We start from the raw sequence: 57,671 nt of genomic DNA on the forward strand, positions 1-57,671 counted from the left end.
TTCGCTCGACTTGCATGTATTAGGCACGCCGCCAGCGTTCGTCCTGAGCCAGGATCAAACTCTCCAAGAAAGTTGATTAGCTCAAAAATGTTACGTTGGCTTAGCTTTTATAAAAAGCTAAAAAATTGTTTTGTTGACGTTCTTGTTTGTTTAGTTTTCAAAGAGCAATGTCTTAACAACAGGATGTTAGTATAACATTTTCTGTTGATTCGTGTCAATCACTTTTTTAAAAAATATCTTTCTCCGTAATCGACAACAAAAGTTATTTTACTTTATTTCAATAATAGAGTCAACCTTTTTTTAAAATCTTTCATTTGACTAACATCTTATTATTGAATGTCCCTCTCGGGAATTACTATATTACTATCATAACAAGGAAGAGTCAATACCTTTTTTGCAATTTAAATTTAAGTATAAACACAGGTTTGCAGGTTTAATCAAACGTTTGATTAATTTTTTTATAAAAGTTTCTGCTTTTATTTAATCCAACGTTTGATTAGTTCTCATATCAATAAACAAGGAGAGTTTCTCTTATATCATCAATATCTCTCGAATATCTTCTTCAGTAAGAGAAGAAGTACCTTTATCTTTTGAATCAATAATTTCATCTATTAATTCCCTCTTTTTTTCCTGCAGTTCATTCATTTTTTCCTCAATTGTGCCTTTCGCGACCAATTTGATAACTTGCACTATATTTGTTTGCCCCATCCGGTGTGCCCGGTCTGCTGCTTGTTCCTCGACCGCTGGATTCCACCATAGATCATAAAGGATAACCGTGTCTGCCCCGGTTAAATTAAGACCTGTTCCTCCTGCTTTCAAGGAAATAAGAAAAAGGTCACGTTCTCCTGCATTAAAGCGATTTGTAAGTTCAAGACGCTCTTCTGATGGGGTATGTCCATCTAGATAGAAGAAAGGCACCCCTTGAATCGCAATTTCTCTTCCGATAAGCTGGAGCATTTTTGTAAATTGCGAAAAAATCAACACTCTTCTTCCCGCAAGCTTTGATTCTTCCATAATCCGCATTAATTGCTCAAACTTTGCAGAACTTCCCTTGTATCCGTCTACAAATAAACCTGGATGACAACAGATTTGCCGCAGCCTCGTCAGCCCGGCGAGGATTTTTATTTTATTTTTTCGAAGAGTGTCTTTATCCAAATGCTTCAGCGTGTCATGCCTTAGTTTCGCTAAATAAGCCCCATAGAGTTTCTTCTGTTCAGGCAGTAATTCTACGAAATCAACAGATTCAATTTTTTCAGGCAGCTCTGCCAAAACATCTTCCTTCAACCTTCTAAGTAAAAATGGATGGACTCTTCTTGCAATCTGTTTTCTCGTTAAGCGGCTATATTCCTTCAGCCCTTGGAATAAGTCTGGAAATACCACATGAAAGATGGACCATAACTCTTCCAAAGAATTTTCCACTGGAGTACCTGTTAGCGCAAAACGGTAATCTGCCTGTATTCTCTTCACCACTCTTGCTGTTTGCGTAATAGGATTTTTAAAAGCCTGGGCTTCGTCAAAAAACACAGTATGATAGGTTTGCTTCTCGTACCACAGTATATCCTTACGCAACAACGGATATGAGGTAATCACAACATCTGAATCAGAGGCTTGTTTTTGTTGTGCCGCACGCTCTGTTTTACTTCCATCTATAATGACAGCTTGCATTCCAGGCGCAAATTTCTTGATTTCACTAAGCCAGTTATAAGTTAATGACGCTGGGCAGACAATTAGAATCGGATGCTTATTTTTACGAATTAGCGGAAGCACCGATAGTATATAAGTAATACTTTGAAGTGTTTTTCCCAGTCCCATATCATCTGCAAGAATTCCTCCAAATCCATAACTTGCAAGAGTTTTCAACCATTTGTATCCCTGGACTTGATAGTCTCTTAAAATCGGCTCAACTAATTCCGGCACCATGAACTGCATACTACTTGGATTATGGATGGTATCTAAAAACTGACGGAACGTTTCCTCAAGTGTAAATGTTGAGTTGTCTTCAACAGAGTCAAGCAGCTTTAATCCCCGAACGATTGGAACATTCAACCCTGCTTCAAGATCCTCCGCCTGTACAGGTGCTGCCTGTAAAAAGCGTTGGATTTCTTCAAATTCTCGCGTTTCCAATGAGAGGAGCGCACCGTTCCGCAATCGATAATATTTCCTTTTTTCCTCAAGTGCAGATAAGAGCTCTTTTATCTGTCTCTGCGGAATACTATCCATATCAAATTTAAATTCAAGCCAATTCGTTCGCTCTTTTTTTACCTTTACTCTAATCTTTGGAATTGCATTTTCTTTAAAAATCCGGTTCCTGACTGCCGTTGTCGCATAAATTTGTACTAGCTTTTGCAGCTTCGGAACAACATGATATAAAAACTCATACTCCAGCTCTTCGTTATGCAAGAAATAACCACTGTCCGTACTGGCAAATGAGCTTTCTTCCATCAGTTGGAGTATTTGATTTTCCTTTTCAACGTCCCTTATTAATAATGGGCCCTTCTGTAATTCTTTGTTCTCCAGCGGGTTAATCACGATATTTTCGTATTGAAACTCTAAACCCGCTAACAGACGATTTTTCAAACGATCCAAATAGAGTTTGGCAACTAAAGGCACTGTCCTATAGGAGTTCGATAAATTTTGAGGTAATTCAACCTCGCCGAGTTTCTTTAAACCAGGAACCACACTTTCTATAAAATAATCGATTTGCTCAAGCGGAATCTCTATTTGATTTATTTTCGAATCCTCTAGCATTTCTTTAAGGTCCGCTAATCGTTTGCAATCCGTTTCTTCAAGCCTAATAAACTTGCCCTTATATAGAACAAAGTGATAAGAATCTAGTATGGTTAAATGATCCAACCCTTTAATCCTCAAATGATAGCCCCTGCCTGCTGAGGGTCCAAAAGTAAACTTTAGGGGCAGAATTTTTTCCGTTAGAACCAGACCTTCAAATACTTCCCCCTTATTCGCAATTTTCACTAATGGTGTCTTTACTAATAACGACAATAGCACTTCCCAAGAGGATGGCGGTATGAGTAACTGGTCAGGACTGAACAAATCATCAAAATCGTCAGTCATGGTACCTACATACATTTTTTCATCTTGCAGCACATGGGCTAGTTGTTGAATTACATTATCACTCTCTTTTTGAAAGCAATGATGGTTTGGGTCAAAGGTGAAAGTTTCGGAAAGAACGCTTTGTTTTCCTTCTATTACTTTAGCTAAAAAATGGCGGATATTCTCCACTTTAACGTGTCCAATATCCATTTCTATTCCTAACAGATTCCGTCCCTTTCCAACCTTCACTGGTTTACATAGAAAATTCGCTTCAAGGACTTGTCTATTCTCAAAATGAAGCTGATGGCCGCTTCTTCGTCTAGGCTGATCACGGAAAAGAGTAAGTAATCCAGTGGTCAGCGCCTTTTTAGTTGAAGAATCAACATGATCATCACTTTGCACAATAGGAGTTGTTCCTTGCTGTTGGTGTTCATATATAGCTAGTAAAACAGCTGCGATATGCTGGCAATCGGTTCTTACGGAGGCTAAGGTAGGACAACTGCATGATGTTCGCAAATCACCGCTTTCTTCTATATTTACTGTGACATAGAAATCTTCTGTCCCTTTAACACTTGCCTCACAACGATCAGGACTATAATAATCAAAAAACACCTTACCTGCTCTATAAAAAGAATCTCCTCGTTTAAAGGAGACTGTTCCGCACATTTCTTTTATCTGTTTGTGATTTAATGTTTGATTCAATCGAACAGCTCCTCTCCCAAACATTTAAGACTCTTTCTCATTCTGACTTAGTAATTTCAGTTTTGATAGTTTTTCTTGTAAATTTCTTTGGTCTAGCTGTTTTAGTTTGTGAATGTCAATGTCTTCTAATATGTAATGACTGAATCCCCATACGATATTTTTGATTTTTTTTCTGCTGTTTTCAACAATCATGATTAAAGCATCAAAGATTGCCAGGATAACGGAAATGTCTTCCCTGCCATAGTGAATAATCTGATAGAAGGTTGAGTATAGAATATCTTGGAACCTTTTTTGAGGTAAAATCAATCTTGCCTGTCCATGTTCATCTTTATAAATAATATAATTACCATCTAATTTACCTACTTCCCCTAATGCTAAACCAAGATGGTGAATACAATCAATAGCTGTGTTTGGATCATTTATCGCTGGAGAAATTGCCCTTAACGTAATTTCCACTATTTTTTTCAATGCAAATTCTTCATCCTGCATCGTTGTTCTATCACTTCCAACCGTAATCATTGGCTGGTAATCTACTGTCAACTTCTCATCTAAATGATAAACAGTTAAGATAATTTGATTCTGTGTTATAAACTGCCCAATCTTCTGATTAACCTCAATGAATTGGTCATGTTCAACGGCTAATTGCAACAATTTATTATTATCAATTAATTGAAGATATCCATATTTACTGCTATATATTTCAGTTCCTTTTTTAAAGCTGTGCGGCTTCTGATAAGGTCCCTTCTCGATAGAAACATGATGATGCTTTTCAACAAATTCAATCTTGTTCTGAACAACTTTCAAAACATCTTCTGTTAATAGGTGAATTAAATTGGTGACTTGTATATAAGTCGCAACATGATGAATAAAATAGGCAAAATAAGCAAGACACACCAATGCAAAGATTACTCCTACTCCGGATGATATAACAGGGTGATCAATGGTACTTTTCATGAACAATAATGAAAAAATAGAATACACAAACCCTCCCATAAACACTCCTAATACCCGCATCGTAATTTGGCTGGTGACAAAGTTACGAAGTGTCCTTGGTGAAAATTGAGAGGAATAAGTGGTTAAAACCACCATAATCGTTGAAAAAGTGATTGTAGTCATAGTTAACAGCGATCCAGCAATCACTCCTAAAATGGTTTGTGCCAGGTCTACCCTTGTCAATAGAATAGAAGGAATAATGAGCTCGAATTGTTTATAAAAAGTTGTATCAATTGTGATAACAACAATCGCCAAGACTAATGAGATTACACAATATAAGCTTGGCAGGAGCCATAAACTATTTTTTATCTGTAAAAGGAACCTTTGAATCATCATATTCCTCCATCATATATACTCCTTATAATTTTTAACATATTCATCTCTTCTCAAACAAAATATCCTTTAAGCTTTCAAACAACGAATTGCAAAAGAGGGTGCCCCTTACTATTTCTCCAACTTATATCGTACGTAAAAAGTTTTGCCCCTTTGACAACCTTTACGAAATTTACAGATTATTAAAGTAGTTAATTTTTTCTTAACAAATCTTTACACTCCCTTAATTAACATTAGCAATGAGACTACCTATAATCATAGGAGAAAGTTACTAATTCAACCAAAGGGGAGAATATTTATATGGATCGCCGTTTGTTTTTAACATATGTAGGAAGCAGTACTGCGGCTTTAGTTGCCGCATCTTCTGGGATTGGAGCCTTAACAGGAAGCGCAATGACTGGAGACCATTTAATAAATGGACAGCCTTCTGGAAAAGGTAAGCCGCTGACGACACCATTTACACCAATTAGTCGTACATGGGAAAATGAGATGGTCCTTCCTAAAGGATATAACTACTCCATTATAGCTTCATATGGTGATGTGATTAACTCAAAGGGAGAAAAATTTGGGGATGCAGCTGACCTTACAGTCTATTTTCCAATTGATAGTTTAAAAGGTGGAAACAATTCCGAAGAAGGTTTAATTTGGGTAAATCACGAGTTCCCTGAGCCCGAAAACTATATGAAATTATTAGGAATCAATGAATCTACTTTTACAGGAAACCTCGCAGACTATCCTGAGCTTCTTAAATTGGAAAAAGAAGCTGTCGGCGGTTCTGTCATCCACGTAAAAAAAGAAAAAGATGGATGGAAGCTTGTAGTAGATGATACATATAATCGCCGTGTCGATGGTAAAACTCTTATTGAATTAACGGGTCCTGCCCGCGGGAGCAAGTATGTTGGCGGCGCCAAGACTGTAGTTGGTTCACTAGGAAACTGCAGCGGCGGACGTACACTTTGGAATACAGTATTATCCTGTGAAGAAAACACAGAATATGGCGATGATTATGGCTGGCCTAATTTTACCGATGAACATTACGGCTGGGTAGTCGAAGTTGATCCGTTTGATCCAAAAAAACCTGTACGTAAGCATACTGCCCTTGGCCGCTTTGCACATGAAAATACAGCAATGGGCTTAACCAATGATGGCAGAGTCGTAGTTTATATGGGTGATGATAAAGGTGATGCATGCTTCTACAAGTTCATTAGCAGCAAGAAATTCAATCCTGCAAATCGTGAAGCCAATTTCGATATTTTAGAAAGCGGGACTTTATATGTAGCCAGCATGAAAGAGCAAAAATGGATTGCCCTTGACCATGCAGCAAATTCTAAGCTTCAGGGGCAATTTGCGGACCAAGCTGACGTTTTAACGAATGCACGTTCAGCAGGAAAAGCCGTTGGCGGTACGCTATTAGACCGTCCAGAAGACGTGGAAATCCATCCTAAAGATGGAACAGTTTTCTTATCGTTAACAAACAACACAGGTCATGGTAATTTTCATGGACAAATTGTTCGATTTGCTCCTGCAAATGGTGACCATGCTAGTGAAGCATTCACGTTCGAAGTGTTTGTTGCCGGCGGTCAGCAAAGCGGGATAACTTGCCCAGATAACCTTCACTTTGACAGCAAGGGAAATCTTTGGGTTGTCGAAGACTACAGCGCATCTGAAACGAATCAATATGCTACCTATAAAAACTGCGGTGTATTCATGATTCCAACTGATGGGAAGAATTACGGAGAACCATTCCAATTTGCTTCAGGTCCAAAAGGCTGTGAAGTAACAGGTCCGTGGTTAACTCCCGATGAAACAACCTTATTCTTAGATGTACAGCATCCAAGCACATGGAATCCATATCCAGGTCAAACATTTGGACGCTCTTGTTTGATTGCTGTCCATGGTGGCAGCTTTAAGTAAAACTATGGAAGGAGCCATTCTCACCATGTTTGTTTGTTCGAACCACGTCAAGGATGCATTAAGCTTAATGTTTGTTCCTCACATTAAAGTAATCTCAGAAGAGGAAAATGTTACTTTCCGCTGTCATCTTTGTAAGAACAGTGCCAAATATAAACTATTTCATTTTGCACATTATAGAAGAACGAACCAAAAAGTTATCTAAGGAGGAAACATTCCATGCTTCAGAACATAGGAATCCCAGGGCTAATTCTCGTCTTAGTCATTGCATTAATCATTTTTGGACCTTCAAAATTGCCGGAATTAGGCCGAGCTGTTGGTTCTACCCTAAAGGAATTTAAAAAATCAACACGCGAATTGGTTTCGGATGATTCCACAGATAAAGTACAATCCAAAAAAGAAGAAAAAACGATTTAAGTTATCTAAGGAAGATGCGAGCAGCAGGTTTGTGCTTGCATCTTTTTTTAAGGAGGGAAACCGTTGTCTAAACCACAGAATATGGATCTAATTGGTCATTTCGAAGAATTACGCAAACGGCTTATTATCACACTTGGCACTTTTATAGTTTTGCTCATTTTAGCCTTTCTCTATGTTCAAGATATCTATCAATGGCTTGTAAAAGATTTAGAGGTTAAATTGGCCATATTAGGACCTAGCGATATTTTATGGGTGTATTTAATGTTATCCTGCGTCATTGCCATCGCAGGGACGATCCCTATAGCCGCCTATCAAGTTTGGTTGTTTGTTCGTCCAGCATTAAAAGATTCAGAGCAAAAAGTCACACTAGCTTATGTTCCTGCTTTATTTCTTTTATTCATAATTGGAATAGCCTTTGGATATTTTGTGATTTTCCCGATTGTCTTTCAATTCCTTCTCTCCTTATCGGAGGATATGTTTATGACCTTTTTTACCACAGAGAAATATTTTAAGTTCCTGCTTCATATGACATTGCCATTTGGCTTCTTGTTTGAACTTCCTGTCGTGATTATGTTCCTGACAAGTCTTGGAGTATTAAATCCATACCGATTGCAAAAGATCAGAAAATACTCCTATTTCGTTCTCATTGTTACGGCCGTTTTAATCACACCACCGGATTTACTATCAGATATTTTAGTTATAATCCCACTTATCTTTCTATATGAGTGCAGTGTTTTATTATCAAAGATAGTTTACCGGCGAAAACAACAACAACTAATCCACACAGCTCTATAAGTAGTGAAATTTAGTAAATAAGTGTAAAAGACTAGAGCACTCTCTAGTCTTTTACTCACAGATAATCTATTCATCCTTCATCTTCATTGGTAGTTAAATCTTTTACAGGCAATGGCTCATTTTCTTCATGCGTTGGCTTGCGAAGATTAAAGAATGCTTTAATACAAAAGTATACTAAACCAACCACACCGATTAAGAAAATTGTATCCGGAACAGCGCGGAATAAAAGTAAATTTTGAACAATTTCTATACCGAAATATGTTTCTGGGTCACGTGATGCCCAATACCCCTGTTCATAAGCTAGTTTTAATTGAACAAATCCAATCGGCAGCAATGTGATAAAGACCATTCCCGCCAGCCCAATATTTAACATCCAACAGACAATTTTTAAAAGTTTATCATTCCACACCTTAGGATTAACGATGTTTCTTAATGCAAACAGAAGCAAGGAAATTGCAAACATCCCGTAAACGCCCATCATTGCAGCATGAGCATGTGCTGGCGTTAACTGCTGACCATGTTCAAAATAATTAACTGCTGGAAGATTTATTAAGAATCCTAATACTCCTGCACCCACCAAATTCCAAATCGCAGTCGAAATTAAAAACCAAAATGTTGATTTATATGGGAAGTCTACTCCCCCATCGTGAAGCATTTTAAACTGTTCATAGGCTTCGAGAATTAGTAAGGTTAGTGGGATGATTTCCAATGCTGAGAAAACAGAACCTAATGCAATCCAAACTTCTGCCGAACCATTATAGTAATAATGGTGGCCAATTCCTATGACCCCGCTTCCTAATAAAATAGTAATCTGGAAATATAATGCTTTAACCGTTGAACTCTTTGTTACAAGATTCATTTGAACTAATAAGAAACCGATAATAACGACGGCAAAGACTTCAAATATACCTTCTACCCATAAATGAACAATCCACCACCGCCAGTAATCAGCCATCGTGTAGCTCGTATCCGGTTGAATGAGAAAGGCAAATCCGTAGAATAATGGAACTGCAATGGCTGCGTAAAATAGCAGGTGAACAAGACCACCTTTATCGGTTTCACGCTTTAACGCACTCTTGATTCCTCTAAATACAATAAATAACCAAATGATCATTCCAATAGCCAAAATATACTGCCAAAACCTACCTAGTTCTAGGTACTCCCAGCCTTGGTGACCAAACATAAACCAACTATTACCTAAGTACCCATTTACACCGAGCCATTGTCCGAGCATGCTACCGAATACTAGTACAACTAATGCCCAAAATAAAATGTCTACTAATAGACCTTGTCGCTTTGGTTCATGTCCACCGACAAGCGGCGCTACATAAATACCTAAGCCTAACCATGCTGTTGCAATCCAGAAGATTGCTAATTGAAGATGAAACCCTTTAGAAATACTGAATGGGAATAGTTCTGCAATCCATTTAATTCCGAAAAAGCTATCTGGTTCTGTATAATAATGCGCCAACAGTGCCCCGAACATAACTTGGATAAAGAATAGAATCGAAACGATAACAAAGTACTTACCTGCTTTTACTTGCGACAGCGTTACAGGCAATTTATTTAGATGTATTTTTGGGAAGGTATCAGGCGTATAGGCTTCCTTCATTCCTAAATGGTACCGATAGAATACATACAAGATTAAGGCCATAAACAGTGATAAAATGGTAATACTTGCTCCGCTCCATAAAATAGAGGAATAGGTCAATACATTCCCTGCATCCTCATAATATGGCCAATTATTTGTAAACGAAATATTGTCATCGGGACGATTTGTACTTGATAACCAGGCTGTCCAGAAGAAAAAATCCGCTACCTGTGTAATTTGATCACCTTTATCGACCCAGGCTCGATTCTCCTCAGGTAAATCTTTTTCTTCTATCAGATTTTCTTGTAATCCCCAGCCATCGCCTTCAGTAAATACTGTGTAATAAAATTCTCTAACTTCCTCCAACCCATAAACCTGTGCGTCCGTTAACACGAGCGTATCATTCTTCTTCGTGTATCGATTTTCCCGCATTTCCTCTTTAACTAGTTCACGTATAACGGCTGCCTTTTCTTTTGGAAGACTCGCGAAATCACTGCGTTCTTTCTTTAATGCATAAAAATCCTGCATACCTTCCGTATAAATTTTTAATGCTTCTGCCGTGTAGTCCGGTCCCATATAGGAACCATTCCCTAATACACTGCCATAATCCATTAATGCGTATTTTTGGAAGACGGCCTGTCCACCTTTGATTGACTCTTTTGTAAACAGGACGTCACCTTTTTCATTTACAACAAGTGGCCTTGGTGCTTCAGATTTAAAAATCCAATATCCTCCTACTAATAAAACAGTAAAAACCAATAGTAATGTGGATACTAGTATAGATTTCATCAAACTATTTTTTTGACTCTTCTTCTTTATTCCGATGTTTGGATTACGTTTTTTTGCTTCCATTATTGTTCAACACCTTTCTTTGGTATCTACATTTACTAGAATCATTGTGTAGGATTTCACAAATAAGGTTGTAACTACCAGTAATTTACTACGTGTTAAACACCCACCAAATAATCCTTCAAAGTCATTTCACAGTTATATTCTGTTACAGAGGCTCCCAATGATGAAACACTTAACCCTAGGGGAACAATCCCTTCCTTCCGCCAAGCTTTATGGAGTTCTTCCAATTGCTCGTCGCCCCTCATAAAGGCAATCCCACAATCGCCGCCACCGGCACCTGATGATTTTCCACTTCCAAACTTCTCAGCACAATTGCATAATGATTCTAACTTTCCAGTTTCAATGGTAATGTCTGCCTCTTCATTGAGGATTTGCAGTGCCTTGCGATTTTGGGTAAGACTTAAGATGGCTGCGTCACAATCCTTTTTCTCAAAACTTTTAATCATCCGGTTAACTGCAAATGAACTTTTCTCCAAAAAACGTGTGTATGAATCTTGATTTTGATCACGATACTTTTTGACCTTACTGATCATAGGTGCAGTTCGTGCACTTTCTTTTGTCCAGCCAACCGATAACTTAAGCTTTGATGGTGGGTTTAATGCTGTAATAACCAAATTCGGCCATGTCATTTCCACGAGTTTGCATAGACTTTTCCTTCTGCACAGCTCATTTTCGACCCATTGAGAGTTAAAAGAAGAATATGCCAGCCACCCTCCAAAAGTGGATGCAGCGATATCCACCCCTGATCCATTCTTTTGGGTTTTTAAATGAGCTATGACAGCAAGTTTGAAAATATGAGTAAGCTGCGGCTCTGTTTCCCCTTCATTATGCAGGCTTAAAATGGCTGAAATAACAGCTACAACAACAGCCGCACTTGAGCCAAGCCCATACTTTTTGCCAGTAGCACGGTCGTCAAGTTCACTTTTAATGGTTAGATGAAACGGACGTAATGTCACCGATTTTTCTTGTAAATATTGATTAACTACATTTATTGAATGTTGGATAAATCTTAAACGTTGGTCTGAATGAATAAATTTGTTCCCCATGTCCCATGTAATAGGCTCTAATCCGTATTTAGGAATGGAAAGCTGATTCTGAATGCTAGGTTCAATATAAGCGGTAATAAAACGGTCGACAGCGACAACAATCGCCTTCTGATTAGGTTCTAGAACAGCATATTCACCAGCTATTAACAGTTTCCCCGGTACTTTTACACGATAGCTTGTATAGGCCATTATTATTCATCCCCTCATAAAATGTCTTTTCAAAACCTTTTCGATTTTTATTTTATATACATTACTCCAGGACCTTGATGGCAAACATGTATATTCTGTACATTCGGTAAATTGATCAACGCATCATATACAAGCTGTTCATCCTTTGGCTGGCAAAGGACCTTAACATTTGGCCCAGCATCAATGGTGAAATATGCCTGAATACCTATTGTACGGAGGAATTGAACCTCTTGGATTACACCTAGAGTTGCTCCGTTCCAATACATGAAAGGCGGATTAGCTCCTAGTGTTGTAGCATGCATTTTTAATGCATTTGCCTCTACAATCTGTCCCAATAATTCAAAATCCTGTTTTTTTATCGCTTCTTTAGCGTTAAGGAAATCTTGTTCAACACCTGCTAACCAGCCAGAGTAAAAGGGTGATGTTTCCACCGTTCGTTTCATCCCCTCTCTACTGCTTACCAATTTGGGTTCAGTGTTTAATTGAACGGAAAGAATACTTAGATCCCAAGTTTCTTCACTTTTAATAGGCTTGGCGAAGGAATCCGTTCCATCAGCTTTTTCACCTTTTTTCCATTCCACGTAACCGCCATAAATTGACCTGCAGGCAGATCCCGATCCTTGACGGGCTAATTTTGATAATTCCTTCCCATCTAACTCTAAACCAAGAGCTTTTGTTGCAGCCGCCGTTAATGAAGCATAGCCTGAGGCAGAGGAAGCAAAACCAGCCGCCATTGGTACATTGTTTGTTGTGGTCACGACCGCTTTAAAATCCTTCCCGGAGATTGCCCTAATTCGGTCTAGAAAACGAGAAACCTTGTTTATTTCCGAATCACTTGCAAGTTGATTATTGATTACAAATACGTCTACTGTAAGACATGAACAAAATTCAATTGTTGTCGTTGTATAGAACTTATCCAATGTGATGGAAAGGCTGCTGTTCATTGGCAAGAAAAGTTCCTCATCACGTTTTCCCCAATATTTTATTAATGCAATATTTGTAAAAGCTCGTGCTGTTGCTCTCAATTCTTAACCCCCGCCTTCTATGTTTTTATTTTCTGAGTTTCCAAAGGAATGGCCTCACTTTATACCTAACTTTCAACAGAAAAATACCAGGTGTTTAATGCCCCCGCCTTCATCAATGACTTGGCAATTGCCTTTGCATTCGCCAGATTATGCGCAAGAGCTATAATACAGCCGCCCCGACCTGCACCCGTTAATTTTGCACCAAGTGCTCCTGCTTTTCGTGCGACATCTATAAGTCTATTAATATCTCCATTACTGACGCCAAGGTCTATAAGTCCAGATTGTGCTGAATTAAATAACTCCCCTAATAACTTCATGTTTCCATCATAAAGTGCTTCCCTTGCCTCAAGTGTAATCGCACCAAGCCGCTTCAATGACTTTTGCGTCATTTCGGGTTCAGTTAATACCTTGTCCCTTACACTTGATACTGCACCATGTGTATCAGAAAAATGCCCAGTATCTGCTACTACCAGAAAAAGGGGATCACCAATTTGTAATGATTCTGTCTTTCCTTTTTGAAACCAAATTGGAAATTGACTGAAAGCAGCTGCCATGTCAATCCCGCTAGGGTTCCCATGAGCGAACTTCTCCGCAGTGTGAACAAGGGACATTAACTCTTTAGGTTTGGCTTTTTGCCCATAATAAGCAAACAAGCTTTTTACTATCGCAATGGCTATTGCAGCACTTGATCCTAAACCACGACCAATTGGGATAGAGGAATGAAGTCGGATCAATAGCCCTTTTGCTGGTTGATTTAAGTATTCTAATGTCTCATAAATACACGCAGCGATTCCTTGCAATTTTTTCGGTATCCTACTAAGTGGACCTTCATAGTACTCACTAATAAACATAATTTGTTCATAACTTCCTTCAACTGCTGATGCCACCTCTAACAATGGAAAAGGAAGTGCGATCGCGGGCATCCCATAAACAACAGAATGTTCACCAACTAAAATTAATTTACCGTGGGCATTGCCAATTGCGTATTTTTGAGCTGTCTGAATCATCTTTATACATCTCCAATTAACCAACTATTTTAGTGATAATCCAAGGAGCTGAGTACAGCACCATAAATTGAACACCATAATTTATACCCCAGCGATGAAGCATTCCAGCCACTAGCGCTATTAGGAGAACTCCGCCAATATTAATCCAGCCTGCGTCCATGTATGCCAGTAATAACACCAAGCTAATAAACAAGCCTAATAATGCTTCATGCGGGATTTTTCTAAAAACAAAAGCGCAAATTTGCTGAGAGTACTTTATCGTAACAAAGTAGGTGATCCCTAATGCTGTCACAGCCCCAATGATCGTAGCCCAAACAAAAGCAGAATAGGATAAGATATGGTGCATATTATGCTCTAGCGTGAAAACCGGTGGAGCATTAAATAAGGCATTTGCCGGACCGATAGCCATTGGTGATAGCGGAATACCTAATGCGATTAAAGGAATAAGCGTTCCAGCGATATAGGTTGCATTTGCTAAAGCTTCCATACTGACAATGGCCAGGGATGCTTTCTTCACCGGATCTTTTGTTCTACTAGAGATTACTTCTCCCAAAAAAATAGTTATCCCTACCGGACTCATAATGAACGTAAGGGACCCTATTAGAGAAGAAAGTGTACTCATTCCCAGCTCTTTTTTCGTTAAAATTTTGAATGGATTTGGAACCCCTTTTGTGTCATTTGATTTATTTAAAAAGATTGTTTTTTTATCAAACCGCTCTAGACTATTTCTTTTCTCTTTATTTAACAGTTCAAATAATGTCAAAATAACTGGCCCGATTGTAATTCCTAGGAAGAAAGAAACAAATACATTGGTTCCTTCTGGTACTGCTCCCACTCCCCAATATAGATGGCGAAGACCTTGTATCAATAATGCAAATGGAATAATCGTGGCAAGTGCCAGCCATCTGTTTTTACACATAAGTGCTAAGAATACGGCACCTATGAAAAATAACGGATTTGCATATTCTTTAATAACATCAGCAATCGGTATTAATGCATTGGCTAGGAGTAAACTTACTGGTACTGCCACCAAGGTTCCGATCACGGAACCTGAAGCCATTTTGCGGATACTGACATCAGACATTCCATGTTTTTTTAATATCATTGCGTGTTCGACCATTGGGGTCGCCATTACCCCACCAGGGATTCCTGCAACTGCAACTGGAATCGAATCGGTTAGTTTGCTGGCAACAATCGCTGATATAAAGAAGGTCAACACGATTACAGGATGTAACCCCGATAGAACTAAGACTAAAATGACTGGTGCGATCGTTGCCGTTTCATCCGTTCCTGGCGCAATACCAATGACCGTGTAAGCTGCGGCAGCCAACAATGCGGCAGCCAACATTTGTAAAATTAATGTTGAATCCAATTCCTTATTCCTCCCTTTGTACCTCTTGAATGATTCTCTTTGGTTTTATTAACAAACTGGATATAATAAAACCGATGAAGGCCCCTATTAAACCATAAAATAATGGTTTTGGAGGTTCATTGGGGGCAATGAAATATCCGCCAAGTGCGGTGGTACTGCAAATAAGTAAGGATAGAACCAGGCTTCTTATATTTACGAGATCCTCCCAAACCTCAATGTTATCTGCTCTAGTTTCCCTTTTTATTGAAAGATTTCCCTTAATCTTCAAACATGCCAACTCCTTTACCTCTAAAGGCATTTAAATAAAAAGCACTCTATGACACTAACTATCTATAGTCCTATTATATTGATAATGATTATCATTACTAATTGACCAATATCAAGTTTTGAATTTTAATTTTTTTATAGAAGTACAAAAAAAGTCTAGTTTATAAGAGCTCATTGCTCCTATAATCTAGACCCCCGCCTTTATACCTTAATTAAATATATTGCAACAATGCATCCTTATCAAATATCGCCACAACTTCCTTTATTGATTCTCTTTTTTCTTGTTCTGTCATGTCATTCTAACGAGATGTATATTTAAGTGCTAAATGTCCAGTGAACTGTTCAATCATGAGTAACGCTCCTTTTTATAGACAGGGGTTATTGCAACCCCTTGATTTTACTTACCTCATACCAGGTACCGTTATCACCTTTAACCATCGTGATATAACCCTCAGCATCTGTCATATAATCTTTAATTTCATACCATAAATCATTTTTCACATTCACCATTTTTGTTTTTAAATCTTTCATTTTTAGTTCCATCTTACTATCATTTTAGACTTAGCTTGATTTCATTTATTTGTTCAATATGCCGTTCTTCATGGAGCCAGATAAAATCGACTAGATTTTTCAAACTAATCAATCCAAGTGTAGGATGATCTAGTGATTTTATTGCTAACGTTTTCTCATGTATCTCATTAAAAATAGCCTGTAAATATTGAAATCTTGATGTCTCAAGGAATTTAATTAAATCCTTCTTGGTAAAATAATCTTCTGGCGGTTCGTTTGCTGCCTTAACCTTGCTAGAACGGTCAGTGAGAAAGGATAAATCTCTTTCGTCTACTTTTTGACTATCCATTTTTATCGAATTTAGGATAAGCTCGGCGGTTTCCTTTTCTGTTGAGAATAAGTGGTAAATTACTTGTGAAATACTCCAGCTTTCTCCATCGGGTCTTCGATTGAGTTGTTCATCCGTTTGATTTATAAAGCTCTCTAGTAGTTTTGTGCGTGTTCGTCCAAGATTCTTTATTAACACACGCTTCACCTCCAACCTCTCTTATATTATAGTGATAATGATTATCATTACTAATTGATCTAGGTCAAGTTTTAAAAGAAATTGTTTTGAAAATTTCAAAAAAACTACCAAGAACTTTCTTGATAGTTTTTCATACTCTTTTTTTTAAACAAGGAGTAGTTCATCTAAATCGATAATTTCAATATTCTTATTCGACTTTTGTTTGATATAACCAGAGTCTTCAAGATCGGTTAACTTACGACTAATGGTTTCAGGAGTAGTTCCTAGATAGGAAGCTAAATCTTTTTTACTCATAGGTAATACAATCTCCATTGAATGCGTTTCGGAATCTAAGCATTCTGCCAAGAAGAGTGCAAGCCGAGTTTCAACCTTCTCGGTAGCAAACCGTGTTGTTTGTTTTTCTGACTGCTCTAATCTTTTCGAAAACTCTGCTAGGATTTTTAATGAGATGGAAGGGTATTTCAATAGAAACTCTTGTAATTCAGAACGTTTGATCATACAGACTTGCGTCTCTTCCATAGCTTCTGCAAAGGATTCGTGGAGTGCCTTGTTAAACAATGCAAGTTCTCCGGTGAAATCACCTGGATTCAGAATACGTACCAACTGCTCTTTACCAGAATCAGACAGTCGATAAATTCTTATTTTTCCTTTATTTACAATATAAAGAGAGTCAGATTCGTTGCCTGCCTGATAGATTATTTCTCCTCTTTTATAGGTAACAGATTTGGCCGTCTTCATGATTTCATCCATTTGTTCCTCTGCTAAGTGATTGAATATTGGAACCAATGAGACACACGAATTGTAGTTTCCTTTGCAATGGTTTTGGTCATGGGCTTCGGAATGACAATCCTTAGAATTCATCTTTTACACTCCTTAAACGAACGTTACTATGCAGCATTGACAGCATTGAGCTCTATAAAAACGCTCTTTTTATTATAATTAAATCTTAATAATCTCATGGCATTTAAAATAACCATTAATACACTAGCCTCATGAATGAACATACCGAATGCCAAATGAACGGATCCAAATAAAACGCCAACTAATAAAACAAATACAATCAGTATTGCGAGGAAAGTATTTTGTTTCATATTCCGCACCGTTGCTTTTGATAAGGCGTAGGCATGGGAAAATTGCATCAATTTATCAGCCATTAAAACTATGTCTGCCGTTTCCATTGATATATCCGTACCGCCTTTACCCATGGCTAATCCAATATCAGCTGTTGCAATAGCAGGTGCATCATTAATACCATCTCCAGCCATCGCAACAATATGACCCCTTTCTTTTAATTCCTTAACGTATTTGACTTTTTCCTCTGGCAATAGTTCCGCATGGTATTCATCAATACCTAACCTATTAGCTACTATCTCAGCAGAATGTTGATTGTCGCCAGTCAAAATAATCATTTTCTTTATACCGGTGTTTCTTAATTCAGTTAATGCCTGTACAGCGTCTTCACGGATTTGATCAGCAATCGAGATAATCCCGCAAATTTCTCCATCCACTGCAGCAAGAATAGCCGTATATCCTTCCTTTTCCTGAGCTAACGCATAATCTGATACTTCCTTGGTGATGGTAATTTTATCCGTTTTCATTAATTTACGATTTCCCACAGACAAGGTATGCCCTTCAACCATTGCCCGGATTCCAATTCCTTTAATCACTTCTCCATTTTCCACTGTTCCTATTATTAAACTTCTTGCCTTCGCTTCATTTACAATGGTTTGGCCTAAATGATGTTCTGAAATGGTTTCAGCCTGGGCAGCCAATCGGAGCAGGTCGTTCGTATCTATATTATTAAACACCTTTATATTTGTTACTTCAGGTTTTCCCTTTGTGAGAGTCCCCGTTTTATCAAAAACAATGGTATCTACTTTGGAAAGGCTGTCCATTACTTCTCCGCCTTTTATAAGCACACCTTTTTTCGCCCCATTTCCGATACCTGCGACACTTGAAACTGGGGCGCCAATAACCAAGGCACCAGGGCAGGCGATGACTAAGAATGTGATCGATAAATGCAAATCTCGGGTTATTACATATACCAAAACCGATAACAGTACTACTGCAGGTGTATAAATACTGGCAAACTTATCAAGAAATTTCTCCGTCTTCGATTTTGATTCTTGTGCTTCCTCTACGAGCTCAATAATTTTTGCGAAAGTGGTGTCATCCCCGACTTTTTCTGCAATCATTTCGATATATCCATTGTCTACAATGGTACCGCTAAAAACTTTATCTTCTATATTCTTTGCTGCTGGAATGGATTCACCGGTTACAGTCGCTTCATTCAAGTAGGCTTGTCCAGAAACAATTCTTCCATCAGCTGGAACCTTTCCGCCGGAACGAATAATAATACAATCTCCTGCGACAACTTCGTCAACTGAAATGGATATGTTATTACCTCCACGGTTAACCATTGCCTCTTGGGGTGCCATATCAATTAATTCTTTTAGAGATGACCGTGTTTTTTCTAATGTTCGAGCTTCCAAATAGTCACCAAATAAGAATAAGAAGGTAACCACACTCGATTCGGTATACTCCTGTAAATAAAGAGCCCCTATGACGGCAATACTCACCAATAAATCAATACTGAAGACCTTCATTCGCAGTGCTTGGCATGCTTTAATAAATATTGGAACACTAGCAAAAATGGTTGCGATTAATAGAAAAAGATTCTTTATGTCATCGTTGTTTAGTAGACCCGATATAAACCCCGTTACGATTAATAGAAATGAAAGTAAGGTAATATGGTTTTTATATTTGTTAATTGTATAATTCATTCTACCCCCTCCTATAGGTTCTTAAGATACTTCAATAATAAGGATTAGGAAATTTTAGAGGTCAAAACCTCGTAGCCTAATTTTTTGATCTTCTCCTCTATTTGACTCGCATTAACTAGAACTTCATTAAATTCTGTTTTTACCTTACTCGAATTGAATATCACTTTGGCAGAATCTATACCAGCTGTTTTAGTAAGTGTTGTTTCAATTTTTTTGATACAAGATGGACAAGTTAAAGTTTCTAATTGAAATAATGCTTTTGCCATTTTTTATTTCCTCCTAGGTTTTTATGTCTTCATTTTAATTCAGATGGTTAAGAAAAGACTTGACCTAAAACAAGCTTTCTTATTTTTCCCGTTATATAATTCATCCGTTCATTTAAAATAAAAGATTGTATTTATTTAATGTTTACCAAGCAGTTTAAAGTTGTGTTCTGATTCACTATCCTCGTAAATAGAATAGTTTAGGACTTCTATTTAATGGTTAAGGGGGATATTTTATGAAGATTCAACGTCTTGGACATGCGATGTACGTTTTGAAAAGTAGGGAAGGAAAGAATTATTTAATTGATCCTTTTTTCGATTTGAATCCTGGTTTTCCTGAAGAATTAAACACTGCCAGCTTCTATCAATCTATTGACTGTGTTTTTCTAACACATGGTCATTTTGATCATACGAGCGGATTATCTAAAATAGTAGAACACAAGCCGGAGATTATGATTGTCGCTCAATATGAGCTAGCCTTAATTCTTCTGCAACAAGGGATTAAAAATGTCCTTCCTATTAATTTTGGTGGTTCGGTGTCGTTTGATGATGTAACCGTAACAATGGTCCAGGCAAGACACTCTTCTTCTTATGGAGAAACAACCGGTACTCCGGTATATGCCGGGGAGTCTGCGGGATATATTTTTGACTTTAAGGATGATTATACTCTCTATCATTCAGGCGACACTGCCTTAATGGCAGACATGAAGCTGATTCAGGATGTTTATCAGCCTGAAATCGCCATCCTCACTTCATCCGGACACTTTACCATGGGACCGAAAGAAGCAGCATACGCGGTTAGGAATCTATTAAATGTTAAATATGTAATCCCAAGCCACACCTTCCCAACAAACGAAACAGCTGCATCCCCAGAATCATTAGCTCAATTATTGGCAGCTTTCCCTGTAGTTGAATTTATGATTGATAGAGACAACGAGTTAAAAGAACTTCTAAAGGATTATAAAAAGACAGAAGTAACTCCACTAGCCTATGGAGAAGAACGAGAATTTGTTAGAGAGAATAAACGGTGACAGGCACCGTCCGTGGACACTGTCCACCTCAGACGGACAGTCAAAATAAAAGGGATACCGCCAACGGCGGTATCCCTTTTATTTGTTAATAGTTCTCTTAATTTTACTGATTTAGATATGCCCAAGCATATTGCGCGTAAAGTTCGGCGCCCGTGGCGAGGGCGTCTTCGTCGATGTTGAATTTGCCATGGTGATGGGCCCATTCTGTGTCTTTTTCTGGATTTCCGCTGCCGACGAGGGCGAAGCTGCCTGGTGCACGGGTGAGATATTCACTGAAATCTTCTCCGCCCATTGTTGGTTTTTCGTTATAAACCACATCTTCCCCAAATGCTTCTGCAGCAACCGTTTGTACTAGTTTTGCACTGTATTCATCGTTTATTACTGCTTGTGTCCCACGGATGTATTCCACTTTAGCAGTTGCACCGTATAGTGCAGCAACCTGGTCTGCGTAATGCTGGAGCTGCGTTTCAATATGATCTCTCGTTTCAGGGTGGAAGCAGCGGACTGTTCCTTCGATTACAGCATTTTCTGCAATGACATTAAACCTTGTTCCGACAACCATTTTTCCAATTGTTAGAACAGCAGGATGCTGGGCATCAATCGTTCTAGAAACAACGGTTTGTACATTCATAACAAAGGATGAAGCTACAATAGCAGTATCAATACATGCATGAGGCATCGCACCATGCCCGCCTCTGCCTTTGAACGTCACTTTAAATAAATCTGCGGAGGCAAAAGATGGTCCTGGTGTGCAGGATACTTTATGTGTCGGCATCTGTGACCAAATGTGGATGCCAAAAACGTTGTCTACTCCCTCCATTGCTCCCTGTTCTACCAATGCTTTCGCTCCTTCTGCTACTTCTTCAGCCGGCTGGAACAATAAACGTACATTACCTGGTAATTCTTCTTTTATTTCATTTAACGCTTTTGCTGCAATCATTAGCATTGCTGTGTGTGAGTCGTGTCCACATGCATGCATTTTTCCATCTACTTTTGAAGCATACGGCAGATCCTTGTTCAGTTCCTCAACTTGCAAGGCATCCATATCACCTCTTAACGCAACCGTTTTTCCCGGTCTTCCCCCTTGAATTTCTGCAATAACACCAGTTGGCTCAGTCTTTCTGTATGAGATTCCTAAATCATCAAGATACTCACAGACAAATTGAGTAGTCTTGAACTCCTCCCAGGATACCTCTGGCTCACTATGAAGCTTCCGACGTAATTGTGTTAGTTCTTCACTATATGTTTGAATCGCTTCTTTAATTTTCGTATGAATCATTACTCATTTCGCCTCCGTTAACTTTTTGGCTGCCTCATATAGAATATGGACTGCATTTGCTAGATGGCGTGAATCGGACCATTCCTCCGGACAATGACTTAGACCATCCTTACTCGGAATAAAAAGCATGCCTACATTTGTAAAATCGGAAAAGACCATCGCATCATGACCTGCTCCGCTGTTAATCGAACACTTAGGTATATCAAGTTCACTGCTCTTTTTCTTTAGCAAAGAGACAATATCCTTGTTCATCTGTTTTGGTTGAATATATAAAAGCTGCTCCACACTTACCTCAATACCCTTATCACAATACAAATCTGCCAGGGTTTTTACATTTTGAATCACATTCAATACGTGTTCTTCCTTACCAGAGCGAATGTCCACAGTAAAAACTACCTCGTCTGGAATAACATTCGCCCCATTTGGAAAGACATTTAATCGGCCGGTTGTAACAACCGTACCTTCTCCCTCCGAATCTGCAAGTTCTGGGAACTGTGTAATCATCTTGGCAGAGGTAACTAACGCATCCGCTCTCCGGTCCATCGGTGTAGTACCCGCATGCCCAGCTTTCCCTTTTACCGTTACTTCCAATTGCGTTAAACCAACAATCGCTTCGACCACACCAATTGGAATACCTTTTTCCTCAAGTATAGGACCTTGTTCAATATGCAATTCTAAGTATGCTTTCATGGTCTTGGGGTCTCTTTTTTTCGGAAGATCAGGATCAAGCCCAATTTTCCTCATCGCCTCAACTGCGTATATGCCATCTTTATCTTTTAAACAATTAAAATCTTCCTCATTTAGTAAGCCTACAATTCCACGCGACCCCATCAATCCTCCGCCAAATCTTGAACCTTCTTCTTCCACAAGGGCAATGATCTCTAACGGATATTTTGGTGTTAATTGATTCTCAGCAAAAAGAGCTGCTACTTCAAGTCCCGCTACCACTCCCGCTGGACCATCATAGGAGCCGCCATTTGGAACGGAATCAAAATGGGAACCAATCAGAACACTTGGAGCATCCTTTAATGTTCCCTCAAGCTTTCCAAAAATATTACCAAACCCATCTTCACGAATACTTAGACCGTATTCCTTCATTTTTGCTTTTATATATTGGCGTGCCTGCAAATCCTCAGGACTATAGGTAAGGCGGGTAGTACCTTTACCCGGTGTTGCGGTAAAGGTACTCAATGTGTCTATATGGCTTTCTACTCTGTTCTGTACAAGTTCAAGATTAATATCAACTCTCGTTTCCATTTACTACAATTCCTTTCTTACAAGAATCCTACAAAGATACCTGCTAGTACGACTGACACCATGGTTACCGTTATGAAGCCTCCAACTAACATAGGAGGGAGCATATAGCTAGTCAGTATTTCTCTTTCCTTTTCATCTTCTGTTAAGGATTTAATAACCTCGTTTGTGATAATGTAATCGGCTGGAAATCCATATAATGCAGTCAGTGAAACAGCGAATGCCATATCTTTACTAACTTTTAGAATCTTCCCTACTATGAAGGAGAAGATGTACATCCCGATTACCCCTAATACGATAGTGCCGATAAGTGGGTAAATAATCTCAAGCATCATGCTTGGTGTTGCTTGTTTTAATCCGTCAAAAATAAAGAGCATGAGTGCTACAAGGGCAAATCCAAAACCATTTGCTTTTTGTAAAACCTGCTTTTCTAGGAATCCAACACTTGTTGCGATTACCCCGAACAATAAGCAAAGAACAAACGGGCTGACCGTAACAACAGGTGCTAAAAGAGTTGAAGTTAGATAGGCAAGGTATGCAACCAATGATAATCTTAAAAACTTAAAGAAGTCTGTATTATATTTCTCTGGCAAATTTTTAAAAAGCTTTAACTCAGGCTTGATTGCTGCTGTTGCCGCGACTTCCGCTGCAGCCTCACCCTGTGCTTCTGCTGCAAGCTGTCCACTGCGATATTGTTTCAGAAGTCTCTTTCCTTCCTTTTTCAAAACGATGGAAGTGATCGGGTATCCAGCAAAACCTTGCATAACATAAATAACGATAGCAAAAACAGATAAAGTAGCAAGACCCGCTTCCTTCGCTGCCTCTGACATAATCAAGGCCGATACGACACCGCCAACCAAAGGAGGAATAGCGACGACAATTGTCTCAAAACCAAATATGAATGTTCCAACTCCAAATAGAACAGCGATAATTCCTAAAATACCTGATAGAGCAATTACGATCGTTTTCCACTGATTTTTCAATTCCTGAAGTGATAATAAAGTTCCCATATTCGTAATTAATAAATACATCATCATTACCGCTACAACTGGCGGTACACCTGCTAGTGCAACGATGTCCTGCGGGAAGAAAGTCCAATATCCTAAAAGGAACAGTACCGCACAAACGAATATAGAAGGCACCCATGCCTTGGTACGTACTGCAACTAAATCTCCGATAAATAAAATGGCCATTAAAATGACTAAAGCTAACATCTGCGACATATGAGTTCCTTCTTTCTTGGATGAATTTGTAATCCCTTGTCTTACGAAAGATTAAAGTTGATACTAGAATAATAATATAATTATATTTTTCAGTCAATTTAAATAATTGGAAATTTTAAAGTAACCGTTTTCATGCTGTTTGTTACCTTAAAAAATAAACATTTTACTATTCTAGAAAATAGTTGAATTATTCTACAGTAATTATCAAACAAAAGGACGCCCCCAACCGAATGATCGAGGGCGTCCTTTTGGAATTAGTTGACGATTGGAACAAAAATTTTCTCGTACTGATAATCTAAATCTACTTCATTTATTCTAATAATCGAGGCATTTTCTACTGGTTTAAAATTTTTTAAGTTCTCAATAGGCCAATTCATCAAAAAAGTTAGAAGCATATGAATAAAGGCGGCATGTGAGACAATGACAACATTTTCATACCGTTGCTGCTGCTTCACCCGCTCTACCACCGTATTCATGAACATCGTTGCTCGCAAGTACACATCGGCTAATGATTCCCCGTTCTGAAAGCGAAAGTAAAATTGACCTGCCGCTTTGAATTCTTTCTTCTTTTCAGGAGTGCGATCGGTAAAATCATATAGATTGCCAAGCTCCCACTCTCTTATTAATGGATTTTCGAAAAACGGAACACTTTCTGGCAGTGCAGAGTGAATCGCTTGAGCCGTTTGTAATGTACGTAAATAAGGAGAACTGTACAAAACCGTCTTTGGCGTGACGATAGTTTTGAAAAATTCAGCCGTTACCTGTGCTTGTTTATGCCCGAGCTCCGTTAAACTATGCTGTGAATCATGAGTATGTGCCATCACTGTTTTATCCACATTATGTTCTGCTTCACCATGTCGGATGAGATAAATATTCAACCATTCCCAGCCCCTTCTACTAGTCTATTACCTCTATTTTACTTCAGCCTGGCACACTATTACCTAGTAAACGTTCGACAACCTTCTACATATGCAAAAAAAGGCACCTTCCAATAGGAAGGTACCAATTTTATAAATTATTGAAAAACGTACGGATTACGTCGGCTCCCCCTATAAAGGTTCCAAATGAACCGCCAATGTTGGTTAGGATAATCACCAGCAGGACCCTTGTAAATTTATTACGCCAAAAGCCTTTAAGCGAAAAAACATCTTCCGATAATGTTTCAAAGTCTGCGACACTTGGGCGTTTGATGTAGGCTTGTACAATCCCCGAAACCCAGCCTGCGGCAAGTAAGGGATGTAAGGTAGTAATAGGCGCTGCTAAAAAGGCTGCTAAAATAGCCAGTGGATGTCCGAATGCAACCGTTGCACCGATTGCAGCCGTGATTCCCGTCCAAAGTATCCAGCTAATCGCTTGATCCATACCTGCTGATGGATTGAGAAAAAAGGTAAACGCCATAATTGCAACAATTAACACCGGGATTGCCCAGCCGATAATTTGCGGCGTTTTTGATTTTGGCTTTGTTTTGGTGAGAGCCTGTAAATCCTGGTCATTGTGAATTTCTTTTGTGATTCCTGGAACATGTGCCGCCCCTAGAACTGCCACCACTTTTTTCCCAGGTGCTTCTTTTATTTTTTGAGCTAAGTATTGATCTCGTTCATCAATTAAAGGTTTCTTTAATCTTGGAAATGCCTCTGAGATTTCAGCAAGCGAAGCATTCAATGTATCTTGAGTCTTCATTTTCTCAAGCTCTTCTTCAGAAATGGTTTCTTTATTGAAAATACTATAGATAATTGACGTGAGCAGCTGGGCTTTTCCCCAGACACCAACATTCCCCCAAATACGAGAGAAGGTAATTTGGATATTACGGTCGGCTAAAACAAGCTCAGCCCCTATTTCCTTTGCCGATTCAATCCCTTGAATCATTTCCTGACCCGGTTTAGTATCAAATTGCTTGGCTAAGCGGTTTTGAAAAGATGAAATGGCGAGATTCATGATTAATAATGTAGCCTTTTTTTCTTTTATTACCTTGAAGATATCCATTTCTCTCCATTTGTTGCCGTCCATAATTGACTTGTAGCGTTGGTCATCCAATTCGATGCAAACAGAATCAGGCTGCTCTCGGTCAATGACCTCTTTTACCTGCTCAACGCTCAATTTGGAAACATGCGCCGTCCCAATTAATATAATTTCTTTTCCATCCAAATCAATTCTGGTTATATTTTCTTCCGTCATAATCTACTTCCTTTGTAAAAATATACTTATACAAATGTCTATATCTTTATAATGACGGACAGCCAGCAGAATTTCAACAGAAAGAATACTGACACACAAATTCAAATATAAATTATAATTTATTTGATTTGGTAAATATCGAGGTGATCCTTATTCAACAGTTACTTTTGCTGCAGCGGGTAATCGATTATATTGAAGAACATATTAAGGACGAAATAGACCCAGAAAACTTAGCAAAAATGGCGGGATATTCCCCATACCATTTTTATCGAGTTTTTCAGAAGCAAACAGGTTATACACTGATGGACTATGTAGTAAAAAGAAAGCTTCAATACGCATTACACGAATTAGTAAATGGGAAAAAAATTATCCAAATTGCGTTGGAATACGGATTTGAAACCCATGCTGGTTTTACTAAATCCTTTAAAAAATGCTTTGGAAGCCCTCCTAGTCTATATAAGATTCATTGTCCCAAATCACTACCGCAAAAATTAGATTTGAACAGCATTCATCAAAAGAACACGGGCGGCATCGTAATGCAGCCTATGATTGTGAATAGGCCGTCCTTCATGGTTGCTGGTAAAACATTCTCGATAAATATGGGAAATGTATCTTATACAAGGGATGCACCTGCGATTTGGGAGCAAGAAGGGCTGGCAGACGGTTCTATCGAAAGATTTCTATATCAAACACTATCCCCCAAAAAACATGGGGAGTACTGTATAAATTTAAGTCCTTCAGCCATAGAAGATAAGTTTATCTATTTATTTGCTGTAGATTTGAACAAAGATACTTCAATTCCAGATGGGCTGACATCATTACAAATACCAGCAGCTACTTACGCTGTGTTCAGAACTCCGTTGGTTGAGGTTGAGATGTTTGCTTCAGCGATCAAAGGAACATGGAATTATATAGTAGAGGAATGGTTTCCACAATCTTCTTATGAAATGGATGAAGAGGCATATGACTTTGAATACTATGATGAGCATTGTCATTACTGGGATTACGCCAAAGTCTATATGGAGATTCACATTCCAATCAAAGAAAGTTAATACTTTAACGGGTTCCGTTTCCTATCGCAAAACGTGAATTTATAACTAAAAATGTAAAGCAAAATGCATATCATTTCACACCGCTTTTTGCGGTGCTTTTGTTTTGCAAAAAAAATAGCCCAATCCATATGAACTAAGCTATTCATCCGTATTTATTTCGTAGCTTTTTGAACTAAACTTCCCCATAGTTGAAAAACAGATAGTATTAAATTTCTTTTTCCATCAAAACATTTGTAGTCTGATAACCTAATTTATCATATAATCCTCTTGCTGCTTTGTTATGACCAAAAACGTGCAGACCTATTTTTTCCATTCCCAGTTTCTGTCCATTTTCTACTATGAATTACCACATCCAAGTACCTTTTATTATTGCTATTCTTTTTAACCCATATAAACACTATCACATGTTCCAGCTATTGGTTCATAAAAACAATGTTCTTTAAATTGACCAGATTGAGGTTGATCGTACCATGTAGGAGGACACCCTGGCGCCGTTGGATTAAAATACCAAAGAGCATATTTCGCTGGATGATCTCTCCAACTATCAATATTTTGTTGTGCTAATCTTCTTTCAGAAGTTCTTGATCTTTGATAAAATACATTCCCTTTTTGCACTGCTTCAAAAGAATAGTTTCCTCCTTGCACTTGAAATATTACATCATGAATATTGTTTACATCTTTGAAATCTAAGCATTGTGCTACAACACGATTTATTATTACATTTCCAACATATAACATTCCTTGCTTTCCTTCGCCTTCTGCTTCTGCTCTCATCATTCTTGCCATTTCATCTACATCAGTACTTCTAGCTCTTACTCTAGGCATTTCATCACCTCCCAAATTAATGTATGAAAAAAAGCCTACAATAATGTAGACTTTTTTAAATGTAATTTCCTTTCATTATACAGGCAAGTTTACCATTAAGTATTTACCCTCTAGTTTTTCTCATGATGTGGTTATATAAGAAAAGAACAGGCAATAAAATAATCGCACTAACCATAATCGCTATTTTAATAGTAAAGATTGAAGCAATCACACCAATTACGGGACCACCTCCAATTTGCCCAATCGCATCAACCTGCCCTTTGACTGAAAAAAAGGTAGCCCGTGTGGATGAATCCGGGATGATTTTATTCAGCCAAACCGTTTCCAATGGATACATAATGCTCCTTGAAATTTGGATGATGATAAAGAAGATTAACAAACCAACAGCGAATGTGGTAAATGCAAAACCAATTAATGAACTGATAATTAGAATACTCCCTATAAAAAGAGCCACGTAAATCTGGTTAAGATGCTGGTGGATGGAACTATTATCAATATAATGGAGCGCAGCAAACGTCAAAAGGACAACAATGAATTGAACACCGCCCATCAGCAAAACTAACTGACTGTCCGATAAATTTGAAAATCCTGATTGCTCAATAATGTGAGGAATCCACAGGCGGTCAAAGCCCTCACTGTAAAAGCCAAAAAACAACGCAATCAGAAAAAGTATTCTCATGAGATAATTTACTCTAGAATAATAAAATATTTGACTCATATTTTCCCTGATATTCTTCCAGACCCTTACTCTCTCACCCTTTTCAGCTGGTTTAAACTTCTCTTCTTTCATAAAGAAAACTAAAAGGATGGATAGCACTACCAGCCCAATGCCGCCTAAAACAATCGGTAAATTGAGTACATAATACCCTGCCAGTATACTTAATGGAATGGCAAGGACTTTTCCAAGATTACCTGCCTTAGCACCTTTAACAAATGCTGAAGAAGCCCGTTCTTCCCCAATCTCATCTGCAATCCAGGCTTGATGAGAACCACTCGTAAAGGTATAGCCAATCCCCCAAATGACTTGGGATAGAATCACAGCTGTAAAAATCGGAAACATCCCTTCAATAATAAAACCTATCCCAATTAAGAAAAAGCCGATAATGACAGAGAGCTTTCTGCTTTTTAAATCGGAGAGGATTCCTGTTGGGATTTCAAAAATGAAAACGGTCGCCTCCAAAACAGTCCCCACTAAAACTAACTGCAATGGATCAAGTTGAACCATTTCTACTTGATATAACAAGTTAACGGTAAATACAAAGGTAAAAAACAATTGTGAAAAGAAACTGGTATAAATATAAACCTGATACGGATCATTTTTCTTTAATATGTTCATCCTCTTTCCCCCTCACCATAATCATAAAGCAAGGGGTCACTCATTTCTTTTCCTAATTTGCGATTATCTGCACATATTGAGCTACTCTTCTTCAGCCTTCCTATCTACTTCACTTATCGGTACGCCGCCTGCTTTTATCCCTATTGATTCCCGAATCTTGATTAAATCAGTAATTTGGGATTGATTTAATTCATTCGCCTTTTTCAAAATATTGTTGGAGTACATAAGGATAGTAGCGTAATGTTCGAGTGATTCCATTCGAAAATAAGCCTCCATCAGGTCTCTTCCCCATGTAAGGGCTCCATGATTAGCCAAAAGAACAGCATTATGTGTCTTACAATAAGGGGCAATGGAATCTGGTACTTCTTGGGTTCCTGGCAGAGCATAAGGGGCCACTGGTACATTACCTAACAGGACAATTGCCTCTGGCAACACTGGTTTATCTAAACTAATTCCAGCTATTGCAAATGAGGTAGCAACCGGAGGATGGGCATGAACAACTGCATTTACTTCTGAGTTTTCATTGTAGACCCTTAAGTGCATCTTCACCTCGGATGAAGGTTTCAATTTTCCCGATAGGACTTTCCCTGTTAGGTCCATTTTCACCATCATGTCTGGTGTCATATAGCCTTTACTAACTCCAGTAGATGTTGTCCAAATTTCATTAGGACCCACCTTCACTGAGATATTCCCGTCATTCGCTGCTACATAATTTCTGTTATATACTCTTCTGCCAATTTCGCAGATCATTTCCTTTGCTTCCTGATCAGAATAGTACGTTTGCTTATCCTTCTTCATACAATAGAGCTCCTTTATTATTAACCTACTACCAATATTCTTATTTTATGGGTGATTAGTCAATTTGTTATTTAAATTTTAAAAAAGTGTTAACAGTAGTACAGGTTTGTTATATTCAGCAAAAAAACCATCCACTTACTATTGAAGTGATGGTTTGTTAAAATATTTTATTTAAGATTTTACCAACAAATAATCCTATTATTATTCCAGGTAAAACAAACAACATTGGGAGCCAAACAGGACCCCATAACACTCCAAATATCTTTAAGTTTGAAGAAAAAATCAATCCAACAGTTACAAAAAATGCGGCAAACACATAAGGAATAAAAGAATAAGGGGCTATCCCTCCGCCTGCATCTTTCACAGCATCCCACATAGAGAAAAAGTACAAACAAGGATAAAACATTAACCATTGATAATCAGCATGTTTTATTGCATTGGCAATTTCCCCGAGAAAACTCATTAGTATAATCTGATTGAAATTAGCTTGTACATTAATCAGAAATTCAAGTATCAATAAAACGGTGCCTTTAAAATATTTTCCGTTTAAAAACTGCCCAAACCCAGGAAGGGCGATGCTCCACATTAGTTTTTCAAATGTACTCTTATTCACTTAAATATACCCTAGTCATTGTTTTGCTACACTTTTTTTGCAATTTCTTTTCTATTAGGAGCAAGTGGTGGTTGTTCTAACCATTTATTTTGTACCATAATATTAAACCACTTCTTTGTTACCATTAGATTTTTTAGAATGATGCTTTCATAGGTCGTTACAAGATCTGTTCGCATGGCGGATGCTAACCCTGCCCCGTGATAGTTTTGTGCAGCTTGGAATAAGAAACCAATATGATATAGCATTAACTTATCGGAAAAAGGAGAATCCGTAGAAGTTGTCACTTCTGTTTCCCAGGACTTAGGAACTGGTAAATTATCCGTTTGCATAATTTTTGAAAAGGCTTTTATTTGTCCATCAGCTGTATCCTGGGAAAGCTCTAAAAATTTTCTTACTTCTTTTGATTGAGCAACTTGACTGAATGCTATAGAAAGAGTTTTTGCCATAATACTCTTTTTAAGGTTGAAAGAAATACTTATGATCTCTGTTGCAGCTAATTTTCTACCCTTTCCGAAAAATCCATCTGTAAAATCTTTGCTAGAAATAAATTCAGGATTCTTGTCAGGGTAAAATAAAGGGTCTCTCTGAAAACTTCCTTTCTCAAGCAATAAATCAATTGTTTGATGATACATCCTTTTCCCATCATTATCACAAGAGTCGTAAAAATACCGTAAGTCTTCTCTAACAGAAACAGCCAACGAAGTAGAGTGACCTAGCAAACCATGTAATGTCATGATATGTAAATAATTCAGGCAAAATATATCCGTGAACAATCTCGGTTTACCTTTAAAGAGGTCAGATTCAGTAAATCCAATTGGAACTGAAAATTTCTCGTTCTCCAAAAATACAACGATTTGTTTCTTTTGCTTTTCGAAAGTTTTGAGAGCATCCTCAAAAATGGATTTTATTGACTCATCCTCAATTATTGAAAACATATATCTATTTACAATATCAACCGCTGTTCCGTTTACATACTCTGCCCACAAAGTTCCTATTTCTGAAGATGTGAGTTTTAATTTATCCTTTTCCATCCTGTCACCTCTTGGATATTATTTACCAATTAACCGAGAGATATGAATTACTTATTGGAATACACTAAAAAAAGGCAAGCACAACTATGCATAATTAGAAGAGAAGCTACTTGTTCATTTAAAGGGTGCAATTAAAGTAAGAAAATTTTTAGGATAGTGTATCAATAGTAGAGCAAAATAAAGAAGAAAAAATATAGGAGGAATTCAGTATGCCTGAGAAACCTGCGATAACTTCATCCGAACTTGGAGTTCTATGGCTTACATACCAAGAGAAAACGATGATTTTGCGAATACTAGAATACTTTATTGAAAAAGCTGACGACGAAAAAGCCAAAAAAATCATGACTGATGTATACAATGAAATCGACATTTATGTTGGCAAAATAACAAACATTTTCAAAAGTGAAGGGGCTGTAATCCCAGTGGGGTTTACTTCTGAAGATGTTAACAAAGATGTGCCTAAGTTATATGATAATGGTTTTGACATCATGTTTGTACGGTTACTAAAAGAAATTAGTATGGGATGCATACGCTAAATATAAACATGGTATATCGTGAAGATATTGTCATGTTATTTAAAGAACTTACCGCCATCACCCAAGCATATTACAATTCTTGTACACAATATTTGATTGAAAAAGGGATGCTGGCTAGGTCTCCGTATGTTTCTATGCCCAACTCGGTTGAGTTTGTTAAAGAAACAAACTATTTAGCTGGAATGAATCCATTTACTAAACTTGGTAACAAGCGAACCTTAAATACGATAGAGGTTGGTTATATTTTTCATGGTATTGAATCAAATGTGACTGGGTTACAAATGATTACTGGGTTTGCTCAATGTGCCAATAAATCAGAAGTGAAAAATTTTTTTACAAAAGGAGCAGAACTCGCAAAAAGTATTATTAAAGAGATGAGTGAAACATTTTTAGAAGATGGTATCCAAATTCCGTCTCCCTCAGGTGGAAATGCAACGCGTTCAACAGTTCCTCCGTTTTCCGATAAGCTCATGATGTATTGTACTAGTATGTTTTGTAGTTTCTCTATGGGAGGTAATGCCGTAGGAACGGCTTTTAGTTTACGGAACGATTTGGCAGCAAAAAATGCTGCTTTTACGAAAGATATTTTTGAATATGCCCATGAAGGTGCAAAGATTATGATTAAGAACGGATGGATGGAAGAACCGCCTCAGATGGTAGAACGATGAGCACTTGAAAAACACAGTGAGTTGTTTGTTGTTTTAAAGATTCATTTAGAGGTCTTATCAAAATAAAAAGGTACACCACTAATCTTAGTGATGTACCTTTTTATCGTTTATTTTTTAAACATTTTTGGAAGGCTTTCTGTATATGGTGCATAAGCAATTCCATTTTCTGTAACGATCCCCGTGATTAATGAATGATCGGTTACATCAAAGGCAGGATTATAGGTTTGTACACCCTCAGGCGCCATCGATTGCTCATACCATTTAGAAGTAATTTCCTCAGCAGGGCGCAATTCAATGTGAATGTCATCTCCTGTTTGACATTCTAAATCAACCGTGGAAAGCGGTGCACAGACATAAAATGGAATATTGTAGTGTTTTGCGAGAATTGCCACACCAGAAGTTCCAATTTTATTCGCAGCATCCCCATTCGCAGCGACACGGTCACAGCCAACTAAGATTGCCTGAATTTTGCCTTCTTTCATAACTATGGAAGCCATGTTATCACAAATTAACGTGACATCTACTCCAGCCTGCTGCAGCTCCCACGCCGTTAATCGTGCTCCTTGAAGCAACGGCCTCGTTTCATCTGCATAAACTTTGAAGTCATAGCCTTTTTCCTGTCCTAAATAAATCGGAGCTAATGCTGTACCGTATTTGGCTGTTGCGATGGTTCCCGCATTACAATGAGTGAGTAATCCCCAGCCAGGCTCCAGCAGCGAAAGTGCATGTTCCCCAATCGCTTCACAGATTTTTTCATCCTCCGCACGAATCGCCTCAGATTCCTCTTTAAGCGCTGCCTTCACTTCTGCTGCACTTTTCCCTGCTTCCTGCTTAAATCGAGCCTCCATCCGATTTAATGCCCAGAATAGATTAACAGCTGTTGGCCGTGAAGTCGCCAAGTAATCCTTCACCTTCTTGAAGTCTTCAAAAAGAGCTTCATAGGTTTCTGCTGTTGATTTCTTTGTCCCTAAATAAGCACCATATGCCGCTGCGATCCCTATCGCTGGTGCTCCACGAACCTTTAATTGATAAATCGCATCCCATATATCTTCCATTTCCTTTAATTCTAGGAAATTCGTTTCGTTTGGTAACACGGTTTGATCTAATAATACTAATGTATCATTCTCATCATCTAGTCGTACGGATTGTATCACAGTAACTGGATTTTGCACCGCTCTTATGCCCCTTTCACAGATGTAAGTTCGGCAGATTGAAGTACACGAATAAAATCTGCACCTGTTTTAATCGACTCTCGATTCAGAATAAATGTTTTTCCAACGGTTAGACAAATGGTCTCTGCCAGCACTCTAGCTTCAGTGTCCTCAATGGAGGTGATATCCTTCACCTTTGCAAGCCCAATAATTCTTCGCAGTAGTTCGAGTCCCGCAACAGCTGCAGTATCTCTTAAAATAGTATCTAGATAATATTCCTTAAATCCATCATAGCCTGCCACTCGTTCTGTAGCATTTTCGCCCCAAGCTTTGTTGAATTTAACTGTAAATAAATTTACAACATCTTTAATGGTTGTGACAAGATAATTTAAATAGTCATCTCTTGTTTCTTCATCTTCAATCGTAAACTTGCCATTTGCATAGGCAAAAATGAGATTAGCAATCACATTTCCGATATCATATCCAGCTGGTCCATAAAAAGCAAATTCAGGGTCAATTACTTTGGTAGAATCTTCTTTTATAAAAATAGATCCCGTGTGAAGGTCGCCATGAAGTAATGACTGTGCATTTGTCAGAAACTCAAATTTTAATTTAGCACTTTCTAGTACTAATTTTTTATCATTCCAGATATTTTCTCTTACAAATTCCTTCGATCCTTCAAACAACTCATTTCGAGAGCAATCATAAAAAGGCTCTGTATAAACCAAATCTTCCGTTATTTCACAAAGCTCTGGGTTAATGAATTGCTTAACCAGCTCTTTCTTTTCTTTATGTCCCACCACTACATCAGATGTTAATAATAAGGTATTTACTAGAAAAGTAGAAATATGGTCAGCAAATAGCGGGAACTTCTTATGTTTTAATAGAGCAGTTCTCATAATCTCGTGATCAGATAAATCATCCATAACTGTGCAGTTCATAATCGGATCATAGTTGTATACTTTTGGTACAAAACCAGGTGCTAGTTTGTATTGGAGTCCCAGAATCTCACTTTCAATCCGGTTCCGATCCGGAGAAAGTTTGAATTCGTCAGAAATACGTGCAACTGGTCCTGCTTGCTTAATAATGATAGACTGATTGTTTTTTACATCTTCTATTTTAAAAACATAATTTAAGTTACCGTCACCAATTTCTTTACAAGTCAATTCTGCTTCTTCTGGAAAAAGGTTAATTGCTTTTGCATATTCAATCGCGTCTTGTTCCGTCATGGTGAAATATTCAACTGTGAAATCCTTCATTACGAACCCCTCCAAATTATTTCTTTTTATAGTATGTTAATGCAAGTGCGAGTGCTAGAACCGTTCCCTTGACGATATCCATTGCGTAATACGGAACAGACATCATCACTAGACCATTTTGGAGAATCCCAATTAATACAGCTCCAACGAAGGTACCAAAAGCATTTGGTTTGCCTGCACCTAAAACGGATGACCCAATAAAAGCAGCTGCTACTGCATCCATTAAATAAGGAGCACCTGAGTTAATTTCCGCTGTCATAACACGCGAAGCAAGGACAATGCCTCCGATTGCTGCGAATGCTGCAGACATAAGATAGGCTGTTACTTTATATTTATTAACTGGAATACCAGATAATCTAGCCGCTTCTTTGTTACCGCCAATCACATACATGTATCGTCCATGTTTTGTATAATTCAGAAAAATATGGACAATAAGAACCACTACAATCATGATGATAATAATCCATGGTACCTGTCCGATTTTTGAAAAGGCCTCCGGAATCGTGCCCGTTGAGAATGTTCCATCTGGCATCACCATGTTTTGCGATACGGTTGCCCCTTTTGTATAGGTTAAAGCAATCCCTTGAATGATAAACATAGTTGCCAATGTCATTAACATATCCGGAATTCTTACCTTAACAATCATAAAGGAATTAAATGCACCTACTACAAGTGCGGCTCCAATCGCTGCTAATAGAGCCACGAAGATGTTTTGTGAAAACCATACAAACATCGAAATCACAACTGCATTTGTTAAAGAAACAGTAGAACCTACAGATAAGTCAAAGCCATCCACCGATAGTGAAATCGTAATCCCAACCGCAATGATGGTGACAATCGAAATGGACCTTAGGATATTAATAATATTTGCGCCATCCATAAAGGCTGGACTCGTAATCGAAAAAATAACAATTAAAGCTAAGATTGTAATAATCGTACCGTATTTGTACAAAAAATCAAATAATTCAAACCCCTTTTTTGAAGGTGCCTTTTTCTGAACTAGGTTTGTTTCGCTCATGCTACTTCCCTCCTGTTGACAAGAACAATAGTTCCTCTTCATTCGTTGTATTTGTTGCTAGCTCTTTGGCCACCTGTCCATCATAAACCACATAAACACGGTCAGTAATTCCTAAAATTTCTGAGAATTCACATGATGCATAAATAATAGATTTGCCGCGTTTTGCTAGTTCAGATATAAGTTCAAAGATATCCTTCTTCGCCCCGACATCTACACCCTTAGTGGGTTCATCAAATATGTAAACCTCTGCGTCTGCAATCAGCCATTTTCCAATCGCTACTTTTTGTTGATTTCCTCCGGAAAGGTTTTGAACCCTTGTTTCTTCTGATGGTGTCTTGATTCCTAGACTAGTAATCATCTGACTCGAAACTTTCTTTTCACCCTTGAAGTCAAGGAGGCTCAAAAACTTAGAAAACTTCCCCAAGCTGGCAGCAGTGAGATTAGTAGCTACAGTCTCCTGTACCAATATTCCTTCTTTTCTTCTTTCCTCTGGTACAAAGGCCAAACCGTGTTTTACTGCCTGATTCGGGTCTTTAATACGTACCTTTTTCCCCTTAATTTTCATTTCACCTGCGGTAACTTTCGAAGCACCAAACAACGCCTTACAAAGCTCGGATTTCCCTGCACCTACAAGTCCGGCAATTCCGACAATTTCACCTGCATTGACGTGCATAGTAAAATTCTTAATCATCCCGGTATCATAAAGTCCTTTTACCTCTAGGACATTATTTCCTATTTCCACTTTAGATTTAGGAAATTGTTCCTCTAACTTTTCTCCGAGCATGTACTCTACTACTCTATTTTGAGAAGTTTCGGCAATCTTTTCCTTACTGACAAATTCACCATTCTTCATGACCGTGATCTCATCACAAATCTCAAATAACTCGGGAAGACGATGTGAAATAAAAATAATTCCGACATTTCTGCTTTTTAAATCCCTAACAATCCGAAACAATTCATTCGTTTCTGAGTGACTTAACGGCGCAGTCGGCTCATCCAAAATCAGAAATTTACATTGCTTGACCAAGGACCTTGCAATAATCACCATCTGTTTTTCAGCTAATGTTAATTCACTTACCAATGTCTTTGATGAGATATTCACATGAATGCTGGCTAGGATGCTCGAAGCTTTTTCGTGTATATGCTTCCAGCTGACAAATTGCTTTTTACCCATATCATTAACGGTTTCATTCAGCATGATGTTTTCTCCAACCGTTAAATATGGAACAAGTACCGTATCGACTTCTTGGTAAACAATTTGAATACCAAGTTTTTGGGCATCCTTCGGCGATTGAATCGTAACTTGTTTTCCATCCATATATATTTCACCAGTATAATGATGATAAGCTCCTGAGAGAACCTTCATGAGTGTTGATTTACCAGCTCCGTTGGCACCAATAAGAGCATGAGTAGTCCCTGTCTCTGTCGAAAAAGATACTTCGTTTAACGCTTTTACACCCGGAAATTCGATTGTAATATTTTTCATTTCTATAAGTGTTGCCACGCTCAGTTTCCCCTTTCTTTAATCTTTCGAAAATTCTGCCTCTACCTATAATACTATTTCTTGCTAAAGTGGTAAAACACTATGTTTGTATTGGAAATTAATACATAGAAAAACAGCACAACCCCTTAGAATTCATAGGGATTATGCTGCTTTTTATTATACTAATTTAATAATATTTCCTGTTTTAATAGATTGATAACAGGCCTCAATGACACGCATATTTTGAATAGCATTTTCGCCTGTATAAGAAGGTTCGCCATCCTCTAAGATCACTCGTGAGATATGCTCAACCTCTTCTTTATAAATATCAGCAACTATTTTCTCTTCTCTTGTTACTCCTTCTTTTTGTACAATGACTAAACCTTCTCCACCATTATTATCTGGACGGAATGCTCTTGGAACCTTTATCTGACCCTCAGTCCCTATTACTTCATATTCTGCTCTAAACACCATATCAAAGCTGCAATCAAAATGAGCATGAACGCCATTTTCCATTTTCATATAACCAAAGGCAGAGGTATCTACTTGATAGTCCGAATCGATATTGGCGTGAACATCCACTTCTATCGGCTCTGCACCTAATATTTTCCGAATGGAATGAATGGCATAACAGCCAACATCATAAAGACTTCCTCCACCTTTATCTGAGTCCATTCTAACATTGCCTTCTGGCTGGGCAAGGAAAAATGAAAAGCTAGCGCGCATGAATTTAACTTCACCAATCTCACCGCTTTTGATGATTTCTCTCACTCTTTCATGCTGTGGATGAAATTGATACATAAAAGCTTCCATAAATTTAACATTTTTCTCCTGGCAGAGCTCAACCATTTCTTTCGTTTCCTCTGCTGTTAAGGAAGCTGGCTTTTCACATAAAATATGCTTTCCATGTTTGGCCGCTTCAATCGTCCACTTTTTATGTAAATGGTTTGGCAGCGGGATATAGACTGCGTCTATTTCTGGATCTTGCAGCATTTCTTCATAGCTGCTGTATGACTTTGCTATATTAAATTGCGCCGCAACCTCTTCAGCTCTTCCACTGCTAGAGGCAATGCCTGTGACCACAGCATTTTGCGCACGTCCAAATGCGGGAATTAATGATTTTTGAGCTATTTTAGCGGTGCTTAAAATTCCCCATCTTACCTTTTTCATATACTCATCCTCCACTAAAGTTTTAATTTTTTATATAACCAATTTTCCCAATAATCTCTTGGCCTTGTGGCCCCTTCATCCACTCCAAAAAGGGTTCAATTGTGGTGTTAGTGTTGTCCTTTAATGTTATAGCATAAAGGTTAGCAGTAAAAGGATATTTTCCGCTCGAAATATTCTCAGGTGTTGGTTCGACACCATCGATTGCAAGTAGTTTAATATTTTTACTATCTCTCATTCCTGTTGCAAAAAAACGGAATGAGAATCCAATTGAATTATCGTAATTTCGGTAGTCGGCAACTTGTTCAATAATCCCGCCCATTCCTTCAGGAACATCTTCCTTCAAAGGCTCCATGATTGGCGTATCACCCATAATCTTTTCCAGCAGCGTTTGACTGCCAGAGTTTTTTGGACGTTGAAAAGCTACTATTCTTTCATTCTTTCCACCAAGCTCTGACCAGTTTTTAATTTTCCCAGAATAAATGCTCTGAATCTCGGAGACGCCTAAACTATCTATTTTATTATCCGGATTAACAAAAAAGACAAATGCCTCCTTGCCAATGGGCGTCATGACCAGTTCCTTTCCCTGCCTTTCAGCCATTTCCTGCTGCTCTTTCGAAGGCTCTGCACCAAAGTAGATGTCCACTTCACCAGACAAGAGTCGTTCATAGGAGTAAATTGTATTTGTGAAGCTCACGATGTCCATTACATTATCCACATTACTGATGTTTTCATAAACTGTGTTAGCAAAAGCAGAATAGACAGGATATGCGGCTTCTGCTCCGTCTAATATAGGCATTTCACTAGAATTCTTTATCGTAAAAGTAGAAGGAGATTCTAATTCAGGCAGGATATTAGCTGGATTTGTTACGTCATAGGGTGTTAAATCTGTAGAAGAATAGCCGCCGCCATACTCAAATCCGTAGGATGGCAGAACTGTCTTACTCCGCTGCCACTGAACACTAGCCCCTGTACCTATCGCCAGGACGAATACGGTTAATACCGTCATCACTTGCTTCTTGTTAAAAGCGGGGCGGACTCTTTTGATGAGGAGTGATAAAAGAACACCAGATACAAATGCTGCTTCATAGGTTAATGGCGCCCATAGAAACAATCTTCCCTCTCCCATTAGCATCGTCATAAAAAAGATAGGCGCCATGGCTATATGTAAAATAGCATAAACTAACCATGAATCTGCCCCGTAAAATCCGCCGTTAATCAGCATAAAAACTGCCCAGGCTACTGCAGTATAAGCAAGCGGTAAGAGGAACATGAGCGTAAGTCCCTTTTTATCATCAGATTTAATCAGATTTCTACTGGCAATCCATCCAGCAATCAAACCGCCAATAATAAGCGGCAGAATCGTCGTAATCAAAAAATTGTCTGTGGTAATCGTTAATGTGATGAATGAAATAAGAAGTGGAACTACACCAAAATACAAAAACATTAGAAGCCTATTTTTCCCCATTAAAACCCCTCCTAAAAAATTTTTATATGTATTTAGTGTAATTTTACACCTTTTTCTATTATTTTACAATATACCCATTTTGTGAAATAAAAAAAGGCTGTCTTAAATGTTGTTAATGATACACAACACGCTAAGACAGCCTCTACTATTTTACTATTTTTTCAGGGGGCATGTCATATCCAGCTTTTGTAAAAGAAGGATTTTCATACGACAGATAGAATAATAGTAATTTTAAACTTATTTTGGAGGATTCGACCAATCATGGAGAAATTGCAATTTTTATACAAGCTTAACCTTATTCCCTCATTATTAGATGAAGCCAATTGGACAGAACGGGAAGAAGCAATTGTACAGCACCACTTTGAGGTACTTCAAGGTTTGCTTGCAGAAGGAAAACTTATCTTAGCAGGAAGAACATTGAATATGGACACATCTGGAATGGGTATTGTTATTCTCGAAGTTGACTCGGAGGAAGAAGCAAGAGAACTGATGGAAAATGATCCTGCGGTAAAAGAAGGCATCATGGAAGCTGCCCTTTTTCCGTATCGAGTAGCGTTAATAAGGAAGTGATGCAATCACAATTAAAACATTGGGAATATGGTTTGTATAATGATAAAAAGACTGATGAACATATTAAAGAAATGTTTTCAAGGATTTTCAATACCATTGATGAACTTAATCAAAAAAATGCAAAAGGAGCATAATCAATATGCTCCTTTTTTTTGTGAATTATCGTGTGAAAACCTTTCGATTTCCTCTGTTTTTTTGACTGTGATTTACCGTTTCTTGCACCTTTCAAGTAAATCAGTTAGGACTGTTTTTATGGTGGCTTTTCATTAACTTTTCCTTCCAGAAAAGGCCAACAGAACCTTCCCTCTGGTCCCACCCAGCAGTCCGCCCAAAATACTTGGGAGCAGCCATCCTAATCCATTCGTGTAAAGCGGAATGAAAGTGAGTGCTGTTGAAATGGGTGCTATTTCAATACCTGCAGTGGTAAAACCATCGTAAATGCTAATAATTCCTGCACCAATTATTGCTCCAATATAAACAGCCCTCGACACTGGTATATAGGAGTGCAATAAGGATAATACCACTAGGACAATTGCAATCGGATAAATACTGATCAGGAGTGGTATTGACACAGAAATTAATTGACTTAATCCTAGATTTGCCATTGTGAAACTAAATAAACAAAGTATGGTCACGACAACAGGATAGGATAGTCTAGTAAATCGTTGGCTTAGATACTCACCACATGCAGCAACTAAACCTACTGATGTGGTTAAACATGCTCCGGTGATAACCAACGCAAGAATGATCGACCCAAATGGACCGAACAACAGTGCAGTGACGGATGAGAGAATAGCTCCGCCATTATCCTGCATTCCTACACCCTCAACACTAGTGGCCCCAATAAAGGATAGTGATATATAAACAAATGATAACCCAATCCCTGCAATAATCCCTGCCTTAATCGTATAAGAACGAATAACGGATGCTGTCTTTATTCCCATTTCTTGGACTCGATTAATCACCACAACTCCAAAAACAAGAGCAGCAATTGCGTCCATCGTTAAATACCCTTCAACAAACCCGCCAAAAAACGCTCCATCTCTGTATTTTCCTACCGCTTCACCAATTGACCCAATCGGTGAAGAAAATCCTCTTATTGAGATCACTACGATTAATAGTAAAAGTACCGGAGTAAGAATTTTCCCCACACGATCTACTAGCTTTGCTGGGTTAAGTGCCAGCCAAAAGGTGATAACGAAAAATACAAAGGTTGAAATAAATAATCCCATGCTGCTTTCATTTGATAGGAATGGTGCAACACCTATCTCATAGGTTACGGTACCGGTTCGAGGTATTCCGAAAAATGGCCCAATTGTTAAATAAATAATAACCGGAAAGACCTTAGCGAATGCCGGATGTACTCTATTAGATAAGTCATTTAGATCCCCGCCTGATCTCGCAATTGTGAAGACAGCCAAAAGCGGCAATCCAACACCCGTCACTAAAAATCCAATCATAGCTGACAAAAGAGATTCACCAGCTTGCTGTCCAAGTAATGGCGGGAAAATAATATTTCCAGCACCTAAAAATAAGGCGAACATAAAAAAGCCTAAGGCAATAATTTCTTTAAATGGTAATTTCCGTTCCATGAATGCCCTCCAATAATTGTATAAAAAGGAAGTGATAGTCCAAATTTTACAAATATTATTAATAATATATTGTTTTTTAAAAATAAACGTTGTTACAATAAGTTTATTTCTACAATATTTCCTATATCAATATACAAAATTCTACTCAAAACTGCAAAGAATTTTTAAAATAGTTGTTCAATTTAATTAGGATCCATATACAAATTTTTTGCAGCCAAATATGATAGAAAATCAACTATTCTAATATAGGTATTCCTCTTCATATTAAGGACTATTCCTTTTGACAGCCCGCGCGATTTGTCCTCAAAACCTTGTATTAAGGACTAATCTTTCCGATGGTCCGCGCGGATTTGTCCTCAAGACCCTGTATTAAGGACTAATCCTTCTGGCGGTCCGCGCGGATTTGTCCTCAAGACCCTGTATTAAGGACTAATCTTTCCGACTGCCCGCGCGATTTGTCCCCAAGACCCTGCATTAAGGACTAATCCTTCTGATTGCCCTCGCGGATTTGTCCTCAAGACCCTTTATTAAGGACTAATCTTACCGACGGACCGCGCGATTTGTCGTCAAGACCACCAATTAAAGGCGAATCCTCCTTGCCCCATTTAGATACTATTAGAAAACACCCTCTCCAACAAAAAGAGACACCGAATGAATTCTGGTGTCTCCTCCTATTTATTTGGATAGCAATGCTAGTACGGTATCTAACAGAACATTTACGCCTTTTTCACACTCTTCCCATGTAGTTAATTCTTCTTCACAATGACTTTTCCCATTAAAACTCGGAACAAACAGCATTGCTGAAGGAACATAGCTGGCAATAAATTGGGCATCGTGTCCCGCGCCGCTGACCATTCTTTTATTGCTATAACCTAGTGACTGTGCCGATTTTTCTAATTGGTTTACAATATCTGTATTAAACCAAACGGTATCCCGCTCCCACAGCTTCGTAGTCTGTACCTCACAGCCCTCGTTTAAACCTAAGTTAGGAAGATTTTCAACAAAATTTTTAAAAGTACGAACAATCTCCGGATTTTTATGTCTGGCCTCTAGTGAAAATACGACCTTGTTTGGAATGACGGTATGAATACTCGGATACACATTCACCCTGCCAATGGTAAATACTAATTCTTCATCTAGCGCTCCTAATACCCTGCGAATCTCATTAATTAGATTATTGGCAGCAAAAAGCGCATCTTTTCTCATACTCATCGGTGTCGTTCCGGCATGATCGGATTCACCAGTTATTTCAATATCAAAGCATGCCATGCCTACCACACATTCCACGACACCAATTGAAAGGGCTTCTTTTTCAAGAATCGGTCCTTGTTCAATATGCAATTCTAAAAACGCAGAACCCTCTTTTAGACGATTTTCAATCGCGCCTTCATATCCAATTCCTTTCAATGCTTCTTCAAAAGTAATTCCCGCCGAGTCTTTCTTTTTCAACATTACATTCTTATCAAATTTACCTGAAAGTACTCCAGATGCCATCATCGAAGGCTCGAACCTTGCACCCTCTTCATTTGTAAAGTTAACAATCGTAATTGGGACGCGAGGCTTAATCTTATTTTCTACGAGTGTTCTAACTACTTCTAATCCAGCTAATACCCCAAGCACACCATCAAATCTTCCGCCTTTTTTAACCGAATCCAAATGGGAGCCAATTAGTATAGGAGGTTTATTCTCAGCACCCTCTAATGTTGCATACACACAGCCCATGTCATCAACCTTAACAGTTAAGCCAATTTCCTCACAGCATGCTCGAAAAAAGTCTCTAGCTGCCCGATCTTCCTCAGATAACGACAGCCGGGTTACACCATTGTTTTCCGTCCTGCCAAAGTTAGCAAACCGTTCAAGCTCATTCTTTAATCTCTCTCCATTAATTAATAGCTTTTGCCGCTGCATGTAAATCACTCCTTTTAATTGGTGTTAAACTTGGAGTCTCTTTTATTATAGTTATGTAAATATTCAGTTAATATTAATTATACCTATTGAAAACATTATGTCATTAGACAAAATATCAATTACTTTCCCATCTTTGTTTTATCGTTTGTGACGAAGGATAAATAAATGTTCCCCTTTCTGTATAACCTATGTTCGAATATATACTAGAAGTAAACATGGAGGTATGATAATGTCAGAGTTAGAACCAATAGAGTACCAAACGGGAGCACCGATACTTGATTATGATATTATTGATATTAAGAATACCGCAAATGGGTTTGAGGTCCTTCTTGATATTAATTTAGACAGCGGCTATTCATTATCAAGAACAACCCTGGAAATTACTCATGAAGATTTACAAGGTTATGATACAAATGAAATTGAAGAGGGCATTAAATTTGCGTTAGGTTTTTTTGAGAACAAAACTCAATAACCTTTCTCAGAAAAAGCCTGTTTTCAATTATGATGGAGTGGTTAGATGCCAAAAGCAAAAGCGAAAAGTGGAATAGGCAGAGGAACAGGTAAGAAAGGCTGGAATCGTTGGCAGGTTGGTGCTAAAAAGGCTAAAAATGCTAAACCTTATGTCAGCAAAGGAACTAAAAAAGTGGAGTCTGATAAGGCTGCTCCCGATAAAGAAACTACTGAATCCTAGCGATAGTTTTCCTGCATGAATTCTATTAATCAAACGTTTGATTAGTTTAGCAACCGATCTAATCAAACGTTTGATTAGTTTTTTATTTCAATTTAATTGTATATTTTTGAGTATTAACCTCGTTAAAAGTGAAAACTCGTTCCACATAGTGAATCTCTTTTTCATCCATTAATAAAACAGTTGAACTCCTTGTACCATATCCTTCACTCTTGATAAACATCGGTGAAAGCATTCTTTCAAATTCTAATGAAACCCCCGTTTGAGGCAGTTTTTCATCTGGCGCCTGGTCTGCTTTTTGAAGAAGCGTTAAAAGAGGCTCAACATAATCCTCTTGATTACTATTCAAAATAGCGGCTAACCCTTCTTTCCCTGCTTGTACTTTTGGCCATTCTGTATTAAGTAAATGATTGCTGACCCCATAAATCCCCGGAGCCACTTTTATTAACTTCTGTCCAACATTGGAATAATAGTATAGCTCATCACCCTCCCCAGCTAACAGGTTATATCCAGGATAAGAGTCATTATTTCTAACTAGACTCTCCATATACTCCTTTATATCGCCTTTGTACTGCAGGGCATTTGCCACTAATTCTCCTCTCGAGCGTTTTCCCTCCGTAATCTCCTTTGGATTTCGATAATTGGTCAACGCTGCAAACCGCCCCGATTTGGTCATACCCATCCAAGTTCCCATTTTTTCTAAATCCCGTCCAGCAAGGATTTCAGGATCGTCGTCCCAAAAATGGACCGGAGCTGTTGGTCTTTGGTAAAACTCATCTCGATTAGCCGAAACCATTAGCTTGTATTTTGGATGAACCTTATAAGCAAACAAGATTAAACACATTGACAATCACAATCCTTTAAACGACAGTTTCTTCTAGTTTATCTTATTCCCGTTGTAGAATGAAGCCTTGGCAATTGTTAAGAACAATATGCTACTATTTTTAGTGAGGTGAGATTATGGCCAATATTAAGGATATAGCAAAGATGGCTGGTGTTTCAGTAACAACAGTCTCTCGTGTATTAAATAATCACCCATATGTTAGTGAGGAAAAAAAGAATGCAGTTAAGAATGCCATCGAGAAAAGTAACTATCAGCAAAATATTAATGCTGTTCATTTAAGTAAAGGTAGAACATTCCTTATAGGGGTTGTAGTCCCGTTTACAAATCATCCCTATTTTGCCTTATTAGTAGAAGGAATCGCTAATGAAGCCGTAAAAAATAATTATAATTTAGTTCTAATCCAAACGAATTACGAGTTACAAAGAGAGCTCGAAGCATTAATGATGTTAAAACATAAACAGATAGATGGATTAATAATATGTTCAAGAATTTGCGGTTGGGACCTGTTAGATGAGTTTAACTCCTTTGGCCCAATAATTTTATGTGAAGACACACGTGGTAAACAAGTTTCATCCACCTATATTGACCATTACAAAGCCTTTTTTAAAGCCTTGGAGTATTTACAAGCTAAAGGTCATCATAATATTGGTTATTGTATTGGGAGAAATTCTGGTTCTAATAGTCAGCAAAGAGATTTGGCTTACAAAGATTTTCTTATGAAAAACAATAAACTATATGAACCGAATTATATATTCTATGATTGCTATCATTTCGAAGATGGTGAACGGGTAGTACAACGTTTAATAAACATGGAGAATCCGCCATCAGCTCTATTGGTAACCAGTGACCAAGTGGCGGCTGGAATATTAATCTGCTGTAAGGAACAAAACATTGCCGTACCTGAGGAGCTTGCCATTATTGGATTCGATAATCAACCAATAGCAAAAATAATGAACATTACTACACTTGAAATTCCACTAATTGAAGTGGGAAAAAGGCTGTTTCTTCAAGCCCTTGATAACTCAAAAAATTCTCAAGATGAGGTCTTGGTTAGATTAATCGAACGGCAGACAGTTTAGATTTAGGCTGTGTTAAAGCTGACTGTTGATTTTACTGTGTTTGGAAAATAAGCGGAGAATTTCCGTTTAAATTGGTAAATACCAAATTAAACCTTCATAATAAGCGGAGGTTTTCCGCTTATGGTATCCAAATCATTGGATTTTGTCTTATTTAAAGGAGTTAACCGGAATATTTCCGCTTATATCTGCTGCTTAAGGTTCCTTTATACACATTAGCCGGAAATTCTCCGCCTATTAATGATCAACCCTACACGAAAATCAACATTGAATAATAACACAGCCTAGATTTTAAAAAATCCTCCATAAACTCTTGACCTGAAACGCGTTTCATACAATAAGCTGTGTATGTAAGAAAATACAGCGAAAAGTCGGCGTGATCAGGAAGTGGAGCGTAACGACTCCGCTGTGTTTATAAAGTGGAGGTTAAAAATAAAAAACCAACACAAAAGGGCATCCCCACTGAAGGAATGCCCTTTACCCTTATTTTTTCTTCGCATGCTTCCGCATATCAAAAGCTACGGCAACGATGATAATAGCTCCCTTAACGATAAATTGAATGTATGGACTTACACCAAGGAAAGCTAAACCATAGTTGATTACCTGGAAGATTAGTACTCCTGTTATTACTCCTGGAACGGTACCAATCCCTCCTGAAAGTGATACTCCGCCGACCACGCAGGCTGCGATGGCATCTAACTCGTACATATTACCGGTGTTGTTGGTTGCACTTCCAACACGCCCAGCCTCTAATGTACCTGAGAATCCATACAGCAGACCGGCAATCATATAAATGATAATGATATTCTTTGCAACGTTAACACCAGAAACCTTTGCTGCTTCAGCATTTCCGCCGATTGCATACATATTTTTACCAAGCTGTGTTTTATTCCAAACCACCCAAATAATGATGGAAAAGGCAATTGCATATAGGATCAGGTATGGAAATTCATATTGACCTATTTTAATTCCCTTTTGCGCAAAGGTTGTAAAGCTCTCACTTAATCCCCCAATTGGCTGCGCACCATATGGCGGACGGTCAAAGTAAATGGAAGTGACGCCGTAAACACCAATCATCATACCTAGTGTGGCAATAAATGGCGGTACGTGAAACTTTGAGACGATAAAACCATTTAAAGTTCCAAATAGTCCAGTTACAGCCATCGCAATTAAGATTGGAATAAACAAAGGCAATTCTGGAAGGTTTGGATACATTTTATAAGCATAATCACCTGCTTGAAGCAGCGAAGCTGAGACTACTGCTGCTAGTCCGACCATCCGCCCGGCAGATAAGTCTGTCCCGCCTAAAATCAGGATACCTGCTATCCCAAGTGCAATTATAATCCTTGAAGATGACTGACTTAGGATATTAATCAAGTTGGTCATGGATAAAAAGTCAGGAGATGCAATGACAATCCCAATTACTAGTAGAATTAAAAATACATATATAACATTATCAAATAGCCATTTTACAACATTAGACTTTTTTACGGCTTGAGTATTCATTTTGTTCTCCTCCTAATACAACGCTGCCAGTCGCATAATTTCTTCTTGCGTGGTTGTCTTTGTTTCTACGATTCCGGCTGCTCTACCATTACTCATTACTAAGATTCTGTCTGTAACCCCAAGAAGTTCAGGCATTTCTGAAGAAATCATGATAATTCCTTTTCCTTCAGCAGCTAATTCGTTAATTAGCTGGTAAATTTCAAATTTTGCCCCAACGTCAATCCCCCTTGTTGGTTCATCCAACAATAGTACTTCCGGTTTTGTTAGCAGCCAGCGGCCAATGATTACCTTCTGCTGGTTACCACCCGAAAGGCTTCCGATTGGCGTTTTTTGTGATGGCGTCTTTACCTTCATTGAATCGATTACCCATTTTGTATCATCATGAACTTTGCTTTCTGATAGAAACAACCCTTTTCGATACTGAGGCAGGTTGGCAATAATCGAGTTAAAGCTAATACTCAGCTCTGGGTAAATGCCTGTTGTCCGTCTTTCTTCCGTCACTAGTGCAAAGCCATTTTTGATTGCATGCTGCGGCGTGTGATTTTGGACAACCTTTCCATTTAATTCAATACTTCCTGACTTTATACCTCTGATACCGAATAGCGCCTCCATAACCTCTGTACGTTTGGAGCCTACTAAACCGGCAACCCCTAGGATTTCCCCTTTTCTTAACTCAAAATTGATATTGGTAAAGGATCCTTCCGTTTCAGCTGTTAAATCCCTAACTTTTAAGGTTACATCTCCAGGTTGATTGATCTTTTCTGGGAAACGCTGTGATAGATCACGGCCAACCATGAGCTTAATGATTTCGTCCGTTGTTAATTCCTTCGCACTTTTCGTTGCAATATACTGACCGTCACGCATGATTGTCACTTCATCGGAGATTTTTAAAATTTCCTCCATTTTGTGTGAAATATAGATAATCGCTACGTTATCACTTTGCAGCTTTCTAATAATGGTAAATAAATGATTTACTTCCTTTTCAGTAAGAGAGGAAGTGGGTTCGTCCATCACAATGAGCTTTGAATGATAAGAAACAGCTTTTGCAATTTCCACCATCTGCATCTCTGAGACTGACAAGCTTCCTACTTTGCTTCTCGGGTCAATATTGATGTCCAAACTTTTAAAAATGGCTGCGGTATCCTCATACATTTTTTTTTCATCAATAAAGATCCCTTTTTTCGGATACCTTCCCAGCCAAATATTATCCATTACATTTTGCTGACGAACTTGGTTCAGTTCCTGGTGGACCATTGAAACTCCGTTTTCAAGGGCTTGCTTAGAATTCGCAAATGAAACCTCTTTTCCGTCCAGCAGGATTTTTCCTTCATCCATTGAATAGATACCGAATAAGCACTTCATTAAGGTTGATTTTCCAGCACCATTCTCACCCATTAAGGCATGCACTGACCCTGCCTTCACTTTTAGGGAAACATTGTTAAGAGCAATGACGCCAGGAAATCTTTTTGTTAAATTAATCATTTCAAGTAAATTGGCTGAACTTGCCTCTGACATGCTTAAACCTCCTTGCCTAACCATTTAACATGCATTTTTTATAAAATAAAATTTGATTTCATCAGTCCTGTTTCAAATAATTCTCTTGAAACATTGCCCCGAACGAAGGAAAAGAATAATGTTATCCTTTTCCTTTGTTCGAGGAGCGCCATAAGGGATTATCCCCCTCAGGACTTGGCGCTGCCTAGTTTGTCTTATTTATAAGCATCTTTACCAATTTGGATATTTTCTTTTGTAACCTCGATGTAAGGTACACGAACCGCTTTTGCGTCGTCTAGCTTCCACTCAGTTCCTTCTAATACGTCCTTACCGTTTGCAGCATTTGCAGCAAGTTGAACCGTGGCTGCACCTTGGTTTTTCGCATCATTTAAGATAGATCCTACCATTTTCCCTTTTTCAATCATTTCAAGTGCTTCTGGAATCGCATCTACACCTACTACTGGCATAAACTTATCACCTGAGAAGTACCCTGCTTTTTCAAGAGAAGCAATGGCACCCAATGCCATACCATCGTTGTTTGCAATAACAAATTCGATATTTTCGTTGTATTTTGCAATCCAAGCATCCATTTTTTCTGTTGCTTTCATTGCATCCCACATTCCTGTATCAAGAGCTAGTTCATCTACCGCAATTCCTTTTTCCTTCATGGTATCCACAACAAATTTAGTACGCGCTTCTGCATCTGGGTGACCTGGTTCACCTTTTAATAAAACGTACTGAAGCTTGCCATCACCATTTTTATCCCATTTTTCCTTATTCGCTTCCCAAGCCTTAGCGATTAGTTCACCTTGAAGCACACCTGATTCAGATGACGTTGTTCCGACATAGTAAGCTTTTTCGTATCCTTTTAATACACTTGCATCTGGCTCTTTGTTAAAGAAGATAACAGGAATATCCTTTACTTTTGCTTTGTCAATGATCGTTTGTGCTGCCTTAGGGTCTACAAGGTTGATTGCCAGTGATTTTGCCCCTTTTGCAATAAGTGTGTCTACTTGTTCAACCTGCTTGGCTTGGTCATTTTGAGAGTCATTCAGCATTAAGTTTACTTTTCCGTCTGCTGCAGTTTCCATTGCACGACGAACATAGGACATGAAGTTGTCATCGAATTTATAGATGGTTGCACCTACTGCTGGAAGGTCGCCGTCCTTGCCTTTTCCAGAATCCGTTGAACTTTTTTCTGTCCCGCCGCAGCCAGTTGCTAATAGAATACTAGACGCAACTGTTAATGATAGAATTAACCCTTTTTTCTTTTTAAACATGTCATCCTTCTCCTTTTGCTAGTTAGTAAAGGCTCTGGTAAACTCCGCTTACCTCCACCTCATTGAAAGCCCTTACACATATGTTAACATCGGAGGTTTTCGTTCAATAGTTCCAACCTATAGCACAAATTTGCGATTTCCTAGACTTTTTTGTTCATGTAAAAAAGACCAATTCATTTATGAATCAGTCTTTGTAACTTTCGTTCTATTAACTTACCGTTTCCTTACGAAATTCGGTTGGGGATAAGCCTGTCTGTTTTTTAAACACACGGCTAAAATAATTCGGGTCCTTATAGCCGACAGAATAGCATATTTCTTTTAAACTCTTAGTAGCATCAACCATTTGCAGCTTTGCCTGTTTTATTCTTATTTCGGTTACGTAATCGATAAAGGTCATCCCAAACCGATCTTTAAATAATTTACTTAAATAAAAGGGACTTAGCTCGACATATTCTGCTACGTGTTCCAATGTAATGGAATCGGCATAATGACTTTCAATATATTCCTTCGCCCTATGAAGCATTCCCTTGGCATGATTGTTCCTCCACAGCTGAACATGCTTGACGACTGCTAGTAAATTAGCTTTTCCTTTTTCTAGAATTAGGTTACTATCTGCTGCCTCGTCGATCGTCAAAGAACCTTCAAAGTGTATCCCCAAGTCATGCATCATTCGTGAAAGGAGAATAAACAATTCATCAAAGGATTTTTTCACTACTACAGCATTTAATCCTTTGTTACCGGTCAGTTTGGTTACAAAAGAATCAAAGATAAACATAACTTGATTTAGATCACCTTGTCGTACACCATCCAGCAATTTTTTCTCTATTTCCAGCACATCCGAAATGGAAGGCAGCTCAGCTGCTCCTTGTTTACTGCTAAATAAATATTTTCGGTTTGAGGTTTTTAATAGTTGCTGTAGAGCCACTACCGCTTCATGATAAGATTTATTAAGCTCATGGCCATGACTATACGGGAGTCCTATCCCTATTCTTAAATCTGCATTTATTTGATTTTTTAGAAAGGAGCTAAATAGACTCTCAATGGTATGCTGTGCATTTGTTTTAAAATGCACCTTTTCTGGAAGTTCCTTACATAGGAATAAAACAGGTACTTGAGAATCTGTCATTGGTCCTATCATGACATCTTCCTTTTTCACAACTGTTTTCAAGATATCCTTAAGCCATAAATAAAAGTTTTGCTTTAGATGTACATCACGTTCTCCTTCCTCCTTAGGCAGGAGAGAAAACAGCATAATATAACCGGTAGTAATTTCTACCCCTAACAGTTGACTCCATTCATCAAACGAAATATCTTGGACTTGGTTTAGGATTAGTGAAGACACCCACTCTTTCTGGGCTATGGAAACGGCACGGTCCAGGTTCTCCATCAAGCTTTGCTTTTCCTTCATAGACTTGCGCTCGTCAAAAATCTCACCTGAAACCCGCTGTAAACTCTCGAGAATATCCTGTTTTCTACTAGGTTTTAAGATATATTCTTTTACACCTTGCTGCATGACTTCCTTGGCATATTCAAACGTATTAAAGGCTGAAACCATGATAAATCGAATGGATTGATCAGTGCTTTTGATTTCCTTAACAGCTTGAACACCATCTATTCCGGGCATTTTTATATCCATAAAGATGATATCAGGCTTAAGTTCTCCAGCCATTTCAATCGCCTTTCTTCCGTTAGGCGCCTCACCAATTACCATTACGTCCTCAGAAGAGCTGTTTATGATCTTCGTTAATGCCTTTCGCTCCAAAACCTCATCATCCACAATTAGAACCTTCAACAAGCTCTCTTCCTCCTTTTACAACGTTTGGAATGGTCAATGTAAACTTTGTCCCTTTTAGTAATTCAGATTGTATTTCAATAATGTCTGTTTGATTGTAAAAAAGCTGAAGCCTGCGAATTACATTTTTTACTCCTATACCAGTTGAATGGCCTTTTGATCTATCTTTTTCATATACTTCTTCCATTTCGGTTCCGCTTACAAGTTTAAGCAATCTATTTTGAGTGCTTACATCCATTCCATCCCCATTATCGACTATTTCCACATTAATTCTGTCATTACTTTTGTATATATGAAGGCGGATTTCTGCATTTTCCTCATATGATTCAACACCATGTATGAAGGCATTTTCGATTAATGGCTGCAGTGTCAAACTAGGAATTTCTATGTCTAAGCAATCCTCTTCTATTTCCGTGATGAATTGAATCCGGTCTCCAAATCTTGTTTGTTGAATAAAAAAGTACTCTTTAACAATAGATACTTCGTCCCGTAGTGTGGCAGCTTTATTCAAATCGCCGCCTAGGTTATAGCGCAGTAATGCCGCAACAGATTCTATTAATCTAGAAGTATGTTCCGCATCCTCTAGGTAAGCCATCTTTGAAACCGTATTCAAAGTATTGAATAGAAAATGTGGATTGATTTGGTTTTGAAGACTTCTTAGCTCCAATTCTTTTAGGAGCTTATCAAGCTCCGATTTCTGCTTAATTTCAGTTACCAATTGTCTTAGATTTGAACGCATTTGGTTAAAGGTTTGTGTTAATGGCTTTAGTTCATCCTTGGTAGTGATTTTAATATCTTCACCAGATAGATTACCTTTTGAAATTTGCCGGGCTGCCTCGGATAATAGCGTAATTGGTTTTGTAATACCGCCCGAGATCCAAAGAGCAATCAATGTACTAAGAAAAAAGGCAGCAGAGAAAAGGGAAAATGACAATAACTTATAATAATGATTGTGCCTTTCCATTTGATCATAGAAAATTTGATAGTCTGTCAGCTTGTTATTCAGGAGTGCAAGCGTACTTTCTTGAAGAAATCCTGCTATTTTTATTGCTTCATTTAAGTGATTCGAATAATCGTTAATATTGTCTTTATGAAAAGCTTCTATCGTTGCGTCACTTTCTTCTAGAAAGCTGTTTATCATATTTTGGTAGTTAATAACACCGATATCATTCGATTTCATTTCTTTATTGAAAAGCCATTGGTCTTTCAGCAGCTTCGATTTTTCCAGGTTATAGTCTTTTAAATAGGAGCTTTCCTTATCTAACAAATAGCCCTGCAGGTTTTCCGTAATGATGTTGGTTCTTTGTGAGATATCATTTAACATCAGAAACCGTTCAAAACTATCATCATATTCATTTATTAGGTTTTCGCTGCTTTGATAAAAAAGGACGCCAACAGAACTTAACAGCACGACGAGGACAATGAAATAGAGTAATAATTTCGATCGAATACGAAATAACATATCAGTATTCCTCCCCTATGACCCGATGAATCTCAGGTAAATCTTCTTCTCTCATAATTCGAGTATTCGTATGATTAACAGGAGGAACCTTCTTGCCTTCTATTAGATCTATCATCATTACTACCGCTTCGTAGCCCATTTCAAAAGGCTCTTGGACCACGGTTGCCTTAATTGTGCCTTTCGTAATGTACTTAAGTGTTTCAGGCAGTGTATCGAATCCAATAATATAAACTTGATCATGTTCCCTGAACTTTTCTACTACTTGGGCAATTCCAATTGCATCTAGTGCACTCGTCCCATAGAACGCATTGACTTCGGGGTATTCCGTTACTATTTGGTAAGCCTTTTCAGCCGCTCGAACTCTACTAATTTCAGATTCTTCCACAGTTAAGATTGTGATTCCCTCTTCAGATTCCACAGCGTCTCGAAAGCCCTGAACACGCTGCTGCTGATGGTTCGCATAAAAATTCCCCGTTATTATGGCCACGTTCGCCTGACCATTTGTATCTTTAATTAAAGCTTTACCTGCCAAAAAACCAGAATAATAATTGTCTGTTCCAATATAAGCTATCCGGTTACTATTGGCCGCATCTGTATCAATGGTTATGACAGGGAGTTTTTCTACGACTCTATTAATTAATGGCGTAAATTGCTCATCACTTAAGCCTTGCGTAATAATACCATCCACTTTAGACGCCATTGACATTTCAATCGTTTTTAAATGTTCCTCGATATTCGCCTGCTTCGGACCGGCATACTCCAATAAAACACCATGTTCCACAGCAGCCTTCTGTGCCCCTTCTTCAACAAGCCGCCAATAGTCATTGTCAAGCTCCTCAGGAACAAGCACAAAATGATAATGATACTTTTCTACCGTTGTACCCTCAGCAGGCAAATCATGGCTAACAACCTTATATCCATAAAATACAGAAAATGCACAGCTCAGAAGAAAAAACAAAACCCCAACACCATACGCCGCCTTAGTCAACCTGCTCATAAAACAACTCCCATACATCACCAGTCTAGATAAAAAACATTATACGGAAAATACCAAAAATCGACAATGCCCAAAGGTGACAACACCATATTAGAACCATTCTAATGCGGTGCCTGTCACCATAAAAACACAAATGTCCACCCCGGGTGGACATTTGTGTTTGGTTATTGATTTTTAGGAGCTGCTGTCTCTGATGATGAGCTGGGTGGAGATGGTTATTTTTTTGGCTATTTTTCGTCCTTCTATTCTTTCTGCCAGGGTGTTGACGGCTGTTTCTCCCATTAATTCGGTATAGACTTTCACTGTGCTTAATGAGGGAAAGACATATTTGGAGATGCTGATGTCGTTGACGCCGATGATGTTCACTCGGCCAGGAACAGGGATTCCTTCTTCCAATAGCGCTCTGAGTGCTCCAACTGCCAGTGAATCATTCGCTGCAAAGAAAGCGGTGGGCAGGTTTTCCCCATGCTCATGAATGGCTTTTTTCATGAGGGAATGACCGTCGTTAACGGAGAATGAACCCACGTACATAAACGCTTCATTCAACACCCCTTGTTCTGCCAAATAGGTTTTAAAGGTCACTTCTCTCGGGTCTTCGATGGTCGATGTCTTATCTTTAAATACTTCTCTTCCGCCAATATAACCAATTGTCTCATGGCCGTTCTTCAAATAATGGTCAATGACCTTTTTCGTCGCCTTTTCAAAATCAATCACGATCGAATCGAACTTTTCTTCATCGGGTGAGGTGTCCACAAAAACAATATTACTAGTGATGGATTCCAAATCCTTTATTTGTTTATGACTAAATTTTCCGATTGCGATAAGTCCTTGAATCTCATCCTGTTTTAAATCTCCATAGTTGTCTTGAAAGTACTTAGCTACAGAAAAGCCCATTTGTCTGGATTGATTTTCGACACCCAAACGAATCGACATATAGTATAAATCTTCTAATTCCTCTTTTTCTGTATACCACTGTAAAAGTGCGATTTTCCCGGTCTCTAGTTTTCTAGCTGGTTTCTTTTTATAGGAAAGCTGCTCCGCAACCTCAAAGATCCTCTTTTTTGTTTCATCACCAACAGATAAAGAACTATCATAATTTAATACTCGGGATACCGTTGCGATTGAAACTCCTGCTAATTCTGCAATATCCTTGATTGTAGCCATTTATCAAACTCCTATTGTATTAGAAAAAAAGCGATATTTTGTTGTGGCACGATATACTTCCTCAGGATTTAAAACAATCGTTGGAAAATCAGGTTGGTTAATAGCATCTGGCAGTCCTTGCGTTTCTAGACACACACCTAAGTAGTTCCTTGCTCGCACACCTGCGATTGAAAAGGGACCTTCTAGTTGATTTGCTGTGTAAAGGACCACGCATGGCTGATCTGTTGTAACTAACAATGTCCTGCCACTCTCTTTTTCACTTAAAACCACCGTATTTTCTCCCTTTTTTGTAAAAAGA

General features: G+C 38.3%; 49 protein-coding genes, 1 rRNA gene and 2 pseudogenes (1 of these 52 running past the window's edge). 10 read left to right on the forward strand and 42 right to left on the reverse strand.

From position 1 onward, the window contains the following. From ACY3XC_RS24285 to ACY3XC_RS24295, 3 genes are all read right to left on the reverse strand, one after another. Positions 1–70 (reverse strand): 16S ribosomal RNA (locus ACY3XC_RS24285); the annotation flags it as partial. A 461-nt stretch (positions 71–531) separates the two neighbouring features. Beyond that, positions 532–3,753, reverse strand: a complete 3,222-nt coding sequence (locus tag ACY3XC_RS24290; RefSeq protein WP_464870880.1) for a DEAD/DEAH box helicase — start codon at positions 3,751–3,753, stop codon at positions 532–534. A 24-nt stretch (positions 3,754–3,777) separates the two neighbouring features. Then, positions 3,778–5,082, reverse strand: coding sequence for a DUF2254 domain-containing protein (locus ACY3XC_RS24295; protein ID WP_464870881.1), 1,305 nt, complete (start codon positions 5,080–5,082; stop codon positions 3,778–3,780). Between the two features lie 297 nt (positions 5,083–5,379). Between ACY3XC_RS24295 and ACY3XC_RS24300 the strand changes: the two genes are divergently transcribed. The 3 genes from ACY3XC_RS24300 to tatC all read left to right on the forward strand — a co-directional run bounded on the left by ACY3XC_RS24300 (position 5,380) and on the right by tatC (position 8,202). Continuing rightward, entirely contained in the window at positions 5,380–6,993 is a 1,614-nt protein-coding gene (locus ACY3XC_RS24300; protein WP_464870882.1) for a PhoX family protein, read from the forward strand. Between the two features lie 216 nt (positions 6,994–7,209). Then, a complete protein-coding gene (locus tag ACY3XC_RS24305; protein WP_179159521.1) occupies positions 7,210–7,407 on the forward strand; it encodes a twin-arginine translocase TatA/TatE family subunit in 198 nt (65 codons plus the stop codon). Positions 7,408–7,488: 81 nt separating this feature from the next. Beyond that, positions 7,489–8,202, forward strand: a complete 714-nt coding sequence (tatC, locus tag ACY3XC_RS24310) for a twin-arginine translocase subunit TatC (RefSeq protein WP_464870944.1) — start codon at positions 7,489–7,491, stop codon at positions 8,200–8,202. A gap of 70 nt (positions 8,203–8,272) precedes the next feature. On the opposite strand, the gene ACY3XC_RS24315 is transcribed toward tatC, so the two are convergent. From ACY3XC_RS24315 to ACY3XC_RS24365, 11 genes are all read right to left on the reverse strand, one after another. Then, positions 8,273–10,645, reverse strand: a complete 2,373-nt coding sequence (locus ACY3XC_RS24315; protein WP_464870883.1) for a nitric-oxide reductase large subunit — start codon at positions 10,643–10,645, stop codon at positions 8,273–8,275. A 95-nt stretch (positions 10,646–10,740) separates the two neighbouring features. Beyond that, entirely contained in the window at positions 10,741–11,880 is a 1,140-nt protein-coding gene (locus tag ACY3XC_RS24320; RefSeq protein WP_464870884.1) for a phosphomevalonate kinase, read from the reverse strand. Positions 11,881–11,927: 47 nt separating this feature from the next. Continuing rightward, entirely contained in the window at positions 11,928–12,905 is a 978-nt protein-coding gene (gene mvaD / locus ACY3XC_RS24325; RefSeq protein ID WP_464870885.1) for a diphosphomevalonate decarboxylase, read from the reverse strand. A 65-nt stretch (positions 12,906–12,970) separates the two neighbouring features. Continuing rightward, positions 12,971–13,912, reverse strand: coding sequence for a mevalonate kinase (mvk, locus tag ACY3XC_RS24330; protein WP_464870886.1), 942 nt, complete (start codon positions 13,910–13,912; stop codon positions 12,971–12,973). Positions 13,913–13,928: 16 nt separating this feature from the next. Then, positions 13,929–15,284: a tripartite tricarboxylate transporter permease gene (locus ACY3XC_RS24335; RefSeq protein ID WP_464870887.1), complete on the reverse strand. Its 1,356-nt coding sequence runs from the start codon at positions 15,282–15,284 to the stop codon at positions 13,929–13,931. Positions 15,285–15,288: 4 nt separating this feature from the next. Beyond that, a complete protein-coding gene (locus ACY3XC_RS24340) occupies positions 15,289–15,552 on the reverse strand; it encodes a hypothetical protein (RefSeq protein WP_464870888.1) in 264 nt (87 codons plus the stop codon). Between the two features lie 377 nt (positions 15,553–15,929). Further along, positions 15,930–16,082: a hypothetical protein gene (locus tag ACY3XC_RS24345; protein WP_464870889.1), complete on the reverse strand. Its 153-nt coding sequence runs from the start codon at positions 16,080–16,082 to the stop codon at positions 15,930–15,932. Between the two features lie 19 nt (positions 16,083–16,101). Further along, positions 16,102–16,587: a DinB family protein gene (locus ACY3XC_RS24350; protein WP_464870890.1), complete on the reverse strand. Its 486-nt coding sequence runs from the start codon at positions 16,585–16,587 to the stop codon at positions 16,102–16,104. Between the two features lie 144 nt (positions 16,588–16,731). After that, positions 16,732–17,448: a Crp/Fnr family transcriptional regulator gene (locus ACY3XC_RS24355; RefSeq protein ID WP_464870891.1), complete on the reverse strand. Its 717-nt coding sequence runs from the start codon at positions 17,446–17,448 to the stop codon at positions 16,732–16,734. A 26-nt stretch (positions 17,449–17,474) separates the two neighbouring features. Then, positions 17,475–19,370, reverse strand: a complete 1,896-nt coding sequence (locus ACY3XC_RS24360) for a heavy metal translocating P-type ATPase (RefSeq protein ID WP_464870892.1) — start codon at positions 19,368–19,370, stop codon at positions 17,475–17,477. A 44-nt stretch (positions 19,371–19,414) separates the two neighbouring features. Then, positions 19,415–19,636 carry a heavy-metal-associated domain-containing protein gene (locus tag ACY3XC_RS24365; RefSeq protein ID WP_464870893.1) on the reverse strand — a complete coding sequence of 74 codons (222 nt, stop codon included), beginning with the start codon at positions 19,634–19,636 and terminating at the stop codon, positions 19,415–19,417. A gap of 233 nt (positions 19,637–19,869) precedes the next feature. Here ACY3XC_RS24365 and ACY3XC_RS24370 point away from each other — a divergent pair, with 233 nt between their 5' ends. Next, on the forward strand, positions 19,870–20,664 hold the full coding sequence (locus ACY3XC_RS24370) for a metal-dependent hydrolase (RefSeq protein WP_464870894.1): 795 nt from the start codon (positions 19,870–19,872) through the stop codon (positions 20,662–20,664). 103 nt (positions 20,665–20,767) lie between these two features. Here the strand turns inward: ACY3XC_RS24370 and ACY3XC_RS24375 are convergent, their stop codons facing one another. The 5 genes from ACY3XC_RS24375 to ACY3XC_RS24395 all read right to left on the reverse strand — a co-directional run bounded on the left by ACY3XC_RS24375 (position 20,768) and on the right by ACY3XC_RS24395 (position 26,595). Continuing rightward, complete coding sequence (locus tag ACY3XC_RS24375; RefSeq protein ID WP_464870895.1) at positions 20,768–21,943, reverse strand: amidohydrolase; 1,176 nt, start codon at positions 21,941–21,943, stop codon at positions 20,768–20,770. A 3-nt stretch (positions 21,944–21,946) separates the two neighbouring features. Continuing rightward, a complete protein-coding gene (locus tag ACY3XC_RS24380) occupies positions 21,947–23,200 on the reverse strand; it encodes an allantoate amidohydrolase (RefSeq protein ID WP_464870896.1) in 1,254 nt (417 codons plus the stop codon). Between the two features lie 17 nt (positions 23,201–23,217). After that, positions 23,218–24,420 (reverse strand): hypothetical protein, encoded by a 1,203-nt coding sequence (locus tag ACY3XC_RS24385; protein WP_464870897.1) that lies wholly within the window; start codon positions 24,418–24,420, stop codon positions 23,218–23,220. Between the two features lie 254 nt (positions 24,421–24,674). Further along, the gene (locus ACY3XC_RS24390; RefSeq protein WP_464870898.1) at positions 24,675–25,298 is read right to left on the reverse strand and encodes a histidine phosphatase family protein; all 624 of its coding nucleotides are present in this window, start codon (positions 25,296–25,298) and stop codon (positions 24,675–24,677) included. Positions 25,299–25,428: 130 nt separating this feature from the next. Then, the gene (locus tag ACY3XC_RS24395) at positions 25,429–26,595 is read right to left on the reverse strand and encodes a TraB/GumN family protein (RefSeq protein WP_464870899.1); all 1,167 of its coding nucleotides are present in this window, start codon (positions 26,593–26,595) and stop codon (positions 25,429–25,431) included. A gap of 143 nt (positions 26,596–26,738) precedes the next feature. Here ACY3XC_RS24395 and ACY3XC_RS24400 point away from each other — a divergent pair, with 143 nt between their 5' ends. Beyond that, positions 26,739–27,647: an AraC family transcriptional regulator gene (locus ACY3XC_RS24400; protein ID WP_464870900.1), complete on the forward strand. Its 909-nt coding sequence runs from the start codon at positions 26,739–26,741 to the stop codon at positions 27,645–27,647. Between the two features lie 205 nt (positions 27,648–27,852). Here the strand turns inward: ACY3XC_RS24400 and ACY3XC_RS24405 are convergent. The 6 genes and pseudogenes from ACY3XC_RS24405 to ACY3XC_RS24430 all read right to left on the reverse strand — a co-directional run. Continuing rightward, positions 27,853–27,972: pseudogene (locus ACY3XC_RS24405) on the reverse strand (N-acetyltransferase); the annotation flags it as partial. 56 nt (positions 27,973–28,028) lie between these two features. Beyond that, positions 28,029–28,472 (reverse strand): cell wall hydrolase, encoded by a 444-nt coding sequence (locus ACY3XC_RS24410; RefSeq protein WP_179159507.1) that lies wholly within the window; start codon positions 28,470–28,472, stop codon positions 28,029–28,031. Between the two features lie 103 nt (positions 28,473–28,575). After that, positions 28,576–29,808 (reverse strand): MFS transporter, encoded by a 1,233-nt coding sequence (locus ACY3XC_RS24415; protein ID WP_464870901.1) that lies wholly within the window; start codon positions 29,806–29,808, stop codon positions 28,576–28,578. Positions 29,809–29,889: 81 nt separating this feature from the next. Beyond that, entirely contained in the window at positions 29,890–30,606 is a 717-nt protein-coding gene (locus ACY3XC_RS24420; RefSeq protein ID WP_464870902.1) for a class II aldolase/adducin family protein, read from the reverse strand. 157 nt (positions 30,607–30,763) lie between these two features. Further along, on the reverse strand, positions 30,764–31,219 hold the full coding sequence (locus ACY3XC_RS24425) for a hypothetical protein (protein WP_464870903.1): 456 nt from the start codon (positions 31,217–31,219) through the stop codon (positions 30,764–30,766). Positions 31,220–31,245: 26 nt separating this feature from the next. Further along, on the reverse strand, positions 31,246–32,250 hold the full coding sequence (locus tag ACY3XC_RS24430; protein ID WP_464870904.1) for a DUF3231 family protein: 1,005 nt from the start codon (positions 32,248–32,250) through the stop codon (positions 31,246–31,248). Positions 32,251–32,459: 209 nt separating this feature from the next. Between ACY3XC_RS24430 and ACY3XC_RS24435 the strand changes: the two are divergent. Next, positions 32,460–33,454 (forward strand): annotated as a pseudogene (locus ACY3XC_RS24435) (DUF3231 family protein). A gap of 107 nt (positions 33,455–33,561) precedes the next feature. On the opposite strand, the gene mtnA reads toward ACY3XC_RS24435, so the two are convergent. The 6 genes from mtnA to ACY3XC_RS24465 all read right to left on the reverse strand — a co-directional run bounded on the left by mtnA (position 33,562) and on the right by ACY3XC_RS24465 (position 41,000). Beyond that, the gene (mtnA, locus tag ACY3XC_RS24440) at positions 33,562–34,626 is read right to left on the reverse strand and encodes an S-methyl-5-thioribose-1-phosphate isomerase (RefSeq protein ID WP_464870905.1); all 1,065 of its coding nucleotides are present in this window, start codon (positions 34,624–34,626) and stop codon (positions 33,562–33,564) included. Between the two features lie 5 nt (positions 34,627–34,631). Continuing rightward, positions 34,632–35,864: an S-methyl-5-thioribose kinase gene (gene mtnK / locus ACY3XC_RS24445; protein WP_464870906.1), complete on the reverse strand. Its 1,233-nt coding sequence runs from the start codon at positions 35,862–35,864 to the stop codon at positions 34,632–34,634. A 16-nt stretch (positions 35,865–35,880) separates the two neighbouring features. After that, positions 35,881–36,882, reverse strand: a complete 1,002-nt coding sequence (locus tag ACY3XC_RS24450) for an ABC transporter permease (RefSeq protein WP_464870907.1) — start codon at positions 36,880–36,882, stop codon at positions 35,881–35,883. A 1-nt stretch (position 36,883) separates the two neighbouring features. Beyond that, the gene (locus ACY3XC_RS24455) at positions 36,884–38,368 is read right to left on the reverse strand and encodes a sugar ABC transporter ATP-binding protein (RefSeq protein WP_464870945.1); all 1,485 of its coding nucleotides are present in this window, start codon (positions 38,366–38,368) and stop codon (positions 36,884–36,886) included. A gap of 174 nt (positions 38,369–38,542) precedes the next feature. Then, the gene (locus ACY3XC_RS24460; protein ID WP_464870908.1) at positions 38,543–39,535 is read right to left on the reverse strand and encodes a Gfo/Idh/MocA family protein; all 993 of its coding nucleotides are present in this window, start codon (positions 39,533–39,535) and stop codon (positions 38,543–38,545) included. A 22-nt stretch (positions 39,536–39,557) separates the two neighbouring features. Further along, complete coding sequence (locus tag ACY3XC_RS24465) at positions 39,558–41,000, reverse strand: PstS family phosphate ABC transporter substrate-binding protein (protein WP_464870909.1); 1,443 nt, start codon at positions 40,998–41,000, stop codon at positions 39,558–39,560. A gap of 261 nt (positions 41,001–41,261) precedes the next feature. Between ACY3XC_RS24465 and ACY3XC_RS24470 the strand changes: the two genes are divergently transcribed. Next, a complete protein-coding gene (locus tag ACY3XC_RS24470) occupies positions 41,262–41,570 on the forward strand; it encodes a YciI family protein (RefSeq protein WP_464870910.1) in 309 nt (102 codons plus the stop codon). Between the two features lie 266 nt (positions 41,571–41,836). Here ACY3XC_RS24470 and brnQ read toward each other — a convergent pair whose 3' ends face one another. Together brnQ and ACY3XC_RS24480 are read right to left on the reverse strand one after the other, a co-directional pair. Then, positions 41,837–43,162 (reverse strand): branched-chain amino acid transport system II carrier protein, encoded by a 1,326-nt coding sequence (gene brnQ, locus ACY3XC_RS24475; RefSeq protein WP_464870911.1) that lies wholly within the window; start codon positions 43,160–43,162, stop codon positions 41,837–41,839. Positions 43,163–43,837: 675 nt separating this feature from the next. Next, positions 43,838–45,070, reverse strand: a complete 1,233-nt coding sequence (locus tag ACY3XC_RS24480) for an allantoate amidohydrolase (RefSeq protein WP_464870912.1) — start codon at positions 45,068–45,070, stop codon at positions 43,838–43,840. A 229-nt stretch (positions 45,071–45,299) separates the two neighbouring features. On the opposite strand from ACY3XC_RS24480, the gene ACY3XC_RS24485 reads away from it, so the two are divergent. Together ACY3XC_RS24485 and ACY3XC_RS24490 are read left to right on the forward strand one after the other, a co-directional pair. Beyond that, positions 45,300–45,542 carry a hypothetical protein gene (locus tag ACY3XC_RS24485; protein WP_095247872.1) on the forward strand — a complete coding sequence of 81 codons (243 nt, stop codon included), beginning with the start codon at positions 45,300–45,302 and terminating at the stop codon, positions 45,540–45,542. Positions 45,543–45,587: 45 nt separating this feature from the next. Further along, complete coding sequence (locus tag ACY3XC_RS24490; RefSeq protein WP_179159494.1) at positions 45,588–45,761, forward strand: DUF3934 domain-containing protein; 174 nt, start codon at positions 45,588–45,590, stop codon at positions 45,759–45,761. Between the two features lie 82 nt (positions 45,762–45,843). On the opposite strand, the gene ACY3XC_RS24495 is transcribed toward ACY3XC_RS24490, so the two are convergent. Continuing rightward, positions 45,844–46,602, reverse strand: coding sequence for an NRDE family protein (locus ACY3XC_RS24495; RefSeq protein WP_179159493.1), 759 nt, complete (start codon positions 46,600–46,602; stop codon positions 45,844–45,846). A 116-nt stretch (positions 46,603–46,718) separates the two neighbouring features. Between ACY3XC_RS24495 and ACY3XC_RS24500 the strand changes: the two genes are divergently transcribed. Further along, the gene (locus ACY3XC_RS24500; RefSeq protein WP_464870913.1) at positions 46,719–47,681 is read left to right on the forward strand and encodes a LacI family DNA-binding transcriptional regulator; all 963 of its coding nucleotides are present in this window, start codon (positions 46,719–46,721) and stop codon (positions 47,679–47,681) included. 480 nt (positions 47,682–48,161) lie between these two features. Here the strand turns inward: ACY3XC_RS24500 and mglC are convergent, their stop codons facing one another. From mglC to ACY3XC_RS24540, 8 genes are all read right to left on the reverse strand, one after another. Continuing rightward, on the reverse strand, positions 48,162–49,184 hold the full coding sequence (gene mglC, locus ACY3XC_RS24505; protein WP_464870914.1) for a galactose/methyl galactoside ABC transporter permease MglC: 1,023 nt from the start codon (positions 49,182–49,184) through the stop codon (positions 48,162–48,164). Positions 49,185–49,196: 12 nt separating this feature from the next. Beyond that, complete coding sequence (gene mglA, locus ACY3XC_RS24510; RefSeq protein WP_464870915.1) at positions 49,197–50,699, reverse strand: galactose/methyl galactoside ABC transporter ATP-binding protein MglA; 1,503 nt, start codon at positions 50,697–50,699, stop codon at positions 49,197–49,199. Positions 50,700–50,893: 194 nt separating this feature from the next. Further along, the gene (gene mglB / locus ACY3XC_RS24515; RefSeq protein ID WP_464870917.1) at positions 50,894–51,958 is read right to left on the reverse strand and encodes a galactose/glucose ABC transporter substrate-binding protein MglB; all 1,065 of its coding nucleotides are present in this window, start codon (positions 51,956–51,958) and stop codon (positions 50,894–50,896) included. A gap of 208 nt (positions 51,959–52,166) precedes the next feature. Then, positions 52,167–53,753 (reverse strand): response regulator, encoded by a 1,587-nt coding sequence (locus ACY3XC_RS24520; protein WP_464870918.1) that lies wholly within the window; start codon positions 53,751–53,753, stop codon positions 52,167–52,169. Next, positions 53,728–55,212 (reverse strand): sensor histidine kinase, encoded by a 1,485-nt coding sequence (locus ACY3XC_RS24525; RefSeq protein WP_464870919.1) that lies wholly within the window; start codon positions 55,210–55,212, stop codon positions 53,728–53,730. The genes ACY3XC_RS24520 and ACY3XC_RS24525 overlap by 26 nt, the downstream gene beginning before the upstream one ends. Before the next feature lies 1 nt (position 55,213). After that, positions 55,214–56,209, reverse strand: coding sequence for a sugar-binding protein (locus ACY3XC_RS24530; protein ID WP_464870920.1), 996 nt, complete (start codon positions 56,207–56,209; stop codon positions 55,214–55,216). Positions 56,210–56,383: 174 nt separating this feature from the next. After that, positions 56,384–57,373, reverse strand: coding sequence for a LacI family DNA-binding transcriptional regulator (locus tag ACY3XC_RS24535; protein ID WP_464870921.1), 990 nt, complete (start codon positions 57,371–57,373; stop codon positions 56,384–56,386). 3 nt (positions 57,374–57,376) lie between these two features. Further along, positions 57,377–57,671, reverse strand: the 3' portion of a protein-coding gene (locus ACY3XC_RS24540) for an aldose epimerase family protein (protein WP_464870922.1). Its footprint extends 764 nt past the window's final position; only the last 295 of its 1,059 coding nucleotides appear in the window; its start codon lies off the right edge, out of view — the gene reads right to left on this strand; the stop codon is at positions 57,377–57,379.

It is taken from the genome of Bacillus sp. CZDM1 (assembly GCF_055502545.1).

Excerpts from the sequence above, each read along its gene's own strand:
- ACY3XC_RS24370 (WP_464870894.1), top strand. The coding sequence starts at position 19,870 with ATGAAGATTCAACGTCTTGGACATGCGATGTACGTTTTGAAAAGTAGG.
- ACY3XC_RS24535 (WP_464870921.1), bottom strand. The coding sequence starts at position 57,373 with ATGGCTACAATCAAGGATATTGCAGAATTAGCAGGAGTTTCAATCGCA.
- ACY3XC_RS24315 (WP_464870883.1), bottom strand. The coding sequence starts at position 10,645 with ATGGAAGCAAAAAAACGTAATCCAAACATCGGAATAAAGAAGAAGAGT.
- ACY3XC_RS24450 (WP_464870907.1), bottom strand. The coding sequence starts at position 36,882 with ATGAGCGAAACAAACCTAGTTCAGAAAAAGGCACCTTCAAAAAAGGGG.
- ACY3XC_RS24530 (WP_464870920.1), bottom strand. The coding sequence starts at position 56,209 with ATGAGCAGGTTGACTAAGGCGGCGTATGGTGTTGGGGTTTTGTTTTTT.
- mglA (WP_464870915.1), bottom strand. The coding sequence starts at position 50,699 with ATGTCAGAGGCAAGTTCAGCCAATTTACTTGAAATGATTAATTTAACA.
- ACY3XC_RS24460 (WP_464870908.1), bottom strand. The coding sequence starts at position 39,535 with ATGAAAAAGGTAAGATGGGGAATTTTAAGCACCGCTAAAATAGCTCAA.
- ACY3XC_RS24480 (WP_464870912.1), bottom strand. The coding sequence starts at position 45,070 with ATGCAGCGGCAAAAGCTATTAATTAATGGAGAGAGATTAAAGAATGAG.
- ACY3XC_RS24320 (WP_464870884.1), bottom strand. The coding sequence starts at position 11,880 with ATGGCCTATACAAGCTATCGTGTAAAAGTACCGGGGAAACTGTTAATA.
- ACY3XC_RS24495 (WP_179159493.1), bottom strand. The coding sequence starts at position 46,602 with ATGTGTTTAATCTTGTTTGCTTATAAGGTTCATCCAAAATACAAGCTA.
- ACY3XC_RS24455 (WP_464870945.1), bottom strand. The coding sequence starts at position 38,368 with ATGAAAAATATTACAATCGAATTTCCGGGTGTAAAAGCGTTAAACGAA.
- ACY3XC_RS24525 (WP_464870919.1), bottom strand. The coding sequence starts at position 55,212 with ATGTTATTTCGTATTCGATCGAAATTATTACTCTATTTCATTGTCCTC.
- mglB (WP_464870917.1), bottom strand. The coding sequence starts at position 51,958 with ATGTTTAAAAAGAAAAAAGGGTTAATTCTATCATTAACAGTTGCGTCT.
- ACY3XC_RS24470 (WP_464870910.1), top strand. The coding sequence starts at position 41,262 with ATGGAGAAATTGCAATTTTTATACAAGCTTAACCTTATTCCCTCATTA.
- ACY3XC_RS24420 (WP_464870902.1), bottom strand. The coding sequence starts at position 30,606 with ATGAAGAAGGATAAGCAAACGTACTATTCTGATCAGGAAGCAAAGGAA.
- ACY3XC_RS24410 (WP_179159507.1), bottom strand. The coding sequence starts at position 28,472 with ATGCCTAGAGTAAGAGCTAGAAGTACTGATGTAGATGAAATGGCAAGA.
- ACY3XC_RS24300 (WP_464870882.1), top strand. The coding sequence starts at position 5,380 with ATGGATCGCCGTTTGTTTTTAACATATGTAGGAAGCAGTACTGCGGCT.
- ACY3XC_RS24430 (WP_464870904.1), bottom strand. The coding sequence starts at position 32,250 with ATGGAAAAGGATAAATTAAAACTCACATCTTCAGAAATAGGAACTTTG.
- mglC (WP_464870914.1), bottom strand. The coding sequence starts at position 49,184 with ATGAATACTCAAGCCGTAAAAAAGTCTAATGTTGTAAAATGGCTATTT.
- ACY3XC_RS24365 (WP_464870893.1), bottom strand. The coding sequence starts at position 19,636 with ATGGCAAAAGCATTATTTCAATTAGAAACTTTAACTTGTCCATCTTGT.
- ACY3XC_RS24500 (WP_464870913.1), top strand. The coding sequence starts at position 46,719 with ATGGCCAATATTAAGGATATAGCAAAGATGGCTGGTGTTTCAGTAACA.
- ACY3XC_RS24485 (WP_095247872.1), top strand. The coding sequence starts at position 45,300 with ATGTCAGAGTTAGAACCAATAGAGTACCAAACGGGAGCACCGATACTT.
- ACY3XC_RS24415 (WP_464870901.1), bottom strand. The coding sequence starts at position 29,808 with ATGAACATATTAAAGAAAAATGATCCGTATCAGGTTTATATTTATACC.
- ACY3XC_RS24465 (WP_464870909.1), bottom strand. The coding sequence starts at position 41,000 with ATGGGGAAAAATAGGCTTCTAATGTTTTTGTATTTTGGTGTAGTTCCA.
- ACY3XC_RS24305 (WP_179159521.1), top strand. The coding sequence starts at position 7,210 with ATGCTTCAGAACATAGGAATCCCAGGGCTAATTCTCGTCTTAGTCATT.
- ACY3XC_RS24490 (WP_179159494.1), top strand. The coding sequence starts at position 45,588 with ATGCCAAAAGCAAAAGCGAAAAGTGGAATAGGCAGAGGAACAGGTAAG.
- brnQ (WP_464870911.1), bottom strand. The coding sequence starts at position 43,162 with ATGGAACGGAAATTACCATTTAAAGAAATTATTGCCTTAGGCTTTTTT.
- ACY3XC_RS24355 (WP_464870891.1), bottom strand. The coding sequence starts at position 17,448 with ATGAATTCTAAGGATTGTCATTCCGAAGCCCATGACCAAAACCATTGC.
- ACY3XC_RS24380 (WP_464870896.1), bottom strand. The coding sequence starts at position 23,200 with ATGGAAACGAGAGTTGATATTAATCTTGAACTTGTACAGAACAGAGTA.
- ACY3XC_RS24295 (WP_464870881.1), bottom strand. The coding sequence starts at position 5,082 with ATGATGATTCAAAGGTTCCTTTTACAGATAAAAAATAGTTTATGGCTC.
- ACY3XC_RS24345 (WP_464870889.1), bottom strand. The coding sequence starts at position 16,082 with ATGAAAGATTTAAAAACAAAAATGGTGAATGTGAAAAATGATTTATGG.
- mtnK (WP_464870906.1), bottom strand. The coding sequence starts at position 35,864 with ATGAAGGATTTCACAGTTGAATATTTCACCATGACGGAACAAGACGCG.
- tatC (WP_464870944.1), top strand. The coding sequence starts at position 7,489 with ATGGATCTAATTGGTCATTTCGAAGAATTACGCAAACGGCTTATTATC.
- ACY3XC_RS24375 (WP_464870895.1), bottom strand. The coding sequence starts at position 21,943 with ATGATTCATACGAAAATTAAAGAAGCGATTCAAACATATAGTGAAGAA.
- mvk (WP_464870886.1), bottom strand. The coding sequence starts at position 13,912 with ATGATTCAGACAGCTCAAAAATACGCAATTGGCAATGCCCACGGTAAA.
- ACY3XC_RS24360 (WP_464870892.1), bottom strand. The coding sequence starts at position 19,370 with ATGAATTATACAATTAACAAATATAAAAACCATATTACCTTACTTTCA.
- ACY3XC_RS24385 (WP_464870897.1), bottom strand. The coding sequence starts at position 24,420 with ATGTCGCAGATGTTAGCTTTAGTCATTTTAATGGCCATTTTATTTATC.
- ACY3XC_RS24395 (WP_464870899.1), bottom strand. The coding sequence starts at position 26,595 with ATGACGGAAGAAAATATAACCAGAATTGATTTGGATGGAAAAGAAATT.